At 54.1% G+C, this 56,339-nt stretch carries 56 protein-coding genes, 4 pseudogenes and 1 riboswitch (2 of these 61 cut by a window edge); of the genes and pseudogenes, 27 read left to right on the plus strand and 33 right to left on the minus strand.

Annotation, left to right across the window (positions count from 1 at the left end; all coding sequences use genetic code 11):
• Positions 1-998 carry the 5' portion of a dicarboxylate/amino acid:cation symporter gene (locus DXA66_RS09395; RefSeq protein ID WP_118528430.1) on the minus strand. 223 nt of this gene lie to the left of the window's left edge, so 998 of the gene's 1,221 nt are visible here — the first part of the coding sequence; its start codon is at positions 996-998; its stop codon lies beyond the left edge, outside the window.
• A 209-nt stretch (positions 999-1,207) separates the two neighbouring features.
• On the opposite strand from DXA66_RS09395, the gene DXA66_RS09400 reads away from it, so the two are divergent.
• The gene (locus DXA66_RS09400; RefSeq protein WP_118528432.1) at positions 1,208-2,101 is read left to right on the plus strand and encodes a LysR family transcriptional regulator; all 894 of its coding nucleotides are present in this window, start codon (positions 1,208-1,210) and stop codon (positions 2,099-2,101) included.
• A 132-nt stretch (positions 2,102-2,233) separates the two neighbouring features.
• Here DXA66_RS09400 and DXA66_RS09405 read toward each other — a convergent pair whose 3' ends face one another.
• The 5 genes from DXA66_RS09405 to DXA66_RS09425 all read right to left on the minus strand — a co-directional run bounded on the left by DXA66_RS09405 (position 2,234) and on the right by DXA66_RS09425 (position 8,830).
• A complete protein-coding gene (locus DXA66_RS09405) occupies positions 2,234-3,589 on the minus strand; it encodes a GntP family permease (RefSeq protein ID WP_118528434.1) in 1,356 nt (451 codons plus the stop codon).
• Between the two features lie 209 nt (positions 3,590-3,798).
• Positions 3,799-5,586: a dihydroxy-acid dehydratase gene (gene ilvD, locus DXA66_RS09410; protein WP_118528436.1), complete on the minus strand. Its 1,788-nt coding sequence runs from the start codon at positions 5,584-5,586 to the stop codon at positions 3,799-3,801.
• Between the two features lie 305 nt (positions 5,587-5,891).
• Complete coding sequence (locus DXA66_RS09415; RefSeq protein WP_118528438.1) at positions 5,892-6,599, minus strand: FadR/GntR family transcriptional regulator; 708 nt, start codon at positions 6,597-6,599, stop codon at positions 5,892-5,894.
• A gap of 99 nt (positions 6,600-6,698) precedes the next feature.
• Entirely contained in the window at positions 6,699-8,216 is a 1,518-nt protein-coding gene (locus DXA66_RS09420) for a sodium:alanine symporter family protein (RefSeq protein WP_118528440.1), read from the minus strand.
• 131 nt (positions 8,217-8,347) lie between these two features.
• Positions 8,348-8,449, minus strand: a riboswitch (glycine riboswitch).
• Positions 8,450-8,647: 198 nt separating this feature from the next.
• The gene (locus DXA66_RS09425) at positions 8,648-8,830 is read right to left on the minus strand and encodes a hypothetical protein (RefSeq protein WP_118528442.1); all 183 of its coding nucleotides are present in this window, start codon (positions 8,828-8,830) and stop codon (positions 8,648-8,650) included.
• A 76-nt stretch (positions 8,831-8,906) separates the two neighbouring features.
• On the opposite strand from DXA66_RS09425, the gene DXA66_RS09430 reads away from it, so the two are divergent.
• Positions 8,907-9,821 carry a hypothetical protein gene (locus DXA66_RS09430; RefSeq protein ID WP_118528444.1) on the plus strand — a complete coding sequence of 305 codons (915 nt, stop codon included), beginning with the start codon at positions 8,907-8,909 and terminating at the stop codon, positions 9,819-9,821.
• On the opposite strand, the gene DXA66_RS09435 is transcribed toward DXA66_RS09430, so the two are convergent.
• Positions 9,728-11,164 (minus strand): PLP-dependent aminotransferase family protein, encoded by a 1,437-nt coding sequence (locus DXA66_RS09435; RefSeq protein ID WP_118528446.1) that lies wholly within the window; start codon positions 11,162-11,164, stop codon positions 9,728-9,730. The genes DXA66_RS09430 and DXA66_RS09435 overlap by 94 nt on opposite strands.
• Before the next feature lie 385 nt (positions 11,165-11,549).
• On the opposite strand from DXA66_RS09435, the gene DXA66_RS09440 reads away from it, so the two are divergent.
• Positions 11,550-12,203 (plus strand): ECF transporter S component, encoded by a 654-nt coding sequence (locus tag DXA66_RS09440; protein ID WP_118528448.1) that lies wholly within the window; start codon positions 11,550-11,552, stop codon positions 12,201-12,203.
• A gap of 317 nt (positions 12,204-12,520) precedes the next feature.
• On the opposite strand, the gene DXA66_RS09445 is transcribed toward DXA66_RS09440, so the two are convergent.
• From DXA66_RS09445 to DXA66_RS09500, 12 genes are all read right to left on the minus strand, one after another.
• On the minus strand, positions 12,521-13,369 hold the full coding sequence (locus DXA66_RS09445) for a putative RNA methyltransferase (protein ID WP_005938310.1): 849 nt from the start codon (positions 13,367-13,369) through the stop codon (positions 12,521-12,523).
• Positions 13,366-15,276: a DEAD/DEAH box helicase gene (locus tag DXA66_RS09450; protein WP_118528450.1), complete on the minus strand. Its 1,911-nt coding sequence runs from the start codon at positions 15,274-15,276 to the stop codon at positions 13,366-13,368. The genes DXA66_RS09445 and DXA66_RS09450 overlap by 4 nt, the downstream gene beginning before the upstream one ends.
• Before the next feature lie 13 nt (positions 15,277-15,289).
• Positions 15,290-16,582, minus strand: a complete 1,293-nt coding sequence (locus tag DXA66_RS09455; protein WP_118528452.1) for a DUF1015 domain-containing protein — start codon at positions 16,580-16,582, stop codon at positions 15,290-15,292.
• A 46-nt stretch (positions 16,583-16,628) separates the two neighbouring features.
• On the minus strand, positions 16,629-17,729 hold the full coding sequence (locus DXA66_RS09460) for a putative glycoside hydrolase (protein ID WP_118528454.1): 1,101 nt from the start codon (positions 17,727-17,729) through the stop codon (positions 16,629-16,631).
• Positions 17,730-17,753: 24 nt separating this feature from the next.
• Complete coding sequence (locus DXA66_RS09465) at positions 17,754-18,365, minus strand: Rnf-Nqr domain containing protein (protein ID WP_118528456.1); 612 nt, start codon at positions 18,363-18,365, stop codon at positions 17,754-17,756.
• Positions 18,362-19,084: an Rnf-Nqr domain containing protein gene (locus tag DXA66_RS09470; RefSeq protein ID WP_118528458.1), complete on the minus strand. Its 723-nt coding sequence runs from the start codon at positions 19,082-19,084 to the stop codon at positions 18,362-18,364. Before DXA66_RS09470 ends, DXA66_RS09465 begins: the two co-directional genes overlap by 4 nt.
• The gene (locus DXA66_RS09475) at positions 19,081-20,100 is read right to left on the minus strand and encodes an RnfABCDGE type electron transport complex subunit D (protein ID WP_118528460.1); all 1,020 of its coding nucleotides are present in this window, start codon (positions 20,098-20,100) and stop codon (positions 19,081-19,083) included. Before DXA66_RS09475 ends, DXA66_RS09470 begins: the two co-directional genes overlap by 4 nt.
• 14 nt (positions 20,101-20,114) lie before the next feature.
• On the minus strand, positions 20,115-20,765 hold the full coding sequence (rpe, locus tag DXA66_RS09480; protein WP_118528462.1) for a ribulose-phosphate 3-epimerase: 651 nt from the start codon (positions 20,763-20,765) through the stop codon (positions 20,115-20,117).
• Between the two features lie 428 nt (positions 20,766-21,193).
• Positions 21,194-22,714, minus strand: a complete 1,521-nt coding sequence (locus tag DXA66_RS09485) for a cell wall metabolism sensor histidine kinase WalK (protein WP_118528464.1) — start codon at positions 22,712-22,714, stop codon at positions 21,194-21,196.
• The gene (locus DXA66_RS09490) at positions 22,714-23,412 is read right to left on the minus strand and encodes a response regulator transcription factor (RefSeq protein ID WP_005938284.1); all 699 of its coding nucleotides are present in this window, start codon (positions 23,410-23,412) and stop codon (positions 22,714-22,716) included. Before DXA66_RS09490 ends, DXA66_RS09485 begins: the two co-directional genes overlap by 1 nt.
• A 201-nt stretch (positions 23,413-23,613) precedes the next feature.
• Positions 23,614-25,062 (minus strand): hypothetical protein, encoded by a 1,449-nt coding sequence (locus DXA66_RS09495; RefSeq protein ID WP_097777059.1) that lies wholly within the window; start codon positions 25,060-25,062, stop codon positions 23,614-23,616.
• A 22-nt stretch (positions 25,063-25,084) separates the two neighbouring features.
• Positions 25,085-25,465, minus strand: a complete 381-nt coding sequence (locus tag DXA66_RS09500; RefSeq protein WP_118528466.1) for a hypothetical protein — start codon at positions 25,463-25,465, stop codon at positions 25,085-25,087.
• 144 nt (positions 25,466-25,609) lie between these two features.
• Between DXA66_RS09500 and DXA66_RS09505 the strand changes: the two genes are divergently transcribed.
• The gene (locus DXA66_RS09505; protein ID WP_097777061.1) at positions 25,610-25,834 is read left to right on the plus strand and encodes a helix-turn-helix domain-containing protein; all 225 of its coding nucleotides are present in this window, start codon (positions 25,610-25,612) and stop codon (positions 25,832-25,834) included.
• A gap of 59 nt (positions 25,835-25,893) precedes the next feature.
• On the opposite strand, the gene DXA66_RS09510 is transcribed toward DXA66_RS09505, so the two are convergent.
• Positions 25,894-27,174, minus strand: coding sequence for a serine dehydratase subunit alpha family protein (locus DXA66_RS09510; protein ID WP_118528468.1), 1,281 nt, complete (start codon positions 27,172-27,174; stop codon positions 25,894-25,896).
• 175 nt (positions 27,175-27,349) lie between these two features.
• Here DXA66_RS09510 and DXA66_RS09515 point away from each other — a divergent pair, with 175 nt between their 5' ends.
• Positions 27,350-28,666, plus strand: a complete 1,317-nt coding sequence (locus DXA66_RS09515; protein WP_118528470.1) for a M18 family aminopeptidase — start codon at positions 27,350-27,352, stop codon at positions 28,664-28,666.
• Positions 28,667-28,966: 300 nt separating this feature from the next.
• On the opposite strand, the gene DXA66_RS09520 is transcribed toward DXA66_RS09515, so the two are convergent.
• Both DXA66_RS09520 and DXA66_RS09525 read right to left on the minus strand, forming a co-directional pair.
• Complete coding sequence (locus tag DXA66_RS09520; RefSeq protein WP_118528472.1) at positions 28,967-29,785, minus strand: hypothetical protein; 819 nt, start codon at positions 29,783-29,785, stop codon at positions 28,967-28,969.
• Positions 29,786-29,796: 11 nt separating this feature from the next.
• A complete protein-coding gene (locus DXA66_RS09525) occupies positions 29,797-30,405 on the minus strand; it encodes a helix-turn-helix domain-containing protein (protein ID WP_243089080.1) in 609 nt (202 codons plus the stop codon).
• Positions 30,406-30,567: 162 nt separating this feature from the next.
• Between DXA66_RS09525 and DXA66_RS09530 the strand changes: the two genes are divergently transcribed.
• From DXA66_RS09530 to DXA66_RS09550, 6 genes are all read left to right on the plus strand, one after another.
• Complete coding sequence (locus DXA66_RS09530; protein WP_118528474.1) at positions 30,568-31,458, plus strand: DNA-binding protein; 891 nt, start codon at positions 30,568-30,570, stop codon at positions 31,456-31,458.
• Positions 31,455-31,583 carry a hypothetical protein gene (locus DXA66_RS14680; protein WP_256372189.1) on the plus strand — a complete coding sequence of 43 codons (129 nt, stop codon included), beginning with the start codon at positions 31,455-31,457 and terminating at the stop codon, positions 31,581-31,583. Before DXA66_RS09530 ends, DXA66_RS14680 begins: the two co-directional genes overlap by 4 nt.
• A 343-nt stretch (positions 31,584-31,926) precedes the next feature.
• Positions 31,927-33,840: a beta-glucoside-specific PTS transporter subunit IIABC gene (locus DXA66_RS09535; protein WP_118528476.1), complete on the plus strand. Its 1,914-nt coding sequence runs from the start codon at positions 31,927-31,929 to the stop codon at positions 33,838-33,840.
• Between the two features lie 30 nt (positions 33,841-33,870).
• Positions 33,871-35,286, plus strand: a complete 1,416-nt coding sequence (locus tag DXA66_RS09540; RefSeq protein ID WP_118528478.1) for a glycoside hydrolase family 1 protein — start codon at positions 33,871-33,873, stop codon at positions 35,284-35,286.
• Between the two features lie 4 nt (positions 35,287-35,290).
• Positions 35,291-36,133 (plus strand): PRD domain-containing protein, encoded by an 843-nt coding sequence (locus tag DXA66_RS09545; RefSeq protein WP_118528480.1) that lies wholly within the window; start codon positions 35,291-35,293, stop codon positions 36,131-36,133.
• Between the two features lie 45 nt (positions 36,134-36,178).
• On the plus strand, positions 36,179-36,847 hold the full coding sequence (locus tag DXA66_RS09550; protein ID WP_118528482.1) for a DUF6198 family protein: 669 nt from the start codon (positions 36,179-36,181) through the stop codon (positions 36,845-36,847).
• Positions 36,848-37,155: 308 nt separating this feature from the next.
• Here the strand turns inward: DXA66_RS09550 and DXA66_RS09555 are convergent, their stop codons facing one another.
• Both DXA66_RS09555 and DXA66_RS09560 read right to left on the minus strand, forming a co-directional pair.
• Entirely contained in the window at positions 37,156-38,085 is a 930-nt protein-coding gene (locus DXA66_RS09555; RefSeq protein WP_118528484.1) for an AEC family transporter, read from the minus strand.
• A gap of 218 nt (positions 38,086-38,303) precedes the next feature.
• Positions 38,304-39,170, minus strand: a complete 867-nt coding sequence (locus tag DXA66_RS09560; RefSeq protein ID WP_118528486.1) for a MurR/RpiR family transcriptional regulator — start codon at positions 39,168-39,170, stop codon at positions 38,304-38,306.
• Between the two features lie 291 nt (positions 39,171-39,461).
• Between DXA66_RS09560 and DXA66_RS09565 the strand changes: the two genes are divergently transcribed.
• From DXA66_RS09565 to DXA66_RS09575, 3 genes are all read left to right on the plus strand, one after another.
• Positions 39,462-40,868: a PTS transporter subunit EIIC gene (locus DXA66_RS09565; protein ID WP_118528488.1), complete on the plus strand. Its 1,407-nt coding sequence runs from the start codon at positions 39,462-39,464 to the stop codon at positions 40,866-40,868.
• 30 nt (positions 40,869-40,898) lie between these two features.
• Positions 40,899-42,362, plus strand: coding sequence for a glycoside hydrolase family 1 protein (locus DXA66_RS09570; protein WP_118528490.1), 1,464 nt, complete (start codon positions 40,899-40,901; stop codon positions 42,360-42,362).
• A gap of 486 nt (positions 42,363-42,848) precedes the next feature.
• On the plus strand, positions 42,849-43,145 hold the full coding sequence (locus DXA66_RS09575; protein WP_118528492.1) for a transposase: 297 nt from the start codon (positions 42,849-42,851) through the stop codon (positions 43,143-43,145).
• A gap of 182 nt (positions 43,146-43,327) precedes the next feature.
• On the opposite strand, the gene DXA66_RS09580 is transcribed toward DXA66_RS09575, so the two are convergent.
• Positions 43,328-44,056, minus strand: a complete 729-nt coding sequence (locus DXA66_RS09580) for an HNH endonuclease (RefSeq protein ID WP_118528494.1) — start codon at positions 44,054-44,056, stop codon at positions 43,328-43,330.
• Positions 44,040-44,231: a hypothetical protein gene (locus tag DXA66_RS14145; protein ID WP_147365171.1), complete on the minus strand. Its 192-nt coding sequence runs from the start codon at positions 44,229-44,231 to the stop codon at positions 44,040-44,042. Before DXA66_RS14145 ends, DXA66_RS09580 begins: the two co-directional genes overlap by 17 nt.
• Before the next feature lie 19 nt (positions 44,232-44,250).
• On the opposite strand from DXA66_RS14145, the pseudogene DXA66_RS09585 reads away from it, so the two are divergent.
• The 3 pseudogenes from DXA66_RS09585 to DXA66_RS09595 all read left to right on the plus strand — a co-directional run.
• Positions 44,251-44,442 (plus strand): annotated as a pseudogene (locus DXA66_RS09585) (DUF3801 domain-containing protein); the annotation flags it as partial.
• Positions 44,439-44,852 (plus strand): annotated as a pseudogene (locus tag DXA66_RS09590) (type IV secretory system conjugative DNA transfer family protein); the annotation flags it as partial. The pseudogenes DXA66_RS09585 and DXA66_RS09590, both read left to right, overlap by 4 nt.
• A pseudogene (locus DXA66_RS09595) lies at positions 44,848-45,120 on the plus strand (cysteine-rich VLP protein); the annotation flags it as partial. The pseudogenes DXA66_RS09590 and DXA66_RS09595, both read left to right, overlap by 5 nt.
• A gap of 365 nt (positions 45,121-45,485) precedes the next feature.
• On the opposite strand, the gene DXA66_RS09600 reads toward DXA66_RS09595, so the two are convergent.
• The 7 genes and pseudogenes from DXA66_RS09600 to DXA66_RS09635 all read right to left on the minus strand — a co-directional run bounded on the left by DXA66_RS09600 (position 45,486) and on the right by DXA66_RS09635 (position 50,574).
• Positions 45,486-46,145 carry a pentapeptide repeat-containing protein gene (locus DXA66_RS09600; protein WP_118528498.1) on the minus strand — a complete coding sequence of 220 codons (660 nt, stop codon included), beginning with the start codon at positions 46,143-46,145 and terminating at the stop codon, positions 45,486-45,488.
• 41 nt (positions 46,146-46,186) lie between these two features.
• Complete coding sequence (locus DXA66_RS09605; protein ID WP_158576368.1) at positions 46,187-47,146, minus strand: bacteriophage abortive infection AbiH family protein; 960 nt, start codon at positions 47,144-47,146, stop codon at positions 46,187-46,189.
• Between the two features lie 66 nt (positions 47,147-47,212).
• Positions 47,213-48,526: a relaxase/mobilization nuclease domain-containing protein gene (locus DXA66_RS09610; RefSeq protein ID WP_118528502.1), complete on the minus strand. Its 1,314-nt coding sequence runs from the start codon at positions 48,524-48,526 to the stop codon at positions 47,213-47,215.
• Positions 48,523-48,603, minus strand: a pseudogene (locus DXA66_RS14575) (plasmid mobilization relaxosome protein MobC); the annotation flags it as partial. The gene DXA66_RS09610 and the pseudogene DXA66_RS14575, both read right to left, overlap by 4 nt.
• A gap of 465 nt (positions 48,604-49,068) precedes the next feature.
• Positions 49,069-49,488: a hypothetical protein gene (locus DXA66_RS09625; RefSeq protein WP_118528504.1), complete on the minus strand. Its 420-nt coding sequence runs from the start codon at positions 49,486-49,488 to the stop codon at positions 49,069-49,071.
• Complete coding sequence (locus DXA66_RS09630) at positions 49,485-50,129, minus strand: hypothetical protein (protein WP_118528506.1); 645 nt, start codon at positions 50,127-50,129, stop codon at positions 49,485-49,487. The genes DXA66_RS09625 and DXA66_RS09630 overlap by 4 nt, the downstream gene beginning before the upstream one ends.
• Complete coding sequence (locus DXA66_RS09635; protein WP_118528508.1) at positions 50,107-50,574, minus strand: hypothetical protein; 468 nt, start codon at positions 50,572-50,574, stop codon at positions 50,107-50,109. Before DXA66_RS09635 ends, DXA66_RS09630 begins: the two co-directional genes overlap by 23 nt.
• Positions 50,575-50,815: 241 nt before the next feature.
• Between DXA66_RS09635 and DXA66_RS14305 the strand changes: the two genes are divergently transcribed.
• The 10 genes from DXA66_RS14305 to DXA66_RS09680 form a co-directional block, all read left to right on the plus strand.
• On the plus strand, positions 50,816-50,983 hold the full coding sequence (locus DXA66_RS14305; protein ID WP_158576369.1) for a hypothetical protein: 168 nt from the start codon (positions 50,816-50,818) through the stop codon (positions 50,981-50,983).
• A 20-nt stretch (positions 50,984-51,003) separates the two neighbouring features.
• On the plus strand, positions 51,004-51,939 hold the full coding sequence (locus tag DXA66_RS09640) for a DUF932 domain-containing protein (protein WP_118528510.1): 936 nt from the start codon (positions 51,004-51,006) through the stop codon (positions 51,937-51,939).
• A 10-nt stretch (positions 51,940-51,949) separates the two neighbouring features.
• Positions 51,950-52,288, plus strand: a complete 339-nt coding sequence (locus DXA66_RS09645) for a DUF3848 domain-containing protein (RefSeq protein WP_118528512.1) — start codon at positions 51,950-51,952, stop codon at positions 52,286-52,288.
• 17 nt (positions 52,289-52,305) lie between these two features.
• On the plus strand, positions 52,306-53,217 hold the full coding sequence (locus DXA66_RS09650) for a YqaJ viral recombinase family protein (RefSeq protein WP_243089081.1): 912 nt from the start codon (positions 52,306-52,308) through the stop codon (positions 53,215-53,217).
• Positions 53,218-53,271: 54 nt separating this feature from the next.
• A complete protein-coding gene (locus DXA66_RS09655) occupies positions 53,272-53,988 on the plus strand; it encodes a DUF1071 domain-containing protein (RefSeq protein ID WP_118528516.1) in 717 nt (238 codons plus the stop codon).
• Positions 53,989-54,006: 18 nt separating this feature from the next.
• Complete coding sequence (locus tag DXA66_RS09660) at positions 54,007-54,345, plus strand: DUF3846 domain-containing protein (RefSeq protein WP_118528518.1); 339 nt, start codon at positions 54,007-54,009, stop codon at positions 54,343-54,345.
• Positions 54,346-54,358: 13 nt separating this feature from the next.
• Positions 54,359-54,709, plus strand: a complete 351-nt coding sequence (locus DXA66_RS09665; protein ID WP_118528520.1) for an LPD28 domain-containing protein — start codon at positions 54,359-54,361, stop codon at positions 54,707-54,709.
• A gap of 123 nt (positions 54,710-54,832) precedes the next feature.
• Positions 54,833-55,468 carry a recombinase family protein gene (locus DXA66_RS09670; RefSeq protein ID WP_243089082.1) on the plus strand — a complete coding sequence of 212 codons (636 nt, stop codon included), beginning with the start codon at positions 54,833-54,835 and terminating at the stop codon, positions 55,466-55,468.
• Positions 55,469-55,604: 136 nt separating this feature from the next.
• Positions 55,605-55,910, plus strand: coding sequence for an excisionase (locus tag DXA66_RS14765; RefSeq protein WP_347562393.1), 306 nt, complete (start codon positions 55,605-55,607; stop codon positions 55,908-55,910).
• Positions 55,911-56,196: 286 nt separating this feature from the next.
• Positions 56,197-56,339, plus strand: partial view of a tyrosine-type recombinase/integrase gene (locus DXA66_RS09680; protein ID WP_333490622.1) — the 5' portion only. The gene runs 868 nt beyond the window's last position; only the first 143 of its 1,011 coding nucleotides appear in the window; the start codon lies at positions 56,197-56,199; its stop codon lies beyond the right edge, outside the window.

A 56,339-nucleotide genomic window follows, 5' to 3' on the forward strand; every position in this document is an offset into this window, starting at 1 on the left:
CCGGGAGAAGCCACCATGGCAACGCCCAGAGTCATGATGAAGGGCACCACGGTAGCAAGACTGATGGGCAGCTGGTTCATCAGGCAGACGGCGGTGGCGCAGGCGGTAATGGTGATCATGGAGCCTGCCATGTGGATGTTGGCGCACAGAGGCACCACGAAGTTGCGGATCTGCTCGCTGATGCCGTCAGCCGCAGCGCACTGCAGGTTGACCGGGATGGTGGCTGCAGAGGACTGGGTGCCCAGAGCGGTGGTGTAGCCGGGGATCTGGTTGCGGATCATCTTGAAGGGGCTCTTGTGGCTCACAGCGCCTGCAACGCAGAACTGCAGGAAGATGCAGATCAGGTGCATGATGATGACCACCAGGAACACCTTCCACAGGATGCCCAGAATGGCAAAGGTCTTGCCGGACTTGGTCATGTCGATGAAGGTGCCGCAGACGTACAGGGGCAGCAGCGGGATGATGACGCTGTGCAGCACCTGATCGATGATGCCGGAGAAGTCCTTCATGCCGTTGTAAAGTGTATCACCGATGGTCTTGCCGCGCAAGGTGGACATGCACAGGCCCAGCACAAAGGCCAGCACCACGGCAGAGAGGGTGTCCAGAATGGGCGGGATGGAGATGGAGATGTAGCTGGCCAGAGAGTTGTCAGCCGTGGCGGCGATCTGTTCCAGAGCGCCTTCGCTCATGAAGCTGGGGAACAGGTTTGCAGACACCAGATAGGATGCCGAGCCTGCGATCAGAGTGGAGCCGTAGGCCAGAGCCACCGTGATGAGCAGCAGCTTGCCTGCGCCGCTCTTCAGGTCGGCAATGCCCATGGTGACGTAGGCCACGATCATCAGCGGGATGACGAACTTCAGGAACGAGCTGAAGATGCTGGATGCCGTGACGACGACCCGGCAGAACCACACCGGGAAGAACTGGCCGATGATGATGCCCAGCACGATGGCGATGAGCAGCTTCGGCAGCAGTCCGAGCTTGAATTTTTTCTTTTCCATAAGAATAAAATCCTCCTTTTCCTATCCTGACCTTTGTGCGGCACCTGACAGCGCTCTCTCCGCCGCAGCCCGCACGGCCAGTCTTTCACGAAACGTCAAATTTTCACTTGACGTGTTGACACATTTAGTTTAACATAGACATATGCATGATTCAAATTCATAAAACTAAAGTTATAGTTTAAAAATATTAATAGCAAAGGAGCTTTGCCATGGAAGTGCGCCAGCTGAACACCCTGATCCGTGCCGCCCAATTCCAGAGCTTTTCCAAGGCAGCGGAAAGTCTGGGCTATTCCCAGTCTGCCGTTACCGTGCAGATCAAAGCGCTGGAAGAAGAGCTGGGTGTGCGCCTGTTCGACCGCATGGGCAAGCGGGTGATCCTGACCGCACAGGGCCAGTGCTTTCTGGAATACGCCAACAGCATTCTGGATACCATCCACAATGCCCGCCGCGCCCTGAGCGAGGATGCCGAGCTGGAGGGCTGCCTGCACATCGGCACGCTGGAATCTCTCTGCTTTTTCCGTCTGCCCGGCCTGATGCATCAGTTCCGGGTGGAACACCCCAAAGTCAGCCTTCGGGTCACTACCGGCTCCCCGGAAGAGCTGATCGAAAAGATGGAGCGCGGCGAGGTGGACCTCATCTGCATTCTGGACGAGCCCCGCTACTCCAACAGCTGGCACAAGTGCAACGAGGTGCCGGAGGAGGTGGTGTTCGTGGCTTCCCCGGACATCGACCTCGGCCACCCCGGCCCGTACCGGGTAGCAGAGCTTCTGGACAAGCCCTTCTTCCTCACCGAACGCAACGCCAACTACCGCCGCACCTTTGACCGGTTTCTGGCTTCCCGCCAGATCGAGCTGACCCCCAGCCTTGAGATCAGCGATACCTCCTTTATCATCAAGATGCTGGAGCGCTCCTCCGGCATTTCCCTGCTGCCGCGCTTCGCTGTGGCCGAGCCTGCGTCCAGAGGAGATCTGCGCATTCTGGAGGTGTCAGACTTCCGGCTGACCATGTACCGCCAGATGTTCTACCACAAGGATAAATGCTGCACCCGGGAAATGGACGCCTTCATCCAGCTGGCCTCCGGGCCGGACCTTCCGCTTTTATAATACAGATAATACAGAAAGCAGCAGACCCCCGGACGGTAAACCGCCCGGGGGTCTGCTGTGCTGAGGAGATTTCAGGAATTTGCAAAGCATTGCGCAGACTGTGTGCAGGCACAGCCCCGCAGATGAGGATGATCAGGCAAAGAAGGAGATGATGAGTGCCACCAGGAAGCCGACGCCGCCCACCAGAGTTTCCATGATGGTCCAGGTCTTGAGGGTGGTCTTTTCATCCATGCCCACCAGGCTTTTCACCAGCCAGAAGCCGGAGTCATTGAAGTGGGAGCACACGGTGGAGCCGCCGGCGATGGCAGCGGTGACGCAGGCCAGATACAGCGGGCTCAGTTCGCTGATGCCGGGCATGGCGGAGATGATGCCTGCTGCCATGGTCATAGCCACGGTAGAGGAACCAACGGAGATGCGCACCAGAGCAGCCACGATGAAGGCCACCAGAACCAGCGGCAGGCTGGCGTTTGCCACGGCGTTGCCGATGACATCGCCCAGACCGGAGTTCTGCAGCATGTAGCGCAGCACGCCGCCGCAGGCAGTGACCAGCAGGATCATGCCGGTGGGCTCAAGGGACTTGGTCATGATCTTTTCCAGCTGGGCATTGTTATAGCCGTGACGGGTACCCAGCAGATACATAGCAGCGATGGTAGCCAGCAGCAGAGCCATGAAGGGCTCACCGAGGAAGGCCAGAACGGGCTGGATGCCAGCCAGAGCGGGCACCACTTTTGCCACAGAGTTTGCAATGATGAGGACCAGCGGGATCAGGATGATGCCCACGATGGTGCCGAACTTGGGCAGCTTGCTCTCGTCGATGTCTGCCTGCTGTGCAACGTGCTCGGGCACCTCGATCATATACTTCTTGCCGCAGATGGAGCCCCAGATGGGACCGGCAGCGATCATGGCGAAGATGCCGCAGAAGATGCCGATGAGGATGACCCAGCCCAGATCAACGCCCAGCATGCTGGCCACCAGAACGGGGCCCGGCGTGGGAGGGATGAAGGCGTGGCCGACAGCCAGACCGGCCAGCAGAGGGATGACATAGTACAGGACCGAGCGCTTGGTGCGCTTTGCCAGCGAGAAGGCCAGCGGGATCAGGATGATCAGGCCGGCATCAAAGAACACCGGCATGGCCACCACCAGACCCGTGATGCCCAGTGCCCACGCGGCTTTTTCGTCGCCGAACCTGCGCACCATGGTCACGGCCAGCGTCTGTGCGCCGCCGGATTCTTCCAGAATGGCACCGAACATGGAGCCAAGGCCCACCAGAAGAGCGATGCCCTTTAAGGTGTTGCCGATGCCTTCGTTGACCGAACCGATGATGTCAGACAGAGGCATACCGGCCATTAGGCCGATGCCCACCGCACCGATCAGGATGGAGATCATGGCGTGGACTTTGAACTTGATGATGAGGATGAGCAAAAGGATCAGGCCCGCCACCGCGGCGAACACGAGCCGTGCGGCGTCCGGGGATGCAACAGCTGTCATAAACGTTTCCTCCATTTTTTGATGTTTTGTGTGCTTTGGGTCTTATTTCAGCGCCGTCCCCCGCAGACGGACACCGGATCCCGATGGTTTTTATAGACGAAGCAATATCCGCTTTTTTGTTTTTGGCGTAACTTTATCCAGACCGTTCAGCAAAACAACGCCGAACAGTTGATTTTTTGTTTTTGGTTTTTATCGCAAACGAAGCGTTTTTACTCCATATATGCACCCTTCATGGGGCTGACGGCGTGCTGAGAGTAGAGCTTCAGCAGGCCCTTGGTGTACTTGGGAGCCTTGGGCTTCCAGTTGGCACGGCGCTGGGCAAGGATGGCCTCCATCTCCTCGGGGGTCTTTTCCTCACCGTTCACGCCCACGATGGCAAGCTGACGGTTCGGCACATCGATGCGGATGAGATCGCCCTCTTCCACCAGAGCGATGGGGCCGCCCACAGCGGCCTCCGGGCTGACATGGCCGATGACCGGGCCGCGGCTTGCGCCGGAGAAGCGGCCGTCGGTGATGAGCGCCACGCTGGAAGCCAGCTTCGGGTCGGCGCAGATGGCCTCGCCGGTGTAGAACATCTCGGGCATGCCGCTGCCGCGGGGGCCTTCGTAACGGATGAAGATGGCATCTCCGGGCTGGACCTGCTTGTTCAGAACGGCACTGATGCACTCTTCCTCGCTGTCAAAGGGCTTTGCGCGCAGGGTGGCGTGGAACATGTTCTTGGGGCAGGCGGTGTGCTTGATGACACTGCCCTCCGGGGCCAGATTGCCCTTCAGGATGGCGATGCTGCCGTCGGTGCCCTTGGCATTGTCAAAGCTGTGGATGATATCCTCGCGGGTGACTTTGATGCCCAGACCCTTGGTCTTTTCCTGCAGGATCTCGTCGCAGTGCTCGTAGAAGCCGTTCTTCTTCAGTTCTTCCAGGTTTTCGCCCAGGGTCTTGCCGGTGACAGTCATCACGTCCAGATGCAGCATGGACTTGATCTCTTCCATCACGCGGGGCACGCCGCCTGCATAGTAGAAGTACTGTGCGGGCCAGTCGCCGGAAGGACGGATGTTCAGCAGATAGTGTGCACCGCGGTGCATCCGGTCAAAGGTGTCGGCATCGATCTCAAAGCCGAACTCGTGTGCAATGGCGGGCAGATGCATGGTGGCATTGGTGGAGCCGGAGATGGCGGCGTGCACCATGATGGCGTTTTCAAAGCTCTTCATGGTGACGATGTCCTTGGCCTTGATGCCCTCGGCCACCAGCTTCATCACCTGAACGCCGGCATCATAGGCAGCCTGCTTCAGCTCCGGGGCGGTGGCCGGCATCAGGGCGGTGCCGGGCAGCATCAGGCCCAGAGCCTCGGCCATGATCTGCATGGTAGAAGCGGTGCCCATAAAGGAGCAGGCACCGCAGCTGGGGCAGGCATTGTGCTTGTAGTAGTCCAGCTGCTCGTTGGGGATCACGCCCGTCTTTTCCCATGCGTCGAACTTGCCGATCTGTTCCAGCGTCAGCAGGTCGTTGATGGCGCAGGCGGGGTCGTTGACCACGTACTTCTTGGGCAGGGTGTGGGCTTCCATCACGCCGCCGGTGACTACGATGGCGCTCATATCCTTCAGGCGGCCAATGCTCATCAGCATGGCGGGCATGGACTTGTCGCAGCTGGCGATGAACACGCCGCCGTCGTACACGGTTGCGTTGGCCTGAGCCTCCACCAGATTCACGATGGCGTCACGGTGTGGCAGCGAGTAGTTGATGCCGTCGTGGCCCTGTGCGATGCCGTCGCACATATCGGTTGCAAAATAGCGTGCAGCCTTGCCGCCGTGGGTGTTGACTGCCTGTACAGCCTCCTTCACGAACTGATCCAGATGGGCGCTGCCGGGGTGGCTGTCGCCAAAGGTGCTCTCCACCATAATCTGGGGCTTTGCAAGGTCGTCCACCTTCCAGCCCATGCCGATCTTCAGCGGATCGTTTTCCGGTGCCAGTTTACGCACTGCCTGAGAACGCAGTTCCATGATCATACCTCCAAAATGCTCTTTTTCTGCTTTGCAAATCGTCCTTTTGACTGTCGGACATCTTACATGTTCATTTTAATCAAGTCCCGCCTCGTTTGCAAGTTGTCGCAGTCAGAACCCACTTTATAACAATAACCAGCCCAGTTTTTCGTGCACATTGCTCTGAAATCTTGGATACATCATAGAATCTAACCAGTTTTTCGACTTTTCTGTTTCATTCGTCTTAAAAAGTCATCAGACAACTTCAGGCATAAAAAGTCCCCGCACAGACCTTGCACTGTGCGGGGACGTAAAATGCAGCGGCATCAGTCTTCCCATTCGCCGTCGTAAAGCTTTCGGATGCAGTTGCGGTTGAAGTTCAGGTGCATCACCATGGCAGACCGGGCACCAATGGGGTCATGCCGGGCAATGGCTTCGGTGATCATGCGGTGGGTCAGGATGGTCTCCTCCGTCAGCTTTTTGTGGGTGACGTTCACGAACATCATGACCGCCGTATCGATAATAGGGATCAGCTGCTCCACCACCATGTTCTTGCTGCTCTCGGCAATGCAGGTGTGGAACGCGATATCGTCCTCAATGTACAGATCCCCGCTGTGGATCTTGCTCTCCACCCGGTCGCACAGGCGCTGGATGCGTTCAATGTCCTCGTCAGTGGCGTTCAGCGCTGCCATCTCGGCCATGCCCGGTTCCAGCAGCAGGCGCACGTTCACCAGATCCAGCGCCAGTGCGTTCTTGTCCTGCACGCTGCGCAGGTTCAGCGGGTCCGAAAGGCCCTTGGCGGTCGTGACCACATAGGTGCCGGAGCCCCGCCGCACCTCCACGATGCCCTTGCTGGAAAGCAGCTTCACGGCTTCGCGCACCGTGCTGCGGCCCACACCAAATTTTTCGCCCAGCTCAAATTCATTGGGCAGCTTGGCTCCCGGCTCCAGCGGGGTATCCAGAATATAGTGGTAAATTTCGTCCTCCACCTGTTCGGCAAGGAGTTTGTTTTTCAGATGGGAAAATTCGCTCATGGTTGCTCCCTCCCCTGTTTTTTAATTTATTATAAGGCCGGGCAGCAGACAAAAGCAAGGGCCGTCCTCATTCAAAGACAGCCCTTGCTTTTGGGTATTTTATTCGTTTGCGGCCTTTTCCAGCTCCGCTTCCTCTGCGGCGGCTTCGGCCTCCTCCTGCTTCTGGTACTCCAGGAAAGCCGACCACATGGGTTCGATGTCCTTGCCCTTCACCCTGCGGTCGAAGTAGTTGCGGGTGATGTCCACCACAGTGCCGGACAGCACCAGCACGCCGATCAGGTTCGGGATCATCATCAGACCGTTGAAAGTGTCGGAAAGATCCCACGCAAGGCCCAGCTTCATGGTGGCACCCACCACGGTCATGCACACAAAGACCACCTTGTAGATGCGGCTGCCGGTGGTGCCGAAGAGATACTCCACGGCCTTGGTGCCGTAGTGGCTCCAGCCCAGCGTAGTGGAGTAGGCAAACAGCAGAATGGAGATGGCAATGAACTTGGGGCCAAAGCTGCCAAATGCGGCGGTGAAGGCCTGACCCACCAATGCGTTGTCCTGCACACCGGCCAGTACAGCGCCGCTCTGCAGGTCTACCACGCCGGTGGTCAGGATGACCAGAGCAGTGAGCGTGCAGACCACGATGGTATCGGCAAACACCTCAAACACGCCCCACATGCCCTGATGCACCGGCTCCTTGACGTTGGAAGCGGAGTTGACCATGACGGCAGAGCCGAGACCGGCTTCGTTGGAGAAGGCACCGCGCTTGAAGCCCCAGGTGATGGTCTGGCTGATGCCGTAGCCCAGCGCACCGCCGCCTGCCGCGTTCAGGTTGAACGCACCCTTGAAAATAGCCGCAAATGCCGCCGGGATGTTGCCCGCGTGCAGCACTACGATGATGAGCGCGCCTGCAATGTAGAACAGGGCCATGAGCGGCACCAGCTTTTCGGTAACAGCGGCAACGCGCTTCAAACCGCCAATGACGATAAGGGCCGTGACCACCATCAGGCACAGGCCGGTGACGAGGGTCGGTACGCCAAAAGCAGCGTTCATGTTGCCCGCGATGGAATTGATCTGGCTCATGTTGCCAATGCCGAAGGAAGCCAGAATGCAGAAGCAGGCAAACAGCACTGCCAGCACCTTGCCCAACTGTTTGCAGCCCTTCTTTGCGCCAAGACCATCGGTGAGGTAGTACATGGCACCGCCCGACCACTCGCCTTTTTCGTTTTTGCGGCGGTAGTACACGCCCAGCACATTCTCCGAAAAGCTGGTCATCATGCCAAGCAATGCCATGACCCACATCCAGAAGATGGCACCCGGCCCACCGGAAACGATGGCCGTTGCCACACCCACGATGTTGCCGGTGCCGATGGTGCCCGCCAGCGCCGTGCACATGCTCTGGAACTGGCTGATGGCCATATCCTCCTTGCTGGTGTGCGCGGTGATGTCCTTGTTGGTGAAGATCGCGCCGATGGTGTGCCGGAGCCAGTAGCCCATTTTGCGGAACTGGAAAAAGCCCGTGCGGGCGCTCATCCAGAAGCCGGTGCAGAACAGCAGTGCCAGACCAAACGGCCCCCACACCACGCCATTGATGGCATTGTTCACCTGCGTGATCATCTCGACCATTCTCTCTTTCCCCCTATACACAAAACAAAAGCGGACAGAACCCACCAAAGGCTCTGCCCGCAAAATTCGGAGCGCTCTCATTTTCCGCAGCCGGGGTGCGCCACATTCCCGGCTGCGCCCCATTGCGCAAAGACGATGGCTCTGTCCTTTTGCCTGAGAGATACAGCCGCTTTCCCTGCGGCCTTACACCTTCGGCACCCACTTTACAAGCGGGCTTCTCCAGAGTGCACGGTCTTTCCCCGCCGTGCACGTCTTTTTCAGTTCTTCCGGCGCACAGTTGTGCGCGATAGAAAGACTATACCATATTCTGTCCTTGTGCGCAAGACATTTTGTATATCATACGCTGCTTTTTCATCTGTTATGCCGACAGATGAATTTTGTTTTGGTATTACTTTTATCCGCACTCATCATAGCGCTGCCATAAATTTATTTTACTTTTCTTTCGGCTCTGCGCCTTCAAACCCCCGGGCTTTGCCATCCGGGCTGGCATCGCCGTTTTCTTTCGCGGTTTCGTAAGAATCTGTGCCGTAATAGGCGCTGGCGGGGCCGATCTCCAGCCAGAAGTCCTCCCGTTCTTTCTCTGTGGTCGGTGCTGTCTCTTTTTTGTTTTTCATCTGCAAACGCCTCCTTTTCTGCATAAAGTCTTGCCTGCAGGCCAAAGCTTTATGCAAAGGAAAGGCGGTGTATCCCATGCGCAGTGGAGGTTGGAAGCCCTTTTGGGCAGCACTGTTTGCTTCGCTGCTGGTGCTGGTGCCGCTGGTGGGCGGCACGGTGCTGCTGTCCCGTCAGCAGCTGCGCACCCAGCTGCGGCAGGCTGCCCGCAGCGAGAGCGGTGTGCCCATCCAGCTGCCCAAGACCACCGACCAGCTCACTGTGCTGCTGTGCGTCTCCGGCGAACAGCCCGGCTTTGTGCTGGCCTACCTGAACGCCAGCCAGAACTGCGTGCATCTGCTCAGCGTGCCTGCCGTGCTCACCGTGCCTTTTGCAGAAGAAGAAACATCCCTTGCCCGCTGCTATGCCGCCGCTGGCCCGGCCCGCTGCCGCGAAGCGCTGGCACAGGTGCTGGCCCTGCCGGAGGGCACAAGGTATCTGGCCTTTTCTCCCGATGTGCTGGAGCGTATTGCCAGCCGGTACGGGCCGGTGCGGGTAGGCTTTACCGGCGCACTGACCGAGGAAGAGCTTGCCCGCTATGGCCGCAGCCGGGCCGTGCAGGGCATTTCCGCCGGGGACGCGCACAAATTCCTGTGCCAGCTGCAGGCCGACGAAGCCTTTTCACCCGTACGCACCGCAGCGGCCCGCGCTGCCGTGTGGGATGCGTTTTTCCGGCAGGATCTGGACCTGCTGCCCGCCACCCTGCCGGATGCCCTGCGTGCCAGCAGTTCGGCCCTGCTCACCGACCTGACCGCGCTGGACTATGACGCTTTGGAGCGCACTCTGGAATTTCTTGCCAACAACAGCGCCGCTGTGGCGGCGCAGGCCCTGCCCGGTCAGTGGGATGCCGCCAGCGGCACTTACACGGTCACGGATGCTTCCCGCGCTGCCATGCAGACCTTTTTCAATGTTTCGCCCACCGAGGCGCAGGCCTCGTCCTTCAGCGAGCCATAACCCAGCACCAGCGTGCCTACCGCTGAGGGTGCTTCTCCGGTCAGGTCGTAATCGCTCAGCAGGCTCAGCTGCACGCCTTCGGCTTCCGCCGCGCAGCGCAGCGCAGCATCCGGCGGCGGGTCTTTGAGCTTTGCCAGCAGGTGCAGGCCGGTGTGCAGGCCCGCAAGGGTCAGCTCGCCGGGAGCAAAGGCAGTGTTCAATGCTGCCTCCAGCGCGTCCCGCCGGGCCTTGTAGGCCACCCGCTCCCGGGCCAGATGCCGGGTGAAGTAGCCCTCGGTGATAAAGCGGGCCAGCGTCTGCTGCTCGAACCGGCTCACCGTGCCGGAGTACAGGCGGTATTTTTTCCGCCATGCAGGCAGAAGATGCTCCGGCAGCACCATATAGGCGATACGGATGCTGGGAGCCAGACTGCGGGAGCAGGTGGAGAGGTACACCACCGGGCCGTCTGCACCCGCCATGCCCTGCAGGCTGGGCAGAGGCCGGGTATCAAAACGGAACTCCGAATCGTAATCATCTTCTATAATATACCGCCCGCCCGGCCTGCGGGCTGCCCAGTGCAGAAGCTCGGCCCTGCGGCCCGCAGGCATGGTAACGCCTGTGGGGAACTGGTGGCTGGGCGTGACGTAGCACACCGCTGCATCCGACCGGTTCAGTGCTTCCACCGAAAGGCCGTCCTCGTCCACCGGTAGGCAGCAGCAGTGCACACCGTTGTTCTGCAGCACCTGCAAAGCACGGGGGTAGCCCGGCGTTTCCACCGCTGCAGGGCCGGGCAGCAGCGGTGCCAGCAGGCCCAGCAGATATTCCAATCCCGCGCCCACCACGATCTGATGCGGCCCGCACTGCACACCGCGGTATTCAGAGAGATATTCCGCCAGCGCCTGCCGCAGGGCCGGGTCGCCCTGCGCATCGCCGTGGGTGAGCAGCTGGGGCGAGGAATAGAGCAGCTCCTTTTGCAGCCGCGCCCATGTGCGGAACGGGAACAGCTCCGGGTCTACCCCGCGGGTGGAAAGGTCGTACCGCACCGGCAGCACAGGCGGTTCCGGTTTTGGCGGTGCGGGCTGTTCCGGCCCGCTGGCAGGCCGGGACGGCAGGGCCAGATATTCCTGTACATAAAAGCCGCTGCGCTCCCGCGATTCCAGATACCCTTCCGCCGCCAGCATCTGATAGGCGGCATCCACCGTATTCACCGAGACGGACAGCTCTGCCGCCAGCCGCCGCTTGCCGGGCATCCGGGTGCCCGCCGCAAGGGTGCCGCTTCGCATCTCTCCGGCAAGGCTGCGGTACAGCTGTTCGTACAGCGGCACGCCAGAAGAAGCATCCAGCGCCGTGGTCAGATGGACCATAAATCATCCCTCCTGTCTGGGTATTGCGTCAAACTGACCCCATGAAAAAACTTTATTCTGGGTATTTTCATGGTGTCAGTTCTGCGTATAATAGGAGCATACCCGCTGGACACCCAAATGTCAAGTAGGATTGTAGGTAAGTGGTTGCGAAGCAATCAAAGCCCCAGTGGGGCTTTGAAGCGGCGAACGGTCTTGCCGCGGGCAAGACGGAAGGGCCTCGCCCTGACAAGTTCGCGTTTGTGAAGCGAAGCGGAACAATAAAGTCCCCAGTGGGGACTTTAAGCGACCGAACGGTCTTGCCACAGGCAAGATGGAAGGGCCTCGCCCTGACAAGTTCGCATGGGTTTTGGCTGGTATTTTGGAAATTTGGAGGGAAAGTAAAATCATGTCTACTACTGCAATGTGGCTGCTTCTGGCAGTCGTTGTCATCGTCATTCTGTTTGCAAGTGTGCTGTACAAGCGCACCTTCACCACCAAGGAGCTGGCCCTGACCGGTGTCATGGCCGCTTTAAGCCTTGTGGCTTATCTGTTCTTCCGTGTGCCGTTCTACGGCGGCTCTTCGTTCCATCTGGGCAACACCTTCACCGCCCTGACCGCCCTGCTGCTGGACGGTGTGTCCGGCGGTCTGGCCGGTGCCATTGGTCTGGCGCTGGCCGATATTCTGGCCGGTGACCCGGGCTACGCCGTCACCACCTTTGTGCTCAAGTTCATCATCGGCATCACCTGCGGTGCCGTGGCGCACAAGGCATTCAAGCTGCGCGACCTCGACAACCACAGCTCCGGCTATCTCGTCAAGGTGATCGTTTCTGCCGGTTCCGGCCTGCTGCTGAACGTGCTGACCGACCCCTTCCTTGGCTACTTCCGCAATGTGTACATCTTTGGTCAGGAATACACCGTGGCACAGGCGCTGACCAAAATTGCAGGCGGCGTCACCTTTGTAAACAGCGTGGCCTCCACCGTGTGTGCTGTCATCCTGTACCTCGCCCTGCGTCCGGCCCTGGAGCGTGCCGGTCTGCTGCCCAAGGGCGAAAAACACTAAGCGATCTCTCTATCCTGATACAGCACTGCTGCCCTCACCTGCCGGACTTCTCCTATCCTCCGGCGGTGGGGCAGTGGTGTTTTTCGTGGACGACCTGTCACACGGAACTCCTCCAGTCTCGCATTCGCTCGACAGCCCCCTCGGGGACGGGGCTTTTGACAGAAACTGAAGCAAAAAGCGCTCGTCACACAATTCTGCATGACGAGCGTTTTTTGCTTTTTATCGCAATTTTCAAAAATAGTGCCTATTAAAACGGCATATTTGCGATATGCAGTTTGCGGATGTTGCTTGTGCATTAAAAACGCAGACTGCTATCATTACAGCTTTTCAAATACAAGGAACCGGAACGAGATATCGGTTTCCAGCTGGGACAGCGCAGCAAGGCGCTCCGCCCCGCCGCGCGGCGTTTTCCAGTAATAGGGTGTCATGGCGAACAGCGCTTCCAGCTGTTCGTGGGGCACCGTGACTCGGCCGGTCACTTCCCGTTCCCCAATGGCGGCAAAACCGTCATAGGCGATCTGCTGCACCGGGTTTTTATAGGGCTTTTCGTAGAGCACGGCCTTCATCTGGTACAGATGTTCGGCACCGGGCACCACATAGATCATCCGTCCGCCCGGGCGCAGCACCCGCAGGAATTCCTCCTGTGCAAAGGGCGAAAAGCAGTTCAGCAGCAGGTCGGCCCAGCCGGTGCGCACCGGCTGGCTGAAGCTGGATGCCACCGCATACTGTGCCGTGGGCAGGGCCTTGGCCGCAAGACGCACCGCAGGCTTTGCGATATCAAAACCCGCCAGCTGCACCCGGCGGCCTTTTTCGGCAAGCGCCTGCGCGATGCAGCGGTCGTACCAGCCCTCGCCGCAGCCTGCATCCAGCAGATGCAGCGCCGCCTCCGGGCTGGCAGGCTGGCCGTACTCTGCGCACAGCTCACCCACCGCTTTGCCAAAGATGCCGTAGTATCCGGCATTCAGGAACGCGCGGCGGGCGGCCACCATCTCCTTGCTGTCGCCGGGAGCCTTGGTGCGCATGCTCTGCACCGGCAGCAGATGCCAGTAGCCCTCCTTGGCGCGGTCAAAGCAGTGGCCTTTTGTGCATTTCAGGGTGCTGTCGCCGGTCAGTTTTTCCCCGCACAGCGGGCACTGCCATGGGGCAAACGGTTCATTTTTGCTCATACTTCGTCGCTGTGGTCCTCAATGGGTGCAGTTGCACCGCCGTGGGCGTTCATATACTCCTCAAAGTTCGTGAACTTCTGCTGCGGCGGACGGCGGCTGATGAGCACAAGGCCCGGGTCTTCGTCCCTTGCAGCGGCACGGCCGCGGCTGCTCTCCGCTCTGGGGGCACGGGCCGGTGCAGGCTGTGCATTGCGGGACGCATTCTGACGGCCGCGCTGGCCGTTGTTTGCACCGCGGCCCTGCTCTGCACTCTGGCTCTGGGCGGCAGGCTGGCTGTTCTGGCGGGCCGGACGGTCGCTGCGGTCATTGCGACGGCTCTTCTGGCCTTGCATGCTGCTGTTCTGCTGAGCAGGCTGTGCAGCCGTGCGGATGGCCGGGGCGGCGGGTGCAGCCGGAGTCTTTTTGGCCGGGCGCAGCGGAGTGGCCTCCGGGGCACTCACAAAATGCGGGTCAAACTTGGGCTGCGCATTGCTGCCGCGGGCAGGAGCATTCTGCTCCCGGCGCGGGCGGCTGTTATTATTGGAACGGCGGTCATTGCTGCGTCCGCCGGTTGTACGCTTGGTATCATCCATGAGTGGTTCCTCTTTTTCGGTTTTTGCGGGCTTTGCCTGCACCTTGGGTGCGGGTGCAGCCTTTTTTTCAGTTTTTGCGTTTTTTGCTTCGGCCTTTGCGGGCTTCGGCTGCTTTGCGGCAGGCTTTTCTGCCGGTTCAGCGGCGGCTGCCTTGGGCTTTTTGCCGCGCACGGGCGGCTCCGGGCGCACCGGCGCGGGCACACCGTCCCACGGGTGGCCGCTCACCACGGGAATTTTGCGGCGGTTCAGCTTTTCGATGCCTGCCAGATACTCCTGCTCCTCAGGTGCACAGAAGCTGACCGCCGTACCGTCGGCACCGGCGCGGGCCGTGCGGCCGATGCGGTGCACGTAAGTCTCCGGTACCTCGGGCAGGTCGTAGTTGAACACATGGGACAGCTCGCTGATGTCGATGCCGCGGGCGGCGATATCGGTGGCTACCAGCACCCTGGTCTTACCGGCCTTGAAGTTTTCCAGCGCGGTCACGCGGGCGGTCTGGCTCTTGTTGCCATGGATGGCCGCCGCCGGGATGCCCTGCTTGGTGAGGTCTTTTGCAATTTTATCCGCGCCGTGCTTAGTGCGGCTGAACACCAGCGCGTTCACCACCGGGGGCTGCAGGTTCTTGATGAGCCACGGCAGCAGGAATTTCTTGTTGCCCTTTTCCACATGGTACAGGCTCTGCTGGATGCGGTCCACGGTGCTGGACACCGGGTCCACCTTGACGAAGGCGGGCTTGCGCAGGATGCCTGCGGCCAGCTGTTCGATCTCGGTGGGCATGGTGGCGCTGAACATCAGGTTCTGGCGCTCTCCGGGCAGCTTTGCGATCACCTTCTTCACATCGTGCACAAAGCCCATATCCAGCATCCGGTCGGCTTCGTCCAGCACAAAGATCTCAAGGTTCGAGAGATCGATAAATCCCTGACCGATCAGGTCGTTGAGTCGTCCCGGGCAGGCGATCAGGATGTCCACGCCCTTTTTCAGCGCTTCCACCTGCGGTGCCTGGCCCACGCCGCCAAAAATGACGGTGCTGCGCAGCTTGAGATACTTGCCGTAGGCATCAAAGCTTTCGCCGATCTGCAAAGCAAGCTCACGGGTAGGGGTCAGGATCAGGGCGCGGATGGCACCCTTTCTGCGGGGCGCATTGGCCGTGAGCCGGTCCAGCATGGGCAGCGCAAAAGCAGCCGTCTTGCCGGTACCGGTCTGGGCGCAGCCCATCAGATCCCGGCCGGACAGCACCGGCGGGATCGCCGCCGCCTGAATGGGCGACGGGGTCTCATAGCCTGCCTCCTGCACAGCGCGCAGAAGCGGGGCGGACAGATTCAATTCTTTAAATGTCATGGTTCTCCAATAATTATTCCGTAATTTTCCGGCACTCCACATAGTACCGCTTTTCTTCTGCGTGGCCCATGCTGAAGGTCTTGCGCGGCAGCACGCCGCCCATCACAACGCCTTTGAACAGGTCACTCTTGGCAAACGGCGGCATCAGGAATGCCACAGCACCTTTTTTGCACAGGGCGCGCACAGCAGGCTCGTCGTGCACATAGTCCACGCGGGCTTCCTTGTGGTGCTCAAGATAGTATTCGATAAATTCGTCAATGGTGCCCACGGTCAGCGGTGCGGTTGGGTCCTCAAAGCTGAGCACGTTGGACATGTGCGGCCCGGCCAGCGTGAAGGGCTGCTGCTTGCTGCCGCCAAAGCTGCAGCCGGCCATATTGGAATCGCTCCACGTGATCAGGCTCAGCAGCACCGCTGCGCAGTCCACATTGAACAACACGCGGTGGATCGGCTCGATCTCGATCGCAGGCGAGTGCACATTGCACACCTCGGCCATACACCAGCGGGCCGGATGGTTTGCTGCCTGCTCCGGTGTCAGGGTCTTTTTCAGCTCCTCCCAGCAGGCCTTTGCAGTGGCCAGCGAGTGGTTGCCGTCGCCCACGGCCAGCGTCAGCGGGTCGCGGCGGGTGGCATCCGGATACTTTTTGTCGAATTCTTCCTGACTGCCCAGCACAGCCAGCGCATCTTCGATCTGCGCAATGAGGGCAGGGTCTTCCACAGCCCAGCCCGCAATGTGGCCGCCGCCCAGCATCAGCTCGCCCTCGTATACCTTGGGCAGTTCGGCTTTATGCGCCGCCACCGGCTCGATGAGGGTGCAGCCGGGGTCGTCCGCCAGCATCATGATATGGGGCGTTTCCAGCGCGGCACCGGTGCGCACCTTCATGCGGGGCGGGATGCGGCTTTCCACCGTGCTTTCGCTGGGACGCACGGCGCAGGGTGCACCGCGGCGGTAGCTGTAGGCTTCCAGATCCACCATGCCCACAAGGCCCTGCCGCACCTTGCCGCTCTGCTCGGTGCGCTCCACGTAAACAAAGCCGTCCACCGCGCGGGTCAGCACGTTCCGGGCATAGTCATCCATGGTGGCATGGATCTTCTCAATGCGTGCATCGGCATCGCCGTCCTCCAGATAGACCTCCGGCAGGATCATGTTCAGGGTGCTGGGGCTGCCTGCCGCAGCAGCCTCGGCTTTCTGCCAGTAATCCCGGTCACTGGTGAACTGATCGCAGGCAATGCAGCCCCACTTTTCCAGTGGGATCTGCTCCGAAGGCAGAAGGATGTGGGCCGGTGCAAAGCAGGATTTCGTGTTCATAGTAGATCTCTCCCTTTTACAATAACCAAAGCGATCCATGTTCTTTTTACTGGAAGCTCTCGGTACTGCAGATCACAACGTTCTGCACACCGGCTTCGGCGGCAGACTGCTGCAGCTGCCCGCGTGCCGCCGCGTCCAGCGTATCCGCCGTGACGATCAGGTTGTGCATTCCAAGGCTCACAGCCGGTGCACCCAGTGCATCGGAAGCGTCGGTGCACTGCTGGGCCGGGTAGCTCAGCCACAGCACCACGCTGCCGTCAAAGCGGGCCTGCCATGTGCTGATATCCGCAGCCAGCAGGGCAGCGCGGCCCTCCTGACTCTTGCCGCCCGCCGCTGCAAACTCCTGCTTGCGGGTGATGATGTTCGGGAACTGCACGCCAGTGAGCACCACCTGCTCAAAGCCCATGCCGTGCAGCTCCTCGATCAGATCGCCCACATACTGCACAGCGGATGCTGCGCTGGGGTCCAGCCAGGACTTGCCGCCGGCCTTGGCACTGACGTTATCCAGCCAGAGCTGGGTGCCGCTGTAATGCACGGCCATGCTGCGGTCGGTATAGCCGGACACCGGGTCGGTAAAGGCCGCAAGCTGTGCCGCCGGGATGATGCCCTCCTCCCGGAAGATGGCCGCGATGCGGGCCGGGTCCACAGTGATCCCGGCGATGCTGCCGGAAGCCGCCGCCACCTGCGAAGCATAATGGATGCTGCCGTCGGCATCCTTCAGGGTCACAAGGCCGTAATCCGCTCCCTGCGCCTTGAGCTGCTGCGCCGCTGCACGGATGGCCGCATCATCGGCAAGGGTGCTCACATCCACTGCGGCCCAGCTGCCGCCGGTAATGGCCTTGCCGTCCAGCTCCTTGGGCTGTTCCGGCTCCGGCTGGGACGAAGCCGCTTCCTGTACCGCCGAGGATGCAGCTGCTTCGGACGAGGCGGCTGCGCGGGATGCCGATTCGGCTTCCAGATCACGGTTCTTCACCACAGTATACCAGGTGTGGGTAGCCCAGTCCAGCACGTGGGGTGCTGCCAGCCAGGCTGCGCCCAGCACCGCCAGCACCAGCACCACGATGCCGATGCCTTTTTTGATGCGTGTACCGCGGCTGTAGAAGCTGCGGCGGTAGCGCTTGACCTTCTGACGTTTATACTTTGCCATTGTCGATTCTCCTCCCTGCCAATGTTACAGGATCACAGAATGTCCGGTGAAACCATAGATCGCCAGTGCCAGCACGCCGATATACACCAGCGTGATGGGCAGGCCGCGGAATGCTTCCGGGATGGCCTTGCTGCGCAGGCGGTGGCGGGCTTCCGTTACCAGCAGCACCGCCAGCACATAGCCAAGGCCGCTGCCAAGGCCAAAGCCAAGGCTCTGCCCCAGCGTAAAGCTCTGGGTGCGCTCCACCAGTACAGTGCCCAGCACACAGCTGTTCAGGCCCGCCAGCGGCACGATGCGCAGCAATGCGCTGCGGTGCGGCAGGCCCTTCGCCAGCCACAGCACGGCGTGCTCCAGAACGCACACCACGGCAATGCTGGAAATATACACCAGCGGGCGCAGCTGGGCACGGTTTGCCAGCGGCGTGATCTGGCTGCCGGCATACCACGCAAACGGCGTTACCAGCATCTGCGTGATGCACAGCTGCATACCAAACAGCCAGCTGCTGGTGCGGTCATCGCCCACCAGTTGCACCAGACGCGAAACGCCCAGTGCACGGGTAAAGACGGCGTTCTGCGCGAACACCGCCAGCAGTGCATAGCTGAAGAACACTGCACTTGTTGTTACAACATCTCTCATTGTTCGCGGTCCGCCTCCTTCTGGGAATGCACATCCACAAGGTTGCGTGCCTCTTTGGTGAGATATGCCTTACGCTTTTGGGCCAGTGCACGCCATACGGCACACAGCACGCCCAGCACGATAAAGCCGCCTGCCGGCATGCTTGCCATGGGCAGCACCGGGCGGCTGACAACCACACCGAACATGGTGCCTGCGGCCAGCCATTCACGGACGCAGCCCAGCAGCACCAGCAGCAGCGCATAGCCCACCGTGATGCGCAGGCCCTTGGAGACAGCCTTGCGCACCGTCTCCTGCACGCGGCCAAAGCGGTAGGTCAGAAGCGGCTCCACCGTGAGCATGGGAAGATAGATGCCAAGGCTCAGCAGGCTGGTGCTGAACAGCATATTCAGGATGGGATACACCGCCAGATACACCACCGCCGTGCTGAAACCGTACACCAGTGCACGGGGCAGCAGCTTTTTCTGCAGCGTTTCCGGGGCGGGGTCCTCGTCGTGCAGGGGCACAAGGCGGCTCAGCAGACAGGCCAGCACGCGGGAGGGCACCAGCAGCAGCGCCACCGCCGCCGCCAGCATCCCCGCATTCTGGCCGCTGGTGGCAAGCACCACCAGCGGGGCAAGGCCCATGCCCTGCATGACCACCGGGTTATTCAGGAACACACGGTCGTGGTGGGCAAACTTGTTGGGATCTTTTACGATCAGTTCAGCCGTTGCGCGTCTCATTGTGCTGCCCCCTTTCCGGCATCTGCCTGCAGATGGGTCAGGTGATACAGCTTTGCCTCGGTGCGGTCGATCCATGCCGACACACTGTTGACCGCCAGCAGCGCAAAGCACACACCGGTTTCGTACACGCCATAGTAGCGGAAGCCCATGCTCACAACGCCCACCAGCACGCCGTACAGCACACGGCCCATGCGGTGGTGCACGCAGGTGTAAGGCTCGTTGATCAGGAACACCGCGCTGAACAGGATCGCGCCAGTCAGCAGCTCATCCCGCACACACTGCAGGCGGGGCAGGATATTTGACAGCACGGCACTGTCGGCAAGGCCCGCCTGCCGCGGGAAGAAGAACGCAATGACCGCACAGGTCACAAGAAAGCTGATCGATGCAGACATGTGGGCATCCTTCTGGGTCCACAAAAACAGGCCGCAGGCAAGGATCACCAGCGCAGCGCCGGTGCCCATGGGAGCAGCATATTCGCCCAGACCCAGCGCCAGCGAGCCGATGTTCAGCATGCCGCCGCTGCGCAGGGTGTCCTCAATGGCGCTGGAGACCGGCACCATGGAGGCATCCCACAGGGGGATGCTGGTGTAGGGCTGTGGATAGCGGAACACCTGTTCCGGCCATGACACAGCCGCCACCACATAGCCCACAGCAGCCGGGTTGAAGGGGTAGCTGCCGTAGCCGCCAAAGATTTCCTTGCCGATCAGCACACCGGCAATCACTGCGGCGATCAGAACATAGATATCCACCGTCACCGGCATCAGCAGGGCAATGACGAGCGCAAAGCTCTCGTTGGAAAAGTCACCGCCCTGATACACGCGGCGGCGCAGCAGCGAAACGAGACGGTCGCACAGGTTGCCGGTAAGCACCGCAATGCCGCACAGCAGCAGCGGGCGCACACCGTACAGAAAACAGGCCATGCACAGCACCGGCACCGCCATAAAGCAGATATGCTTATAGTAGCGGCCGGTCTTCTGGAGCTGTGCCTCCTGCTCCCGGATCAAAGATTCATCCATAAATGGTTATCCTTTCAAAGGCTGGCGAGGTGCTGCACGGCTGCAGCAGGGTCTGCTGCGCCGAACACCGCACTGCCCGCCACCAGAATATCAGCGCCCGCTTCCACGCACTGGGGCGCGGTGGCATTGTCCACGCCGCCGTCCACTTCCAGCAGATAGTGTGCGCCGCGCGCTTCGCGCTCTGCCTTGAGCCAGCGCAGCTTGTCCAGCGCCGAGGGCATGAACTTCTGCCCGCCGAAGCCGGGCTCCACGCTCATCACCAGCACAAGATCCAGCTGGTCAAGATACGGTGCCAGCGCCTGCGGGTCGGTGCCGGGCTTGATGGTCAGGCCCACCTTGCAGCCCAGCGCCCTGACCGCATCGATGGTGGCCTGAATATTGTCCTCACACTCAAGGTGGAAGTTGTACAGGGTGGCACCGGCTTTGATGAAGGCTTCCGCATACTGCAGCGGATGGCTGATCATCAGGTGCACATCATAAAAGGCATCCGGCAGATTTTTGTGCAGGCTCTTGAGCACCGGCACGCCAAAGCTGATGTTGGGCACAAAGTGGCCGTCCATCACGTCGTAATGCAGCATCTGTGCACCGGCATCCAGCACCATGCGGCAGTCTGCACCCAGTTTGCCAAAATCAGCGGAAAGGATCGAAGGACTTACGATTGCCATATTCTATCTTTACGCTCCGTTATTTTATAAATTTTTATTCCTATTCGTCCCATTGTGCTGGCGGTTTCAAACCGCAAAAACAGCATGGGCATGGTTATCTTTTAGTTTACATGAAAACGAGCAAAAAATCAAACCCGCCAACGGCTTTTTCACGGAAATGACGTATTTGGAAAGATTTGTCCATTTGCGAAGTAAACTCCCCCAGTCAAAGCCTGACGGCTTTGCCAGCTCCCTCGGAGAGGGAGCCTCTGGCACGCCCGGAAGATTTGCACTTTAACCGGAAGCTTTACCGCCATGCCAAGGGCCCCATCCCAGAGGGGGCTGGCATTGAGCGCAGCGAGATGACTGGGGGAGTTTCATCGGCGGCAAAGTTTCCCCACGCCAAAACAGCCAGACCGCCCCGGGTCCGGGACAGTCTGGCTGGAAGTTCATTCTACGGGCTTCATGCTTGCAGGGTCTTCCACGGTGGGTTCACCGCCGGCTTCGTCCGGCAGACGCTTCATGCCGCCGGGGTTCGGGGTCACCGTGGGCAGGGTGAACACGAACCGGCACCACTCGCCCTGCTGGCTCTCCACCCGGATCTGCCCGCCGGAAAGGTTCACCAGCACCTTGCAGATGTTCAGGCCCAGACCCGCGCCCCGGGCGTGCAGGCCGCGGGAGCGGTCCTCTTTATAGAACCGCTGGAACACGTATGGCAGCGCTTCCGGGCTGATGCCCTGACCGGAATTCCAGATGGAGATCTCGGCTTCCGGGCCAAGCTTTTCCACCCCGAAGCGGATGGTGCCGCCCGCAGGCGTAAACTTGATGGCGTTGTCCAGCAGGTTATACACCACCTGATGGATCAGGTCGGGGTCGGCGTAGACCAGCACCTTTTCGTCCATGGTCAGGCCGTCGATGTCGATCATGCCGTCGTTGATGCGCTGCTCTGCCGAGAGCGCCACGCCGGTGATCGTCTCCCAGATGTTGAACATCCGGGCATTTACCTGATATTCGCCGCTTTCCAGCTTGGAAAGATCCAGCATGTTCTGGATGAGCCGTGCCAGACGGCCCGTTTCCTCACTGACCAGCTGCAGGTAGTGGTTCTGCATATCCGGCGGGATGGTGCCGTCCAGAATGCCGTCCACAAAGCCCTTGATCGTAGTCATGGGGGTGCGCAGCTCGTGGGCGATGTTGCCCATGAACTGACCGCGGGAGTTGTCGTTCATCTGGATGTTATCTGCCATGCGGTTGAAGGTGCGGGCAAGGTCGGCTGCCTCGCCTTCGCCTTCCACTCCCTCCACACGGACGGAAAGATCACCGCCGCCAAAGCGCTGGGCGGCGTCCGTCACCTTCTGCAGCGGGTCGGTGAGTTGGCGCATCAGGATCTTGGTCAGGATGCTGGCACACAGCAGCATCACACAGGCCGACAGCAGGAAGTTGGACCAGAACTGCTGCTTGAACTGGGTCAGCTGCTCGCCGGAAGAGCACAGGAACAGATAGCCGCTGGGCTGGCCGTGCTCATTGCGCATTTCGCTGACCGTGATGTAGCTTTTCCCGTCCAGCATGCCATCCAGCGTGCCGAACACATGGTAGTAGTCCGCATCGGAAGCGTCGATCTTCTCCATCATTTCTTCCGGCACGGTCAGGCTCTCCAGCTTGTCCGGGCTGGAGGCGATCATCACCCGGCCGTCGTTGTCGGTAAAGAACAGATAGGCCTCTGCGCTCTCGCCGATGATCTCCAGCTTGGTGCTCAGTGCGTCCAGCTCATCGCCTTCCGGCAGCTCCGCCTGCTGGACCAGATACTGGGCCGTGCGCTGGGTGACACCCACCACCTGATCCAGTGTTTCGTAGCGGTCCTTGGCGAAGTAGTTCTTGAACAGCACCCACTCCGAAGCTCCCATCAGCACGATGCCCAGCACCATCAGGGTGGACACCAGCGAGAAGAACGCCACCGAGATACTTTTGCGCATTACTGACGCACCTCGAACTTATAGCCAACGCCCCATACGGTCTTCAGCTCCCATTTATCGGAAGCACCGGCCAGCTTCTCACGCAGGCGCTTGACATGCACATCAATGGTGCGGCTGTCGCCGTAATACTCAAAGCCCCACACCTCGTCCAGCAGCTGGTCGCGGGTGTAGACGCGGTTCGGGTGGGAGGCCAGACAGTTCAGCAGTTCCAGCTCCTTGGGGGGAGCCTCCACCACCTTGCCCTTGACCCGCAGCTCATAGCTGTTCATGTCCAGACGCAGGTTGTCGAATTCGATCACGCCCTCGGTGCTCTCGGCAGCAGCCGTGGTGGTCTGGCAGCGGCGCAGCACCGCCTTGATGCGGGCCACCACTTCCTTGGCATCAAAGGGCTTTACCATGTAATCGTCTGCACCCAGCTCCAAGCCCAGCACCTTATCAAAGGTCTCGCCCTTGGCCGTAAGCATCATCACCGGGGTGTTGCCCGCCTTGCGGATGCGGCGGCACACTTCCAGACCGTCCATCTTGGGCATCATCACGTCCAGCAGCACCATATCAGGCTTGACCTGATTGAACTTTTCCAGACCTTCTTCGCCATCGTTTGCCACCGTGACCTGATAGCCTTCCTTGGTCAGGTACAGCCGCAGCAGCTCGCAGATATTGGTATCGTCGTCCACAACGAGGATCTTTTCGTTGGCCATAATGATCTCCTCCCATTTTATCGGATGCCCGCCGGGCGGGCAGAGCAGCAAAGTATTCCACTTCTTATTATACGGAAGAGTTATGACAAAATAAAGAAGGATTTGTATGATTTTTTGCTCTGAAGCGGAAAAGCAGGCTTTCTTTTCCGAGAAAGTCTGCTTTTCCATTCACTGATTTTCTTTTAGAACATGTTTATTTCATCAGGATAGCATTTCAAATGTTCCACCGCTGCTGATTTTTGCAATGTGTCCGCTCAAATCTGTATAAAGGAAGCCATCATAAACCTCGTAACTGCCATACGTTGTTTTCTTGTCTGCATACCCATAGTAACCATTAAATTGCAGACCATCCCAATTTTGCAGCTTTGCGCCATTCTGATTATAGGTCTGATACATGTCTGTGTTTTCTTCACAAGTACTGATCAAAACACCATCTGCTGTCGGAAAAACATATTTGATCGTCCCTTTCTGAGGTTGAGATGTCCAATTTCCATTTTTGTCCATAACACCCCAAAAAAGTACACCATCGGGATTTCGCAACTGGAGGACGGCATAACCGTTCATAAACCGCGGCTCAGAATTTTCATTGATCGGCCGAACATCGTATTCACTGAGATCTATTATACGGTTTAAATGAACATCATAAAATCCCGATGGATAATCTTCAAAATCATCTGCATCCCTTCTAACATCCAGATAGAGCAGCCCTTCGCTTAATACCGGTGTTCCGCTTCGTCTTGATTTTATTGCTTTCCATTCTGGGAGTTCATTAAAGTCACCATCAAGCGCTCTCAGTCCCGGTTGTGTTCGAATCATCTGGTTTCCTTCCACCTGCACCAGATATGCATTGGGTTCCCGCACCGAAAAGAATTTTCCCGTGTCGATGTTCATAAACACATAGTAAAGATCGCTCCTGATCCGATATACACTCCCCCCACAGTATGCAAATGCCTGTGAAATACCAATCGACTCGTACTGATTCTGTGACAGATCATTGTATACAGTATCAGGATTCATCTCCGAGAATTCATCCCGTGTAGTGTCGCATTGAAAACGAATTTCTCCATTCGCATCCCAAGCCGTCAGAATGGCTGTCGTTCCTTTAATTGAGTCTTCCCTTTTTACTGTCCAGAGAAGTACACCATCATCGTCTTTTGCATATCGAACGATAGTCTCGTCATCCGACAGATAGGTCGGCCGAAAGAATGTATCATCTTCTTTTGCCATCACACCAGTACTTGTCAAGCACATACCATTATAGAATCCAGACACGATGTTTACGTCATCATCAAAAATGCAATGCACCCGTCCTTCCTTATCGAACAGGCAGTACTTATGCACTTCTCCTTTGTAAAGCATCCCAACCGACAGTTCTTCAAAATTCGGGTAACGGAGACTACAGCCGTTATAGTCTCCTATTTCCTCCTTTAATGTCGAGTAAGTTTCGTTTTCGAGGGCACTATCGCTCGTTTCTCCCATCCCGTACATATCTTTCATATGTTCAGGCATTTTTGTAAGCGGCGACTGTTGTGTTCCGTTTTTCTTGGATGCCATCAATTCTGAAAGGCTGCTGGTTTCTTCGCTTCCGCAGCCGCTTAAAAGCAGTGCGCATGTCAGCCCCAGTACCGCAATCATTCTCGGAAACTTCATATCCAGTTCTCCTTTTTGACTCTCAGTGCTTCACTGCATCTTCCGCTTTATGCCAATAGGTGATCGTCTCTTCATCTTCCCGACCATCATAAATTTGCCGGCAGGTCATGGAATCCTTGTCGATGTCCTCGATCTTGAGCACCGTAGACTCCCCGTAGAAATCAGAGATCTTCAGTTGATTGTCATTTACGATCGACCATTTTCCCGTCCCATAAGTACCCGGGATATTGACCGTCCCGTCATCATAAATCGTAAATCTCAGCCGGTCAGAGCCTTCCAGATACCAGTCACCAACCACCAGTTTTTCCACATTTTGACCGCATCCCGTCAGCGAAGCTGCTGCACACACCAATGCAGCGGCAGCCGCGATCCGCAAAAATTCACGCCGTGCAACTTTCTTCATTTGAATGTCCTCCTGTCTCTGCTTATGACTTATACGGGTTCACTCGCAAGTGTTTTTGATATCCATTTGGATATCATACATTCAGAATAGCATCTTCCTGCGGTACTGTCAAGATATCCATTCAGATATCAGGAGGATATTTTTATGGCCTATTATCGCCGCATCCGTGATATGCGCGAGGATCACGACCTGACCCAGCGCCAGCTGGCTGCCATCCTGCATATGCCGCAGCCGCAATACAACCGCTACGAACAAGGCCTGCGCGACATTCCCACCGTTACCCTCGTTCAGCTGGCTGACCTTTACAAAACATCGACCGATTATCTTCTGAACCGGACAGACGACCCAACACCACCAAAAGCGCTATAAAAGAGACCAGCCTTCCGCAGACATTTACCATCTGCGAAAGGCTGGTTTTCAGTTCTTCATTACTCGATCATCAGCCGGATGATCTCCTCATTGGTCTCCTTCATGCCGTCCTTGCCCAGACGGCCGATGCCCTTGATGGTGGTCTCGATGTCCTTCATCACGATGCCGTCGCCGCCCTTGAACTCCTGATGGCACTTGTACATGTTGTAGCCAAGCAAGGCCGCGTCCACCGAGGATGCGATCTTTGCCGCGCAGGAGGCCTTTGCGCCGTCGCACACGATGCCGGACACGATGGCCAGCGCATTGACCACCGTGTGGATGGCGGCCTGATAGCCGTCGCCGCACAGATATACGATGCCCGCGCCAGCGCCCGCACCGGCGCTGACTGCGCCGCAGTAGGCGGACAGGGTGCCGATGCCGGTCTTTTCGTGGATGGCCACCAGATTGGAAATGATGAGGGCACGGTAAAGCTTTTCCTTGCCGCTGTGCAGCTCCTTGGCATATTCAATGAGCGGCACCGAGCAGGTGATGCCCTGATTGCCGCTGCCGGAGTTGATGATGACCGGCAGCTCACAGCCGTTCATGCGGGCATCCGAACCGGCGGCCGCCTTGGCCTTGGCCCGGATAGACACATCGTTGCCGTAGGTAGAAAGCAGCACCCGGCCGATGTTCGCGCCATAGTCGCCCAGAAGGCCCTCCTCTGCAATGGCGTTGTTATAGCGGATCTGGCGTTCCAGCAGATCTGCCACATCCTGCAGGTCGGCGGTCTCGGCAAAGTCCCAGATGTCCTTCATGTTCAGCAGGCTGCGGTCGACCCGGCTGTCCCGCCGGGCCTCCTCGTTCAGCAGCGGCTTTTCGTAGAGCACCCGGCCGTTTTTTTCGATCAGGCAGATGTTGGTGTGAAAATCCGCAATGCGCACCTTTGCGTAGGAATCCCCGCTGCGCTCGGTAACGATGATATCGAACACATGCCCCTGCTCGATGTGCTGGATGGAAATGGGCACCGTCTGCAGATAGTCCCGGATGGCAGCCTTCTTGTCCTCGCTGACCTCGGAGATGACTTCCAGCTCTCTGTCTGCCGAACCGGCAATGATGCCCGCTGCCACAGCGGCTTCCATGCCTTTCAGGTGGCCGGTGTTGGGCACGATGACGCTCTTCACATTCTTAATAATGCTGCCGCTCACCTGCAGCTGCACGCTTTCGGGCAGCATGCCCAGCACTTCGCGGGCTTTGGCTGCGGCATAAGCCAGCGCAATGGGCTCTGTGCAGCCCATTGCCGGGATCAGTTCTTCCTTTAATATTTCTACATACGCCTGATAGCGCAGATCACTGCGTTCCATGACGGTTCCCTGCCTTTCCTGTCGATTCGATATTTACCAACAGGAATAGTATACTATAGAACCCGCGCAATGTAAAACAAATTCTTCCCCGCCCGCAGGGCCGGCTATTGCAAAGCGCAAACCGCAGAAGTAGAATAGGAGCATCCAAACCGATAAATCCATGGAGGGTCTTCCAATGATCGAAAAAGAAGTACAGGAGCTGCTGTCCTTCATTGACGGCAATCCTACCGCATACCACACCACTGCATCCGTCCGGAACATCCTGCTGAAGGAGGGCTTTTCCGAGCTGCTGGAGAGCCGCCGGTGGCAGCTGGAACCCGGCAGGAGCTATTTTGTCTGCCGCAACGGCTCCAGCATCCTTGCATTCCGCATGGGAGAACAGCTGGAAAACTACAGCTTCAACGTGGCCGCTGCCCACACGGATTCCCCCTGCTTCCGCATCAAGGAAAACGCCGAGATCCACATGGGCCGGAAGTACACCAAGCTGAACACCGAGGGCTACGGCGGCATGATCTGCTCCACATGGATGGACAGGCCGCTGTCGGTGGCAGGCCGCGTGCTGATAAAGGAGAACAATGCCATCACTTCCCGCCTGCTCACGCTGGACCGCGACCTGCTGATGATCCCCAGCGTAGCTATCCACATGGATCGCGAGGTCAACGACAAGGCTTCCTACAACAAGCAGGTGGATATGCTGCCCCTGCTGGGCGGTGCCGCCGAGGAAGGCGTGCTGAAAAAGCTGGTCGCCGCTGAGCTGCAGGTCGCAGAAGACCAGATTCTTGGCAGCGACCTGTTCCTCTGCATCCGCGAAAAGGCCGCCGTCTGGGGCTGCAATGAGGAGTTCATCTCCTCCGGCCGTCTGGATGACCAGCAGTGTGTGTTCGGCATCCTGAAGGGTTTCCTGAAAGCACACAGCGCCCAGTCCATCAATGTTGCCGCCTTTTTCGACAACGAAGAAGTGGGTTCCGGCACCAAGCAGGGCGCGGCTTCCACCTTCCTGTACGACGTGCTGCACCGCATCGCGCAGAACGTCTGCCCCGGCGATGAGGACTTCCACCGTGCGGTGGCTTCCAGCTTCATGTTCAGCGCCGACAACGCCCACGCCGTGCACCCCAACCACCCGGAATACACCGATGTGAACAACTGCACCTACATGAACGAGGGCGTTGTGGTCAAGGTGCACGCCGGCCAGAAGTATACCAGTGACGGCATGAGCATGGCCGTTGCCAAAGAGCTGGCCGCCCGCGCCGGTGTCCCGCTGCAGTATTTTGCCAACCGTTCCGATAAAGTCGGCGGCAGCACTCTGGGCAACCTTGCCATGGCGCAGGTATCCATGAACTGCGTGGACATCGGCCTGCCCCAGCTGGCCATGCACTCCTGCTACGAGACCGCCGGTGCCCGGGACATCGTTTCTCTCATCCGGCTGATGGAGGAATTCTACGCCAGCCATTTTGAGGAGACCGCGTCCGGCACCCTTGCCATCTGCAAGTAAGACCCGTACAACCTGAATCATAAGGACCGCCCGTGGAAAAGCAGCACTGCCTGCAATGTATCCTGATACCACTTCATATATCCTTATATTCATCGTTGCTATGTCATTTGCACTTCTATGTAAATTTGTACATCCTGCTGCATTCTCATGGCAAAAGGGTGAGTAAAGGGTGAGTGCATTCTCCGCTTTAAGCCCACACAACCAGAAAAGATTATGGCCGCTCATGGATCAAGAGAATCTTTCTCATTCCATAGGCGGCCATTCTTTTTTGCTTATACTTCCAACGTATCCGTTTTCTATTCAATCCATCAGGTATGCATATCGGCGCATCTGTTCCCGAAGAAGGCGCTCTACCCGCATAATGATCTCCTCCGAATAGCCCTCGTTTAACATTTGGAGTTCTTTCTGCACTTCTTTCGCTCCGAAATTGAAGTGAATTTGGATACCATACAGTTCTTCCGCAGCATCCACCTGCTGCACAAAACTCGAATGGAAGGGCTTCGCTTCCACTCGCTTTATGCAATCTTCCAAGGGCTGTTCTAACGAAAAATCAAAGCTGGTATCAGCCAATAGAGAAAGCCCCTGATCAAAAATCGGACTGAGTTCATAACAGTCTTTTTCGGTATCATACAGTACCGCAATGTTGTTCGTATGACGATCTTCGTTCAAAAAGAATGCATCCAATTCCAGCATTGCCGTCAGATATTTTCCAAAATCATGCAATCCCGTGTACTTTTCAACCTGTTCCACCGTATATCGGATTCTATTTGGAACTTCTGGAAATTCTACCAAGCTCAGCGCCAAACTCCTGCCTGTATTCTGACGATAAAGTTTTTCCAGCGGAATCAACTTCTGGTTTTCTTTCAGAAAATTATTGCTGCGGCATCCCAGCAGTTTCTGCCCTTTATAAGCGATCTCTACCGGATGATATTCTACAAAGGGATATTTCAGTTCCGTCTTGTGCAGCAATCTGGAAACCAGAACTTCAGACAGTCCCTCATAGCCCATGTGGTCGGCTTTATACCACTGATCGCCCAGTTTCCATTTCAACTGGTTTCCTTTTGATGTGTGTCCCTCGGTTTCCTGCACTGGAATCTTATTCAGGTCAATGCTTTCCATAATTCACCTTGTTACGATGCCTTTCTATGGATCACTTCAATCCACTGTTGATCTTCTGCCATCTTTCCCTTAGTCTTTTCAATAATCATAAGCGGATCATAGAAAGGTACTCCCACATCACTCAGCACCCATTTCAGATGCGCCCGTGTCTCAGGAAAGCAGCGGTCTTTCAAAAACCACTGAAAATCTTCCCATGTTGGGTTTTCAACCACGCCAAACGCTCTGAGTGGAATTTTGTCCGTATAATTTTTAATTTTGATCTTTTCGTGCTTGAAATCCACATCAATTGTCGTACACAGATCATTCCGGTTCATATAATTGAGGCGCAGCATGGTGTTCGGGTCATTACTGAAGTTCTGCGCACGATCCAGCTGCTTGTAAATCGTCTGTCGACTGATGCCGTACTTTTTCGCCAACTCCGTTGCTCCCATTCCCTGCTGATGCAGAGCCAGCATCTCTGCCAACTGCTGCGGAGTCAGGCTGTTTTTGCGTCCTGCGCCGCGTTCATTATGTGGTTTTTCACTTTCTATAAGCTGTACTTTCTGCGCGATCGCCCGCAGCTGCTCTAAATCCACCGTACCGAAAATATCAAAAATCTGTGTCTTGAAGTCCTCTTTCACAGTCTCACTTCCCCTCATTTTCATTATAATCATTCTCTTTCATGATGTCAATATTTTAATTTATACACATTATTTATATCGGCAAGATTTTAGTTTTTATGCATTTGTTTATTTGATTTTTTGCCGATAAAATGATATAATCATCTTACAGGAGGTGTTCCGATGAACTATCGATCTGTCGCTGATACGGCAAAATCATGGAATGTTTCAGAGCGCACTGTCCGCAACTACTGTGCTACCGGCAAGATTCCGGGGGCAGTCCTTATCGGCAAGACATGGAACATTCCGCAGGATGCAGAGCGTCCAGAGCGCGTCAACAAAAAGCAACCGGCACCTCGTACCCTGCTCAATATTTTGCAAGATGAAATGGCCGGGCACGTGAAAGGTGGAATCTACCACAAAATTCAGATCGACCTTACCTATAACTCAAACCACATTGAAGGCAGCCGTCTGACCCATGACCAAACACGGTATATCTACGAAACCAACACCATTGGCATGGAGAATGGTGTTGTCAATGTGGATGATGTAGTCGAAACAGCCAATCACTTCAAATGCATTGATATAGTCATCCGGGATGCCAAGAAGCCCATCACCGAAGCTCTCATCAAAAAGCTGCACCTTACCCTGAAGAGCGGCACCAGCGATTCCCGCAAGGACTGGTTCGCCGTTGGCGAATATAAAAAACTTCCGAACGAGGTCGGTGGCAGAAGCACCACTGCGCCAGAACTGGTTGCCCCACAGATGAAAGAGCTTTTATCTGCGTACAATCAAAATTCTGCCAAGTCGCTGGAAGACCTGCTGGAATTTCACTACGCCTTTGAATCCATCCATCCGTTTCAGGATGGAAATGGCCGTGTCGGGCGGCTTCTGCTCTTCAAGGAGTGTCTGCGGAACAACATCGTGCCATTCATTATTACGGACGATCTCAAAATGTTTTACTACCGTGGCCTCCACGAATGGAAATCGGAACGAGGTTATCTGCTGGATACCTGCCTGACCGCGCAGGATCAGTTCAAGGCCGTCATGGATTACTTCAGAATCCCTTATTGACCGTTTTATTTTACTACGAGACCGCCGGTGCCCGGGACACCATTTCTCTCATCCGCCCGATAGAGGAGTTTTATAACAGCCACTTTGAAGAGCCCGAGTTCAGCACCCTTGTCATCAGCAGATAAGAGGCTGTTTTTGTAAGCAGTGCACGCCGTTGGCCGTGCGTCTTTGCAATCTGCACAATTTTCCTGTAAAGATTTGTGCGTTCACACAAACTTCATAATCGCCGCTTGCACTCTCGTGATTTGTGTGCTATGATTTTGTGCAGTGAAAGAGAATATTGACGTACACACGGTGTGTTACTGGTAATACAGGCAAGATCCGGTGAGAATGAACGCAGCAGAAGGCATAGTGGGCTTTCTGGAACTGTGTCTCATTTTCATTGGGTCTTTTTTTGTTGTGTACGGCAGCATGGTTCTCTTTTCCGCGCGCGGTCCGTTTGTTTCACACTGGTAAAAGGAGAAAAACATGGATTACAACAAGGTAGCCAAAGACATCTTGGACAATGTCGGCGGCAAGGCCAACGTGAAGCAGGTCACCCACTGCTTCACCCGCCTGCGCTTCGTGCTCCGCGATGAGAGCAAAGCCAAAAAGGACGTCGTTGAGCATTTGGAGGGCGTCATCTCGGTCGTCGTGGCCGGTGGCCAGTTCCAAGTGGTCTGCGGCGCAAAAGTCACCAAGATCTACGATGCTGTCGTGGCTCAGTTGGGCGGGCAGGCTGCATCCTCTGCCGAAGAGGAAGCCGTCCCCGCGCAGAAGCAGAGCATGGGCAACCTCATCCTGCAGAAGCTGACCGAGATCTTTACCCCGCTGGTGCCCGCCATTGCAGCTTCCGGCCTGATCAAGGGTCTTCTGGCCGCCTTTGCCAAGATGCCCGGCTTTGACACCGCCAACAGCACCTACATCATCCTGAACACCGCCAGCAACGTCATCTTCTACTTTATTCCCATCTTCCTTGCTTACACTGCCGCCAAGGCTCTGAAGTGCAGCACCGTCGTGTCCATGATGCTGGGTGCCTTCCTGTGCCACCCCACCATCGATGCCATGATGCAGGACACCGCCACCCACTCTACCATCTTCGGCCTGCCGGTCATCAAGATGGCCTTTACTGTGGGTGAGTCCAGCAAGATCTTCACCTACACCGAATCGGTCATCCCGATCCTGCTGGCGGTCATCCTATTGGCGCTTTTGGAACGGCTGCTCAATAAGATCGTACCTGAAATCCTTCAGTTGATCCTTGTCCCCGGCCTGTCCCTGCTGATCATGGTTCCCGTCATGCTGGTGGTCGTCGGCCCCGTGGGCATCTATGTCGGCTACATCATCCAGTGGCTCTACACCGCACTGTACAGCTTCAGCCCCGTTCTGGGCGGTATCATCGTGGGCGGCCTGTGGGGCGTCTGCGTTATCTTCGGCGCACACCGCGCTCTGCTGCCCATCGGCCTGAACGATGTGGCCATGACCGGCACCAACACCCTGATGTGCTTCGCCGGTGCTGCAAACTTCTCTCAGGCCGGCGCTGCTCTGGGCGTCATGTTCAAGACCAAGGATTCCGGCCTGAAGCAGGTGGCTGCTTCCGCCTCTCTGTCCGCATGGCTGGTCGGCGTTACTGAGCCTGCGATCTACGGCTGTAACCTGCGTCTGAAGAAGCCCATGATCTGCGCTGTCATTGCCGGCGCTGTGGGCGGCGGCATCATGGGCATCGGCAAGGCTGTGAACACCGGCTTTGCCAACAACGGCATCCTGACCATCATGTCTTACTGGGGCGAGGGCACGACCTTCGGCCAGTTCATGGCTTATATCATCGGCATCGTGGTGTCCTTTGTGGGCGCTGCTGTTCTGACCTATCTGGTGGGCTTCGAGGACACTGCCGTCAAGGCCGCCCCCGCACAGTCCGCTCCTGCACAGCCCTCTCTGCCCGAGGATGGCGTTGCTTCTGAGATCAAGGCCCCTGTTGAGGGCAAGGCCTACCCGCTGAACGAGGTGCCCGATGACGTGTTTGCATCCGGCGCACTGGGCGGCGGCATCGGCATCCTGCCCAGCAAGGGTCTGGTGGTCGCTCCCGCAGACGCCACTGTCTCGGTCATCCACTCCACCCTGCACGCACTGGGTCTGCAGATGGCAGACGGCACTGAGCTGCTGATCCACGTGGGCGTGGACACCGTTGAGATGAACGGTGACGGCTTTCACAGCTTCGTCAAGGAAGGCGACAGGGTGAAAAAGGGCGACAAGCTGCTGTCCTTCGACATTGACAAGATCAAAGCGGCCGGTCATAATACTACTGTCAGCGTGATCGTTTCCAACTCGGACGACTTCAAGGCTGTCGAGGGTCTGCCCGGCGATCCGGTGGATCTGAACTGCTCTGTGATCCGCACCGTGCACTGATCCCTTCCTTATTCAAGAAAGGAGCTCAACATGATGAATCAATTTCCTGCAAGCTTCCTCTGGGGTGCCTCCTCCTCTGCCTTCCAGATCGAAGGCGGCTGGGATGAGGGCGGCAAAGGCATGACCGTGGCCGACTTCAACTCCTTCAAGCTTTCGGACAAGCAGGCCGACACCAAGGTGGCCAGCGACTTCTACCACCACTGGAAAGAGGACATCGACCTGATGAAGGAGCTTGGTCTGAAGGCCTATCGCTTCTCCCTCTCTTGGGCGCGCATCATTCCGGACGGCGACGGCGAGGTGAACCCCGAGGGCATCGCGTTTTACAACAAGGTCATCGACTACCTGATCGAGCAGGGCATCCGCCCGCTGGTCACCCTGTACCACTTCGACCTGCCCTATGCGCTGGTCGAGAAGTACAACGGCTGGGAATGCCGCGACTGTGCCTACGCCTTTGAGCGCTATGCACGGGTCTGCTTCCGTGCCTTTGGTGACCGCGTCAAATACTGGCAGGTCATCAACGAGCAGAATTTGATGATCCGCGTCAACAACCGCATGAACATCTACACCAATGACGAGTGGGAAGCTGACCGGATGCGTGCCCAGATGGACTACCACATGTTCCTCGCCCACGCTCTGGCTGTCAACGCCTGCCACGAGCTGGTGGAGGGCGGCAAGATCGCCCCGGCAGTTTCTTCCACCTGCACCTACCCCCTGACCAACAAACCGGAGGACGTATGGGCAGCCCGGATGAACGACTGGTTCAAGACCAACTACTGCCTTGAGATGCACACCAACGGTGAGTACCCCGGCTACTACATGCGCTACCTCGAGGAGCGCAATATCGTGCCCAAGATGGAGCCGGGCGATGCCGCCATCCTCAAGAGCGCAAAGATCGATTACATCGCGCTGAACTACTACCGCACTCTGTGCGCCAGCTATCTGCCCGCAGATGCCGAGCATCCGGCAGGTTCCCGCGTGTTCCGCGGCAACGAGGTGGACTTCGACCAATACGGCTACTGCCGTGACGAGCGCAACCAGAACCTGAAAGCCAGTGAGTACGGCGCACAGATTGACCCCATGGGCCTGCGCATCGTGCTGAACGAGTATTACCGCCGCTACCACCTGCCGCTCATCATCACCGAGAACGGCCTTGGCATGGGCGACGAGCTCACCGCCGACGGTCGTGTGCATGATGATTATCGTATCGATTACCTGCGCCAGCATGTGCAGGCCATCGCGGATGCCATCGGCGACGGTGTGGAGGTGATGGGCTACTGCCCGTGGTCGGTCATGGATCTGCTGAGCTCGCATCAGGGCTTCCGCAAGCGGTACGGCTTTATCTACGTCAACCGCACCGATTCTGACCTGAAGGATCTGGCCCGCATCCGCAAAGACAGCTTCTACTGGTATCAGAAGGTGATCAAGACCAACGGGGAGTGTTTATAAAGCCATGCGTGTCATCAAAGTGCTGAACAACTCCCTTGTGCTGGCACTCAACGATGAGGGGCAGGAGATCATCCTGATGGGCAAGGGCATTGGCTTCCAGAAAACCATCGGCTACAAGCTCTCGCCCAAGGAGATCGATAAGGTCTTTGTTCTCAAGGATCGGGAGCTTTCGCGCCGGATCATCCGGCTGGCCGCCGAGACAGACAGCATCTATTTTGAGATGGCCAAGTCCGTCATCGACTATGCTGTGGAGAACTACCACATGAAGCTGATGGACCATATCTATCTGGCCCTGACCGACCATCTTGCCTTTGCCGCCAAGCGCATCCGGAACGGCGTTATCCTGCAGAACTTCTACACGCTGGACATGAAGAAGTTCAACCCCCGGGAATTTCAGGTGGGCGAGTACGCAGTCCAGCTCATGAGCCGCAAGCTGAAGGTGGAGGTGCCGCTGGACGAGGCGGGCAATATCGCGTTCCACTTCATCAACGCCCAGTACGACAACCCCAGCAACAGCCAGAATCTCATCATTGCTCATGCAGTCAGCGCCGTGCTGGATATCGTCAAGTACACCCTCGGCCTGACCTATAATGAGGACAGCCTTTCCTATTCCCGTTATGTCACCCACATCCGGCTTTTCGTTCAGCGCCTGGTCAGTCACAATCAGCTGCCGGAGGACACGTCGCCTTTGTTGTATGATCAGATCGCCCCGGTGTGTCAGAAGGAATTTGCCTGCGTAGACAAGATCCAGATCTACGTCTCAGAGCAGTTCCAGGCCCAGATCACCAATCAGGAGCGGCTGTATCTGGCCCTGCACATCCACCGCATCCTTGAGGATCAGTCCTGAAAGTGCATCGCTGATATTTAATGCAAAAGGAGTATTTTTCAGTCCATGAAATCCGAATCCAATAAACTTGCAGTCCGCGGTGAGCTTGCACTGATCGCCATGGTCATCATGAACAGCGCCGGTGTGCTGCTGATGCTGCACTCTGGTTCCGGCATCTCGGCCATATCCAGCGTGCCCTACGGCTTCCAACAGGTGTTCCCCCAGCTGACGCTGGGCACATGGACATACATGTTTCAGGGCCTGCTGGTGCTGGTATTGATGCTGCTGCGCCGGAAGTTCATGCCCAGCTACCTGTTCAGCTTTGTGGTCGGCTTTGTGTTCGGCAAATTGATGGATCTTGAAAAGCCGTTCATCGACGCGTTGCCCCTGAACATCCCCATGAGGGTGCTCTACTTTGTACTGAGCTACCTGATCCTATGCTTCGGCATCTCGCTGGGCAACCGCTGCGGCCTGCCCATCACCCCCACCGATCTGTTCCCCCGGGAGATGGCGGACATCACAAAGCTCCCCTACGCCCGGGTCAAGATCACCTTTGATCTGACCTGTCTGATCACCACCGCTGTCATCACTTTTGTGGGCGTCGGTGCCATCCGCGGTCTGGGCATCGGCACTGTGGTCGCCGCCTGCACCATGGGCAAGGGCATCGCCTTTATCGGCAGCCTGCTGGATAAAAGACTAACGTTTCACTCCGTACTGGATGGCCAAAAGGTGTAAAATAAGAAGGTAAAAAACAATTAGACCCACCAGCTGATCTGGTGGGTCTAATTTGTTTGCGCTGTCTTTGATCGTTCCGGTCTTTATAACGGTTCGTATTGTCCCACCAGATTATCCAAATCATCCAGCCTTCAAGGATCTGCTGTCTGTTTGTGGCGCAAGGCAAAACTGCATTTTCCGGCCTGCCTTGCAGGATGGCGGCAGATTCGCTGTATTCGTGAAGGGGTGCCTGAGGAACAGCAGCGTGTCGTTCATTATCATGGATGATTTCCTCGGCTTAGCGGAATGCACAGTACAAGCCAGAGTTTTTATAGATAACGCGCAAAGAAGGTGAGCCAGAAGAACAGCGTCACCACGCTAGTCACGGTGCTGATGGCCACAAACTCGGCCGCAAGCTTTCCATCACCGTCCATGGCTTCAGCCATGGGGTAGGATGCGGTGGCCACCGGCGTTGCAAACACCGACAGCAGCAAAAAGCGCTCTACCGGCTGCAGGCCCAGCAGCCCGGACAGCCACAGAGTAACCGCCGGGAACACCAGCAGCTTGCATACCAGTGTGGCCGTAAGGCAGCTCAGATGTTCCCGGATGGAAGAGAACTGCAGCGTGCCGCCCAGCACGAACAGCGCCAGCGGCGTTGTGAGCGCCGAAAGCTGATGGATGGGCGCTTCCAGCACGGAAGGGATCCGGATGCCCAGCAGCGTGAACGCGCCGCCTGCCAGCGCCCCCAGGATCAGGGGATTGGTGAAGATCTTTTTGAGCAGCGGCACCAGCTTTGGCCGGCAGCCGCGGTAGTATTCCAGCACGATCACCGCCATGACGTTATACAGCGGCACCACGATGGTCACCATCACACCGGCGGCTGCCGAAGCATACTCGCCAAACAGGCTCTGCACCAGCGGCAGCGCAAACAGCAGAATATTGCTGCGGTACAGCGCCTGTACCACCACTCCCTGCTGCGCGGGGGCTTTTATGAACCGCGGCACCGCCAGCATACACAGCCCAATGCACACCAGCACGCTTGCCGCCACCAGTGCAAGGAACTGCAGCCGGATGCCGTCGCCGCCGGCACCATAAATATTGCAGAAGGACACGATTGGATAAAAGCAGTAAAAAATAACCGAATTGAGCTTCCTTAAAAATGGTTCATCCACAAGGCCGGTCCTGCGCACGCCCATGCCAAAACCGATGTACACTACAAACGGGATGACTGCCTTGGCCGCGATTGAAAATCCATCCACCAGAATCTTCCTCTCTCTTATGTTGTCTGGCCCTAGTATAGCGGCAACATCCACTACATGATATTGGGCAAAGAAGAGAAAAGCTTCCGGTGCGTTTTGGTGATTCTTGTCAGGATCCTGCGCTCTGAAATCAAATTTGCAGAAAAAGAAGGCGAGCGCACTACAAAATTGTAGTGCGTTTATCCTTCTTTTGCGTCTTTTTTCTTACTGATAAGGGTTCAATTTTTATCTTCGCGGTATTCCGCCAGAATGGCGTCCCGCTGCTGGAGCTTTGCACGGAAGCTCTCCGGCTGTGCCCAGCACATCAAAATCAGCAGGTATTCCAGAATACCCTCCACCCCGATCATGGAATGGAAAAAGCCGCAGTGCTCGGTATCCGCCAGCAAAACCGCCTGCGCGCCCTTTACAAACGGCGATGCCATGCTGTCCGTAATGACAAAGTACGGCACCTGCTGCGCCGCAAGCATCTCCGCCATTTTTTCGTCGATCCGGTAAAAACGCGAAAAATTCAGCACCAGCACAACATCCTGCCCGGTGAGCTCTGCCAGCGAGCACAGCTCGTCCTGCCCTTCATCGGAAATGCAGGCCACATCGCTGCTCAAAAACTGCAGCAGCCGGGCAAAACGCACGGCACAGCCCTTGCCACCCCGCAGACCAATGATGATCTTTTTCCGCGCCGAGAGCAGCTTATCGGCCACGGTGTGGAAGGTAGCTGCCGGGTTCTGCCGCAGCGAGTTCTCCAGGTTGCCGCCCATCAGAGTCAGCATTTCTGAAAGGTCCAGCTCATCCTTGCTGTATTTTTCTTCCTGCATCACGAACCGGTCATACAGGGAATGCTTGCCGATCTTTTCGCTGTGCAGGGAGAGCTCCTTTTGCAGCTGCACCTTGAGATTGGCAAAGCCGCTGTAGCCAACGGCCCTGCAGAAGCGGATGACCGAGGCATCGCTCATGCCCACTTCTCGGCCTACTTCCAGCGCCGTCATGCCAAGCACACGCTTCTGATTCTTTAAAATGTAGCCTGCCAGCCTTACCTGGCCTTTGGTCAGCTCCGCATGGGCGATCTGATATGCCAGCTCTTTTTCCATGGCCCTTCCTCCGCGCTAAAATGAAGTCTATTTTCTTATATTTTACTACAAAAAAGTAGTTTCTGCAAGCCGTTTTTCCGCGAAAAGCCCGCCAAAACGAACTTTCATTGTGGATTCTGATCGTTTTCGGCCCGCACATTTTGTCTTGTTGTGCCAATTGATTGTAGTGGATGTTGCGGCTATACTGAAACCACCGAACAAACAGACGGAATGGCCATCCGGAACACTCATGCGGTTTGGGTGCACAGGCAGCCTTTGCACGGTGCCGCGCCCGAATGAAAGGAGAACAACATGCTGGATTACAAGAGCTCTGCCGAACAGATTCTGGATCTTGTTGGCGGCAAAACAAATATTACACAGTTTGCACACTGCTCCACACGTCTGCGCTTTACCCTGAAGGACAACAGCAAAGCCAACCTTGACGCACTGAAAAAGGTGCCCGGTGTGATGGGCGTCGTGCTGAAGGGCCAGTTGCAGGTGATCATCGGCAACAATGTGGTCGAAATGTACGAAGCCCTGCAGAAGGCCGGTCAACTGGAGGGTGCAGGCATCGTCCCGGACGACGATGCACCTGCCCCCAAAAAGAAGGTCAGCGACCTTGTGCTCGATTTCCTGATTGGCACTTTCCAGCCGCTGATCGGCGTGATTACCGGCGGCGGCCTGATCAAGACCCTGCTCACCCTGCTGACCATGGCGGGCTGGATGGACAAAAGCAGCGACCTGTATCAGGTCATGTTCAACATTGCAGACGCAACCTTCTATTTTCTGCCGGTCATGATCGCCTATACAAGTGCCACCAAGCTGAAATGCAACAAGATGTACGCAGTGATCATTGCCGCCGTGCCCCTGCTGCCCAAGCTTTCCGGCCTGATCGGCGACGGTCTGACCATCTTTGGCCTGACCGTGCCGAACGTTTCTTACACTTCTCAGATTTTCCCGGCCATCCTTTCCGTATTCGCTCTGTACTTTGTGGAAAAGTATTTCACCAAAATCTGCCCGAAGCCTGTGCGCGTCATTTTTGTGCCGGTGGTGTGTTTCCTGGTGGTTGTACCTCTTGAGCTGCTCTTCCTCGGACCTCTGGGCTACAATGCGGGCGTTGCCTTCACCAGCTGCCTGCTTGCACTCTATGGTTCTGTGGGCTGGGTCGTGGTTGCCGTGCTGGCCGCTGTGCTGCCTTTTATGACCGCCGTTGGTATGCATAAGGCTCTGCTTCCCTACATCACTGCCACCTATGTTGACCCCGGCTACGATATGCTCAACGCCCCCGCCAAGACTGCCCACAACATCTCCGAATGCGGTGCCTGCTTTGCCGTCGCCCTCAAGAGCAAGAACCCGGATACCAAATCCGTTGCCCTGTCCGCCGCCATTTCCGCCCTGTTCGGCATCAGCGAGCCGGCCCTTTACGGTGTGACTCTGCAGAACAAGCGTGCCATGGTCGGCGTTGTGACCGGCAGCTTTATCTCTGCGCTGGTCATGGGCATTGTCGGTGTCAAGTCCTTCACCCTGATGAGCACCTGCCTGATCGGTATGCCGCAGTTCGTGGACGAAGCCAACCCTGCCAACTTTATCTGGGCCTGTGTGGGTTTTGCCATTGCCATCGGTGTTTCGTTCGTCGTTACCATGGTCCTTTACCGTGACGAGGAGTTGAAGGAAGTCAGCGAGGCCCAGAAAGCCGTCCTGCATGAAATGGGCATGTAATTATTCTTGAGCAAAAGGAGCAACACACATATGGTTTCCACCGTTTTTCCGCACGATTTTCTCTGGGGCGCTGCCACCTCTGCTTTTCAGGTAGAGGGTGCCTACAATGAAGATGGCAAAGGACTTTCCCTTGCCGATCTGCGCAGTATGGCCATCGACCCGGCCGAAGAGCCCACCAAGGCTCTGGCCAATGTGGGCGATACCCTTGCCGACAGCCGCGTTGCCAGCGATTTCTACCACCGCTGGCAAGAGGATCTGCGCCTGATGAAGGAGCTTGAGCTCAAGTCCTACCGCTTTTCCATTGCGTGGACCCGCATCTTCCCCAATGGCGACGAGGCTCATCCTAACGCCAAAGGCTTGGAATTTTACGACCACGTGATCGACCGCCTGCGGGAATACGGCATTGAACCGGTGGTCACCATCTACCACTTCGATTTCCCCTGCGGCCTGCAGCAGAAATACGGCGGCTGGGCAAACCGGCAGTCGGTGGAGGATTTTACCCGCTACGCTTCCACCTTGTTTGCGCACTTCAAGGGCCGCGTGAAGTATTGGCTGGTAAACAACGAACAGAATGCCATGATCCGCCGGGATGGTTACCTTGGCATCACCGAGAAGGACATTCTCAAACGCGAGCAGCTGCGCCATCTGTGCAACCACCATATGTTCCTTGCCTGCGCCAAGGCCATTGCCGCCTGTCACCATATCGACCCGGACGCAAAGATCGCGCCCGTTATGGCCTACTGCCCGCAGTTTCCTGTGGACAGCACCCCCGCTAATGTTCTGGCGGCCAAAAATGCCGATGACCTCTATTTTCACTATATGATCGATGTACATGTACGCGGTGAGTATCCGGGCTACTACCTCAAGTGGCTGCGGAATAACCACTGGGATTTCCCGCTGACAGACGAGGACAAAGCCATCCTCAAGGCGGGCTGCCCGGACTTCTTTGCCTTCAACTACTACCGTTCCAGCTGCGCGGAGGCCTGCCCTGCGGATGTTGACCCGGCTCTGGTGGAACGCTACCGCGTGGACGCCCGCCGCCGCATCCTGCCGGGCATCTGCCGCTGTCTGGACAACCCCCGCGTGGAAGCAGACCCGCTGAACAAATGGAAGGTCGATCCCATCGGTCTCCACATTGCATTCCGCAATGTTTACGAGCGCTGCCATCTGCCTTTGATGCTGTGCGAGAACGGTTTTGGAGCACCGGATACTCTGGAAGCCGGCAATGTGATCCACGACCCCTACCGTATCCATTATCTGCATGACCACATCAAACAGCTGAAAGCCGCTGTGGAAGAGGGCATTCCCGTGATCGGCTACCATATCTGGACCTTTCAGGATGTGCTGAGCACCAGCGAAGGCTTTAAAAAGCGGTATGGCCTTGTTTATGTGGACCGTGACGAAAACGGCGGCAGCCTAGACCGCTATAAGAAAGACTCCTTCTCCTGGTACCAAAAGGTGATCCGCACCAACGGCGCCGACCTGGAGGAATGAGCAGTGCTATCACACAAGCTCCTCCGTATCGGAGTTTGTAGCGTGTGCACCATGGGCAAGGACATCGCCTTTATCGGCAGCCTGCTGGATAAAAGGTTAACGTTCCATTCCGTACTGAATAGCCAAGAGGTGTAAAATAAGAAGGCAAGTCAAAACCACCGGCTGAGCCGGTGGCTTGAGTAAGCCCTAGAAGGGTATCCTACTGGCAAAGTCCCTCAAGGGGCCTCGAGCAAGCGTCTTTCATCTGCATTACCTGCCCTACCGCTCTAACGAGCTATATTGCAAAGTGCATCTTCAAAGATAACAATTTCTTTGTCATCTCGCTTTGCTCGAATCTTATAGCTAAAGCATTTTCTACTCCACCAGCGGAGCTGGTGGTTGTCGCTCGCTCAATCTACTCAAAACAATTAGACCCACCAGCTAATCTGGTGGGTCTAATTTGTTTGCGCTGTCTTTGATCGTTCCGGTCTTTATAACGGTTCGTATATGGAAAACTATCTGAAGGATCCTCGCTGCGAGATCTCCAACAACCGTGCAGAGAACAAGATCCGCCCCTTTACTGTCGGCAGAAAGAACTGGCTGTTCAGCGACACGCCTGCCGGGGCAAGGGCCAGCGCAGTGATCTACAGCATTGTGGAAACAGCAAAGGCAAACAACCTTGCGCCCAGAGATTATATCCAGTACCTTTTTGAGAATCTGCCTGACATGGAAATCCAGACTCACCCGGAGCGTCTCGACCAGATACTGCCCTGGGGAAAACTCATTCAAGAAAACTTTGTATGACAAAATGAGGCACCCGATTCCGAGTCGGGTGCCTCTTGTCTTTCTGGGGACGTGCTCTCGCTGGGCGGTTACGTTTGGATTGCGTTCCCCTCCCACTTTAGTCTACACAGTCAGTAAAAAATAAGGCCGCTCATGGATTGAGGAGAATCTTCCCCTTTCCATAAGCGACCTTTCTTTTTTACTTATGTAGCAGCCTCTGTTGCTGCTTCCAGCTCTTCTACATGAAGAATCGGCCTAACATTTCCATCTGCATCAAAGAATCTTGTTTCTGTTCCCGGAAAAATATCGAACAACATATTTTTTATCTCCGGTTCATCCTTGAATACTTCCAGCCAAACCGAAAAGAATCCCTTGCTTCTTACTATTTCTGCAATCAGCTCTTTACTATCCTCTTTATATTCCGTTTCCTTTAGTTTTTTCCATTTTTTCAAAGAAATCCTGGCCGAAGCATACGTTTCAATTCTCTGTTTGAAGCGTCTATCTTTATCCTTTGGTGCCGGAATGTTTCCAAGTTCCACCAATTCAAAAAGTTTTTCGGCTTTCTGAGCAATATTTCCACTGGGGTCTAATTCTAAAAGGATCGGGCTATTTACTCTGGGAATTCCACCTGCATAGGTATACGCCAGTTCCGTATTGTTTTCATCCGGCCAGAGATAATCATTCTTATTTTCAGATGTTGTCTTGTTTGATTTTCTTGTATTGCAATATTTACATGCTAACAAGAGATTTTTCCACTCAGTCTTATCTCCGCCCTTAGACTTGGAAACCACATGTTCTATTTCCGGTGCATGGTCAATTATTGCTCCACAGTAGGAACAGTATATTCCTATGCGGCTCTCTAAATATGGCAGTGCATCCCTATACTCCTGAATGGGCGTATACGGAGAAGTACCTTTATTTACCGGCCTCATTGTCTTTCACTTCCTGCTTTTTCACTAGATTTTCTTGTTCAATCAATGCTAAATATGCAGGGTTTTCGCTATACATCGCCTCCAAGCGGTCCATCTCATTCCGTAACGCATCCAAATCTTCCTGAGACTCCGCTCGTTCCAAAGCTTTCAGATAATTCTGCGCTGCCTTGTACATCTTCCGCTTTTTTTCGCTATATCTTGTGTTTTTCAAAGGACGGGACGCGGACGTGCTGACCGCAGCTTTTCAAGAATTTTCCGCAAAGAAGCTGACGCAGGACAAAAAGCCCTCTATCCGAAAGCTGCTGTCTGATTTTAGGCAAAAAGCGGCGGCACTGAACGCGCAGCGGGAGCAGGTCAAAAACAAAGACAGGGGGCGTGAACGATGAACAACCAAAATCTGAAAAAATGGATTATCCCAAATCTGCCCTATATCCTCTTTGTGTATCTTTTTGACAAAGCAGCACAGGCGGTACGGCTTGCCCCCGGCGCAGACCTTTCCGGCAAGCTCTTAGGTATCGGGAACGGCTTTACTTCTGCTTTTGCGTCGCCCCTGCCGAGCTTTTCCCCGGTAGATATGCTGATAGGCATTGCCGGAGCTATCCTTATCCGGCTGATTGTCTACACCAAAGGCAAGAACGCAAAGAAATACCGTAAGGGCGTGGAATACGGCTCTGCCCGTTGGGGCAACGCCGAGGATATAAAGCCCTACATTGACCCGGTATTTGCAAACAACGTACTGCTGACACAGACGGAACGGCTGATGATGAGCAGCCGACCGAAGCAGCCAAAGTATGCTGCTTGACGACGGGGAAGAATGTGTATGCCCGCAGCTTATTTCTTATTCGCTGCTCTGTAAATGGTTTCAGACTGCGGTGCTTCCTCTGGATAGGGAATTGCACGCGGAATTGTTGAAAAACGAAGATATGCGGCGTTGTACTGTATGCGGTGCTGCCTTTGCGTCAAGCTCCAACCACGCGAAATACTGCCCGGACTGCCGGAAGCGTATCACCCGGAAACAGGCTGCCGAGCGTATGCGGAAAAGACGCGCCCTTATTACGCGATAGAGGGCAAAACAGCCCCCCTTTACAGGGCGTTCCGGGCGCGTTTCCTGCATGGGTAAGGGATTGATACCTAACCCTGTGAAAAGTGAGGTCTACTGCGTAACAGTATTTATAACTGCAAAACAAAAAGGGCACAGAAGCCAATCGGTTTCTGTGCCCGCTATTTTTTTCTAATACCCCAAACAATCAAGAGGGGTTATAAAATCTAAAATTTTCACGATTACTAAACTTAAAAATCCAATAATGGTACTCAATTCAGAAATCATAGACACACCTCCTTGAATGTTAGCTATCATATTACAGCCCCCATTCACTTATTACTAAGTCCTATTAGCAACACAACCTCTCGATTGTGTGGGGCGGGGCATTTATATTATACCGCCTATTTCAAAGCTTTTCAACTGGCGTTCCAACTTTTTATAGGTTGTGATTTTCTTCGTTGAATGATTGGCTAATTCCATTAAAAGTAGCGGCAATGCTTTGGTTGTAAAGTGTTGTTGGAGCAAGAATAAATTAAGCTCGTTATATTTTTTGTCAGAAACATGTAACAGCTTATATGTGCGTAAGTTTTTGTTGGATTTTAGAAATTCAAGGGCAGCCTTTAATTCTTCCGACAAAATACACTTTGGATAATTCTTATATATCGTTGTTCTTTCGGCAAGAGATATATTTTTACATTCCGCTAATGAAGTATTGACTATCGTTGTGTAGTTGATAATTGTACCAGCAAAATTGCAATTGCTGAATTTGCAAGCCATGAATACACAATCTGAAATTCTTGCTCCACTGAAATCACAATCCTTAAAGGTAGTTCCCCAAAAATCACAACCAGTTATTGTACTATTATTAAACTTTACTTTCGTAAATATAGCTCCGCGAAAATTAGCATAAATAAAACTTTGATTTTGAGCATTGCAATTAATGATATGGCTCTTAGCTAAATAGCGACACCGTACGGACTTTACAATTTTCTTTTTTTGACATTTATATGTAATCAGATTTATTCTGTCTATTTTGTACGCTTGCACAGGTTTTTCTCACTTTCTTACAAATTAGCTTGTTTTGTTTCTTAAAACTGAAACAGTTGAAAGTTCTTTATATTCAGCCTGCGAATGAGGTTCTGCGCGTTGATTATATTGTCATGGTATGAGATATACCATCGACAAGTTAGTGGAACATTCTTTTTGATTTCAGCAAAATAGTCAAAGTCTATTTCCGAAAGAGAATGACCGAATATATACACTTCATAAACTGTCGCCAACGAGTTAAAAAACGATTGATAATATCTAATAATCGAAGCAGTATCTTTGTATGTTTTTCTAAAATAGTCTTTTATAATTTCCTTTGCTTCTTGCAATCTAAAATCTTCTTCTATATCTTCCATATAGATACCATGTTCTTCTGCCGCATTAAAAGCGGGAATTGTTTTTCCTTGAAAAAGTGTAGCGTCATGGTGTCCTAATATGAGATTGTTTCCTCGCAAGGCATTACCATGAATATATAAAATATTAGAAGCAGGAATACCATATACTTTTTCTAACGTATCCGTATAGTTGAAGTTCAGAAACAAGCAGTTTCTATTGAGTATATTTGATGATACAACAGGCAATACATTAGTATTTATGTGTAAAATCCACTCTGAAAAATAACGTGAAATATCTTTTGCAAAAGCCAAATCTTCCTCAATCATATATTGAAAATCGTGATTTGCACTATCACGCCAATTATCATCTCCATAATCAAGAAGATAGCAAGAATTATCTTCTTGTATCTGTTCATAATCCAAAAAACTTAATGCTTCTTCAAATGAACTCCATAAATCCTGTTCGGGTATGTATTTGCTTATCGCTTCATAAAAATGATGTTTTTCTTGGTCTCGTGGCGAAATACTATCAAGACGAACAAATCTACCATATATAATTTCCGGCTCTTTTTCATAAGAACATAGATATTCCATAAAATCAGAATACTTTGTATGCAAGCCATGTGCTAAATCAAATCCATTACCTATGATTATTAATCTCGACAACACATATTCCCCCTTTCTTTCGAAATATTATAACAGAAAAATAAGAACTTTTCCACCATTAGACCGCTATCCGCGCTCTGTTTCCTTTTCCCGTTCCGGCTCTTTATCCTGCCGCAAAATGCTGTCAATGTTGCGCTTGACAACATCATATTCCTTGGCTTGCTTTTTCAGCTTCCCATAGTCCGCATACAGAGCTTCTTTCTGTGCTTGGAGCTGTTCATATTCTGCTTGCAGCGCAGCAAGGTTCGGGAGCTTCTTTATGCCTGCCGTTTGGAGTGCCTTTGCCGCCGCTTCATGGAGGATTATTGCCCGTTCATGGTCTGCCCGGTATCTGTCTTTATTCTTAGCTTTGCGGTATGTGTCATAGGCGGGCTTTGTTTTCTGGTAGGTAGTAACATTTTTAATTAGCACCGCCATATCAGCAAGCCGTTTTTCGGTTGCCTTTAAGCTGTCCGCTGCCTGTTCGCTTGCAGTCGTGATTTCCGAGATTTTGGCGGTCAAATCGGCATACTGCTCAATCTTGTGTTCAGTGAGGAAATTCAGTGTTTTTGCCGCCTGTTTCAGATTATGGATTTTCGCCCATTGCTCATAGCCTTTGCTTTCCTGTGCATTGATACAATTTTGAATATCAATCAACAGATTGATACCGCTGCGCTGCTGCTTTGGAGCTTTGACAGTGCGAGTGCGCGTTCCGCTGATACGTTCCCGTAACGTTTCCTCTGTGTAATCTACGCCGAGGGTTTTCAGACGGGTAAACCGTTCCTGTCCCGGAGCGCGACAGGAAACATATTTCCCCGGTTTTATTTCATAGCCTGCCGCCTGCAACCGGGATAGTAATTCTTCAAAACTTGATACTTGGGGAATGAGTGCGTCTACCGCAATTTTAAGCTTGCCTTTCCAACTTGTCCCTGTCTTTTCGACTTGATATTCTGCATAGCTTTTTCCTTTGCTGCCTTTCCCTGGAACGACCACAGACAGCCCGTTTTCCCGGCATAGTCTGTCACTTATATTGCGTATGCCGTAATAGCTGCGTTTGTTGGAATTGTACTTGTGGTAATCTACAAAATTCACCGCGCAAAAAATGATGTGGTTATGGATATGTTCCTTGTCAATATGCGTTGTTAAGACATACTCATGCTGTCCCTTTGTAACCGCGTCGGCAAGCTGCCGCCTGATTTCATGTGCCTTTTCATAATCGACTTCTCCCGGCGCAAAGGACTGTATCAAATGGTGGGCTAAATTGTTCCCCTTATCCAACGCCTGCGCTATGGTAAATTCAAACTCAATATCTGCCGTTTCATAGCTACACCCAAAAGAGGACACCAGTATTTTTTCGTCGGTTTTATCCGGGTTCTGGATATAGTCAAGGGCTTTACTCAACGTGCTTTTAATAGGCTTAATCTTTGTAACCGCCATATCTCTGCAAGCACCCCCTTTATTTCTTCCATAAAGTGCTGCAACAGCTATTAGGACACGCAAGCATTAAAACAACTATGGACAGATATGTTCATGTTACGGACGAGTCACTGGTAAATGCCATACGCCAATTTCAACAGGCTACGCCGCCAGTTACAAAAAAAGGGCGTAAAAAGGGCGTACAAGAAATCTAAAGAAAGGCGAAAACCCCGATAAATCAAGGGTTTTCGGACAGGTAAAAGATATCTGCTTGATACCTGCCTGACTGCGCAGGATCAGTTCAAGGCCGTCATGGATTACTTCAGAATCCCTTATTAAGATTTTGTTTGGATTGCGCTATTTGACTGTATTAAATCCGTAAAAATCAAAACCGACCATAGTGAAAGAGAAAATTTTTTCACTATGGTCGGTTTTAGAATTTAGTGGTCACTTAGGTTGCTTACTTCATCCTCAACTATTTCACTTTGAAGAAGTTTTATCTATACTCTTTCTCCGCTTATAAAGCCTTACTTTCTACTGTTTTTTTCAGAAGTTAACTCTGAATAAGATGGAAGCTTCAAGGATGCAACCCCCACCTTATTAGTAAGATACCTCACAAAGGAAGATAACCGTCGATAAGATTCTGGAACAGCCTCTTTCTTCATTGCCTCCGCAATTTCAGTTACTGTACTCTCACTCTTTTTCACATCATAAATACTTTCTTGTGTGATATGAAGTTTTATACTCTCATCCTTTGTGTAAATTGAAAGATCCAGAATAATTTTCACAAAGCTTGGTTTCTTCGGATCATCTACTCCCCCCTTAATAGAAAGTGACTGTTTTGTAGATTTGTCATCCTTTTGCTTTTCATCTTGTTTAGCCTCGGCCAATTTAAAGTCAACACAAGGCATTATACTCTTATGGTAAGATAGAATATCTTGTTTCATACACGTATACCCTCATAGCTAAGCTGAAATTGCCCGTTCTCACAATCGTACTCATTTCTGCAATCCCAGTCTTTTCCTTTTGTAATCTCTTTATCAAAAATTATTTCACATATCGATTTTCTAGGGTATTCTACTTGTGACGACACATAGCCAACAATATCAATATGATACGCCTCTCTAAAGGATGCTACAATTTTCTCAAAGAAACTTTTTTCGGCAAAATTTTGAAGTTCTTTTGCATATGCTGCAACTTGCTCAGGATATAAACAAAGCGGTGCTCCTTTTGGAAGTGCGTCACATTCCAACAACCGTTCTGCCAGAGTAGCTTCCATCGAGCTTTCTCTACCGTCCCAGTAAATTCTGTATATCCACACTTTTTGGCCCTGAACCCCCAACACTTCCTGAGGAGATTTACCATTATTTGTCATTTGTAATAGCTGTCCGATGGTAACTGGATAGATCACCCACGTTTCAAAATCTCTCATCTCTGCACAATGACAAAAATAACGGTTCCCATTTTCATCTATGCAAGCAGATAAAAGAGGTATTCCATCATATTCCAGAAAAATTTCTTCTAAATATAATTCTTTTCCAAACCGTTGTGCAAAAGATTCATCCTCAAACATCTTTTCCTTGGTCATCTTCTCCCTCCTTCAAGACCTCAAATAATGGCAGTATTTCCTTTTCTTTACTTATCGTACTAAAAATCCACCAATCACAGCGTGTCCTACGCTTTTGTTCTTTTCTCTCAATCGTGCGTTGATTATAACCTGTATCTGCTGCAATCATACCAACTGCCATCCGCGCATTAGGCGGATTACGCATTGAGTATACTCTCACTAGGTTTGCTTCTTCAAGATTCAGAAATACCGATGTGGAATATGTTCCAATATCATTTAATTGACGCTTCGTTATTTTTTTACCACGTCTTTTATAGTCGTGAAATGTTGAATCAAAGTTTTCAGCTTTAAGTTCTCCATCGTATAGGATTCGATAGACTGGCTTTACTTCCTTGGTAGTCGCACCGGCTTCAATCAGTTTTTCTTCAAAATCTTCCGGGTAGTCTTCTGGGTATTTTTCATTCACAGTCTCCACTCCAATCTGTCAAACCCCATTCTAACCTTATATTTATATAGTATATCATACCATATTGCACCCCCTTTTAGCAAGATTTTTATCACAGTATCCTTTGTTGAATCCATTAAATTTCATTTTATTATCGTTTGTTTTTATATTCTGTGATTTGACATAGGTATTATAGCAATGTACCCGAAACCTCTGAGCCGAAAGACTCAGGGGCTATTTTTATGTCTGGAGGTGAGCATTTTTGTTATTTCGCACCATCACTATCATTATTACCATCGTATTTCAAAGCGCAACAGCGCAGAAAGGAAAAAACGCAATGGATTTTTGGCCCGAAATCATCAAAGAAGTTGGAACGGTGCTGATTGATGTTCTCGTTCTGATTGCTGAAGAAATCGAAAACAATGACTAATTTGAAAAGGAGATTTTACTATGTCTGCAAATGTTGAAACTATGTTCTCTGTCCGCGAAACCCCTTGGCACGGCCTTGGCCGTATTGTCATGGATGCCCCTGCAAGCCATGAGGCATTGGAGCTGGCCGGTCTGGATTGGCAGGTCGAGAGCCGCAACATCTACTCCGGCACTGGTGCTATGATTCCCGGCTACCGTGCCAATGTCCGCAGCACCGATGATGCTGTGCTTGGTGTCGTATCTGACCGTTATCGCATCGTGCAGAACGAAGATGCATTCCAGTTCACCGATGATCTGCTGGGTGAAGGTGTCACTTATGAAACTGCTGGTTCCTTGCAGGGCGGCAAGAAGGTTTGGATGCTGGCGAAGCTGCCGGAGAAGTACATCATCGCCGGAGATGAAGTGACCCCATATCTTGTGTTCTTCAACAGTCACGATGGCAGCTCTGGTGTGAAAGTCGCCATGACCCCGGTTCGTGTTGTCTGCCAGAACACCCTGAATCTGGCTCTGGGTACAGCGAAGCGTATCTGGACTGCCCGCCATACCGAAAATGTTCTGCTCCGGGTGCAGGATGCCCGTGAGACCTTGCAGCTTGCCAACAGCTATATGGGGGAGCTGGGCAAGGGCATTCATGAGTTGACCACCATCAAGCTGTCTGACCGCAAGGTGCAGGAGTTTATCAACGAGTTCTTCCCCATCACGGAAGACTTAACCGATGGCCAGCGGAAGAACAACCTGCGCTTGCAGGAAGATTTGAAGGCTCGCTACTACAATGCACCTGATCTGGAATGGGTTGGAAAGAATGGCTGGCGGTTCGTGAACGCTGTTTCCGACTTTGCCACCCATGCAAATCCCATCCGTAAAACTCGCAACTACAACGAAAATCTATTTCTGCGTACCGCAGAGGGCAATCCCATGATCGACAAGGCTTACAAGATGGTGCTGGCAGCAGCATAAAGGAGGACGTATGAACGATGTGAGCAACCGGGCTGTCCGGGAATTTTCTGAGTTCCTGAACAGCATCGAAGCCGATTTTCCAAAGCCTACTTGCACCACGGCATACGAGATTACGATGAAAAGCACCATCGTCAGTGCCCTGATTACGCTGGACACCGAAAAGCAGATGGACGAGCGTTTCTGGAACCATCTCCGGGTGCAGCGGAATATTCTGGATTTCCTGTATACCCTGTGGCTGGACGATGACCGCACCTTGGTGGATGAGTTTTCTACTATTATTAGAGACTTGGTGGAATGTGATTTCTCCATTGTAGAAGAACACATGAAAGAGAGGTTGAATATTGCATGAAAAGGCTTGTATCTACATTGAATTTGACCAAAGAAGATTGGCTCCGTTATCGCAAATGCGGTATTACCGGCACGGATGCCGGGGCTATCCTTGGCCTGAATCCCTATCGCTCTGCATTTCAGGTGTACCACGACAAAATCAGCGATACCGTTGAAAACATCGACAATGAAGCTATGCGGCAAGGCCGTGACTTGGAGAATTATGTGGCGCAGCGCTTCACCGAGACCACCGGTCTAAAGGTGCGCCGTGCAAATGCTATCTACCAGAGCGAGGAACATCCGCTACTTCTGGCAGACTTTGATCGTCTGATCGTTGGGCAGAAAGCAGGACTGGAATGCAAAACGGTCTCACCGTTTTCTGCGGACAAGTGGGCTGATGGGAAAATCCCGGCTCATTATCTGGCGCAGGTTGACCACTACTTAGCCGTCAGCGGTTTCGACTGTTGGTATGTGGCAGCTCTGATTTTCGGCAAAGAGCTGGTGATCCACAAGATCGTGACAGATAAGCAGGTGCTTTCTGATCTCATTGATAAGGAAGAACTTTTCTGGACAAACCATATTGTGCCCCAGATTCCCCCTGCACCCAACGGTTGTGATTGTGACACCCAGCAGATCAACCAGATGTATGAGGTGGACAACCGGGACAAGACCGCTGACCTGAGTGCTCTACATGGACTTCTGGACAAGCGGCAGGAGCTTTCCGACCAAATCGAGCAGATGGAACAGGAGAAAACGGCTATCGAGCAACAGGTCAAACTGAAAATGCAGGATGCCGCCTATGGCACAGCACCGGGCTATAAGGTGTCGTGGGTGTCCTCCGAAAGCAAACGTGTGGAGTCCCAGCGTTTGCGGAAAGAGCAGCCGGATATTTTCAACCAGTACAGCAAAAATGTAAGCAGCCGCAGGTTCACCATCGTTCATGCGGCATAATTGTATGGCGGCAGAGAGCAGCTTCTCTGCTGCCTTTTTTCTTGGAGGGTTATTATGGCTACGGAAAATCCATTCGTAAAATTATTTGCTATCGACTTCAAAGATCATCTGGAAGTCAAAAAGTCCGGCAACACGGAACTGAAATATGTAAGCTGGGCGTATGCCTGGGCAGAGGTGAAGAAGCTGTATCCCACTGCCAACTATGAGGTCAAGAAATTCAACGGCCTGCCCTATGTTTATGACCCCATAACCGGATTCATGGTGTATACCACTGTCACGATTGAGGGCGTTTCGCACGAAATGTGGCTGCCTGTACTGGATGGCGCAAACAAAGCCATGAAAGCTGTGCCTTACACCTATACCACCCCGAAATGGGACTACAATCCGCAGACCCGCCGCCGTGAAAAGATCGGCATGGAAGAACGCACCGTAGAAGCAGCCCCTATGTTCGATGTGAATAAGGCTATCATGCGGTGCTTAGTGAAGAACCTTGCTATGTTCGGCCTTGGTCTCTATGTCTACGCCGGAGAGGATTTGCCGGAAGATGCTGCACCGCAGCCGGAGGCAGAACCGCAAAAGCAGCCGAAACCGAGATCCGCTAGCCCGAAGCAGGAACAGCCGCCTGTGCCCTGCATCTGTGCCCGGTGCAACCAGCCTATCAAGAGGGTCAAGCTGAAGGATGGCTCCATCATGCAGGCGGCAGAGTTTGCCGCCACCCATGAGGGAATGTGCGCTGACTGCTATAAGGCTACAAGGCTAAACGTAGCATAAGGAGAAGGAGATTTTACGATGAAAGAAGGAAAAATCAAAGTCCTTGCGCTCCTGCCAATGGAGCTGCCAAAGGAAATCGAGCTGGACAACACCCTTGAAGCCATGCAGAAATTTGTAGGCGGGCTGATCGAATGCATCACATTGAGTGACACCGGTTCAGCGGTCACACTGGTCTGCAATGATGAAGGCAAGCTGCTTGACCTGCCGCTCAATCGTCCGCTATGGGATGGAGCCGATGTTCTTGCCGGGCCGGGATTTCTGGCCGGATGTGACAACGAAGGGAATCTGACTTCTCTGCCGCAGAGTGCAATGGATTTCTACAAAGAGAAATTCAGAGCTTTTATCATTGAAATCTAAGGAGGAACACCTTATGACCTTTAATGCAATGACCGAGCACTACGAGGAGATCACGGTTTGCGGAAGGCCTGCACTGTTCACCAGCATCCGCATCAAGAGAGATACTGTCCCGGATGGCCTGTACGCCTACGATGTCCGGCACGACGATGAGTGCCGGGGCATCCCTTGTGAGATCGCGCCCTTTGTGATGGTCAACCACTGGGGCACCATTATCCTTGCGGAACCGCTGGAACTGCCGGATGATGGGCGGCGATATATTGACGAGGACACCGACTGGAACTACGCTCCTTTGGATGGCGAGGACACCGCCAATCACAAACCGTGCACTACCATTTCTGATTTTATGACTGCCTATGCCCACTAAAACTGTATTAAAAATACCGTATATTCTGTTTTGTATTAAAATCAGCCGTTTTCAGGCCATTTCAAGGTGCAAAACACAGTCTTAAAAATGTCGCTCGTTATCTTTGAGCCAGAAAGGAGACGCATGAACATCTATGGCTATTGCCGTATCTCTACGGCAAAGCAGAGCATTGACCGTCAGATCCGCAACATCAAGGCCGAGTACCCGACTGCCCATATCGTGCAGGAAGCCTATACCGGCACATCCATCTTTCGTCCGGAGTGGCCGAAGCTCTACCGAGTTCTGAGAGCAGGAGATACGGTGGTGTTCGATTCGGTGTCCCGGATGTCCAGAAATGCAGAAGAAGGTTTTGCTCTGTACGAAGACCTCTATCATAAGGGTATCCGGCTGGTGTTCTTGAAAGAACACCACATCGACACCGAGACCTACAAAAAAGCCCTGTCCGGCAGCATTGCCATGACAGGGACAAATGTGGACTTCATCTTAAAGGGCATCAACGAGTATCTGATGGCCTTGGCAAAGGAGCAGATCAAACTGGCCTTTGAGCAGTCCGAAAAAGAAGTTGCCGATCTGCACCAGCGCACCCGTGAGGGACTGTTGACCGCCCGGCTGAACGGCAAGCAGGTTGGCCGCAAAAAGGGTGTTGGATTTGAAACGAAAAAAGCCAAAGATTCTATGGTAATTATAACTGTTCTTGGCCACCAGCACAAGTGCACCCGGCAACCTTTTCTTACCCGAACATGGATTTCAGTTCACTGATTCAACAGGATGATGCGCAGATTTCCTTTCAAGCGCTTATCACACCATAAGGCAAAATGTACGCTAATTCAAGCAGATATGCTTATCATGAAGCAATCCGCTTCGCATTCAATTTTAATTTCAGGAGGAAAACACTATGAGCACTCATACCAACATCAACATGTCCACCGCTGCTTCCAATTTTGCAGCCGATCTCAACTCGGAACCGATTTCCTTTCCGAACACCGATACATCCATCAAAAAGTCCGTCCTGTTCGTGCCGCTCAATGAAAAGTGGTTGTTGACGATTCCAGAGGCTGCTGCCTATTTTGGTGTAGGGCAAAACCGCATTTCCGAGCTTGCCTTGCAGGATGGGTGCAAGTTCGTTGTGTTCGTGGGGGCTAAGAAACTCATCAAGCGGAAGAAGTTTGAGGAGTTTTTGAACGAGCAATACGCCATCTGATACCCTATAACGCCCGCTGAAGGGCTTGCATAAACTACGCCCGCATGATACAATAAAATGTGTTGTGTGGGCTCTTTTTATCTCGAAAGGAGCCACAAACATGGGCAAAAATCTTAAAGGAAAACAACTCGGAAAAGGGCTTGGTCAGCGAAAAGACGGTCTGTACTATGCCCGTTGCCGAAATTATCGCGGTGAGCGTGAGGAACGCTGCTTCAAGACCCTTCCAGAAGCCAAGAATTGGCGACAGGAACAGCTCTATCTACGCTTACACCCTGAAGGTCGGACTGTGGCATCGCCCAATATGACGGTGGACGCATGGTTCAATCAATGGGTCAAGGATGTCGTTGGCAACCGTGCTCCGAACACTGTTCGGAATTATCGGGAGCGATACGAGCACAACATTCAGCCATTCATCGGTTCTATGCTGCT

The sequence above is a fragment of the Faecalibacterium sp. OF03-6AC genome (assembly GCF_003478175.1).
GTDB classification, from domain to species: domain Bacteria; phylum Bacillota; class Clostridia; order Oscillospirales; family Ruminococcaceae; genus Faecalibacterium; species Faecalibacterium taiwanense.

Excerpts from the sequence above, each read along its gene's own strand:
- DXA66_RS09405 (WP_118528434.1), bottom strand. The coding sequence starts at position 3,589 with ATGACAGCTGTTGCATCCCCGGACGCCGCACGGCTCGTGTTCGCCGCG.
- DXA66_RS09570 (WP_118528490.1), top strand. The coding sequence starts at position 40,899 with ATGGTTTCCACCGTTTTTCCGCACGATTTTCTCTGGGGCGCTGCCACC.
- DXA66_RS09520 (WP_118528472.1), bottom strand. The coding sequence starts at position 29,785 with ATGGAAAGCATTGACCTGAATAAGATTCCAGTGCAGGAAACCGAGGGA.
- DXA66_RS09540 (WP_118528478.1), top strand. The coding sequence starts at position 33,871 with ATGATGAATCAATTTCCTGCAAGCTTCCTCTGGGGTGCCTCCTCCTCT.
- DXA66_RS09645 (WP_118528512.1), top strand. The coding sequence starts at position 51,950 with ATGAACGATGTGAGCAACCGGGCTGTCCGGGAATTTTCTGAGTTCCTG.
- DXA66_RS09535 (WP_118528476.1), top strand. The coding sequence starts at position 31,927 with ATGGATTACAACAAGGTAGCCAAAGACATCTTGGACAATGTCGGCGGC.
- DXA66_RS09435 (WP_118528446.1), bottom strand. The coding sequence starts at position 11,164 with ATGGTCCATCTGACCACGGCGCTGGATGCTTCTTCTGGCGTGCCGCTG.
- DXA66_RS09450 (WP_118528450.1), bottom strand. The coding sequence starts at position 15,276 with ATGACATTTAAAGAATTGAATCTGTCCGCCCCGCTTCTGCGCGCTGTG.
- DXA66_RS09440 (WP_118528448.1), top strand. The coding sequence starts at position 11,550 with ATGTCTACTACTGCAATGTGGCTGCTTCTGGCAGTCGTTGTCATCGTC.
- DXA66_RS09655 (WP_118528516.1), top strand. The coding sequence starts at position 53,272 with ATGGCTACGGAAAATCCATTCGTAAAATTATTTGCTATCGACTTCAAA.
- DXA66_RS09455 (WP_118528452.1), bottom strand. The coding sequence starts at position 16,582 with ATGAACACGAAATCCTGCTTTGCACCGGCCCACATCCTTCTGCCTTCG.
- DXA66_RS09485 (WP_118528464.1), bottom strand. The coding sequence starts at position 22,714 with ATGCGCAAAAGTATCTCGGTGGCGTTCTTCTCGCTGGTGTCCACCCTG.
- ilvD (WP_118528436.1), bottom strand. The coding sequence starts at position 5,586 with ATGGAACTGCGTTCTCAGGCAGTGCGTAAACTGGCACCGGAAAACGAT.
- DXA66_RS09515 (WP_118528470.1), top strand. The coding sequence starts at position 27,350 with ATGATCGAAAAAGAAGTACAGGAGCTGCTGTCCTTCATTGACGGCAAT.
- DXA66_RS09465 (WP_118528456.1), bottom strand. The coding sequence starts at position 18,365 with ATGAGAGATGTTGTAACAACAAGTGCAGTGTTCTTCAGCTATGCACTG.
- DXA66_RS09470 (WP_118528458.1), bottom strand. The coding sequence starts at position 19,084 with ATGAGACGCGCAACGGCTGAACTGATCGTAAAAGATCCCAACAAGTTT.
- DXA66_RS09565 (WP_118528488.1), top strand. The coding sequence starts at position 39,462 with ATGCTGGATTACAAGAGCTCTGCCGAACAGATTCTGGATCTTGTTGGC.
- DXA66_RS09495 (WP_097777059.1), bottom strand. The coding sequence starts at position 25,062 with ATGAAGTTTCCGAGAATGATTGCGGTACTGGGGCTGACATGCGCACTG.
- DXA66_RS09670 (WP_243089082.1), top strand. The coding sequence starts at position 54,833 with ATGAACATCTATGGCTATTGCCGTATCTCTACGGCAAAGCAGAGCATT.
- DXA66_RS09510 (WP_118528468.1), bottom strand. The coding sequence starts at position 27,174 with ATGGAACGCAGTGATCTGCGCTATCAGGCGTATGTAGAAATATTAAAG.
- DXA66_RS09660 (WP_118528518.1), top strand. The coding sequence starts at position 54,007 with ATGAAAGAAGGAAAAATCAAAGTCCTTGCGCTCCTGCCAATGGAGCTG.
- rpe (WP_118528462.1), bottom strand. The coding sequence starts at position 20,765 with ATGGCAATCGTAAGTCCTTCGATCCTTTCCGCTGATTTTGGCAAACTG.
- DXA66_RS09630 (WP_118528506.1), bottom strand. The coding sequence starts at position 50,129 with ATGACCAAGGAAAAGATGTTTGAGGATGAATCTTTTGCACAACGGTTT.
- DXA66_RS09530 (WP_118528474.1), top strand. The coding sequence starts at position 30,568 with ATGAACTATCGATCTGTCGCTGATACGGCAAAATCATGGAATGTTTCA.
- DXA66_RS09640 (WP_118528510.1), top strand. The coding sequence starts at position 51,004 with ATGTCTGCAAATGTTGAAACTATGTTCTCTGTCCGCGAAACCCCTTGG.
- DXA66_RS14145 (WP_147365171.1), bottom strand. The coding sequence starts at position 44,231 with ATGTACAAGGCAGCGCAGAATTATCTGAAAGCTTTGGAACGAGCGGAG.
- DXA66_RS14765 (WP_347562393.1), top strand. The coding sequence starts at position 55,605 with ATGAGCACTCATACCAACATCAACATGTCCACCGCTGCTTCCAATTTT.
- DXA66_RS09420 (WP_118528440.1), bottom strand. The coding sequence starts at position 8,216 with ATGGTCGAGATGATCACGCAGGTGAACAATGCCATCAATGGCGTGGTG.
- DXA66_RS09505 (WP_097777061.1), top strand. The coding sequence starts at position 25,610 with ATGGCCTATTATCGCCGCATCCGTGATATGCGCGAGGATCACGACCTG.
- DXA66_RS09580 (WP_118528494.1), bottom strand. The coding sequence starts at position 44,056 with ATGAGGCCGGTAAATAAAGGTACTTCTCCGTATACGCCCATTCAGGAG.
- DXA66_RS09490 (WP_005938284.1), bottom strand. The coding sequence starts at position 23,412 with ATGGCCAACGAAAAGATCCTCGTTGTGGACGACGATACCAATATCTGC.
- DXA66_RS09545 (WP_118528480.1), top strand. The coding sequence starts at position 35,291 with ATGCGTGTCATCAAAGTGCTGAACAACTCCCTTGTGCTGGCACTCAAC.
- DXA66_RS09475 (WP_118528460.1), bottom strand. The coding sequence starts at position 20,100 with ATGGATGAATCTTTGATCCGGGAGCAGGAGGCACAGCTCCAGAAGACC.
- DXA66_RS09665 (WP_118528520.1), top strand. The coding sequence starts at position 54,359 with ATGACCTTTAATGCAATGACCGAGCACTACGAGGAGATCACGGTTTGC.
- DXA66_RS09445 (WP_005938310.1), bottom strand. The coding sequence starts at position 13,369 with ATGAGCAAAAATGAACCGTTTGCCCCATGGCAGTGCCCGCTGTGCGGG.
- DXA66_RS09425 (WP_118528442.1), bottom strand. The coding sequence starts at position 8,830 with ATGAAAAACAAAAAAGAGACAGCACCGACCACAGAGAAAGAACGGGAG.
- DXA66_RS09415 (WP_118528438.1), bottom strand. The coding sequence starts at position 6,599 with ATGAGCGAATTTTCCCATCTGAAAAACAAACTCCTTGCCGAACAGGTG.
- DXA66_RS09560 (WP_118528486.1), bottom strand. The coding sequence starts at position 39,170 with ATGGAAAAAGAGCTGGCATATCAGATCGCCCATGCGGAGCTGACCAAA.
- DXA66_RS09430 (WP_118528444.1), top strand. The coding sequence starts at position 8,907 with ATGCGCAGTGGAGGTTGGAAGCCCTTTTGGGCAGCACTGTTTGCTTCG.
- DXA66_RS09625 (WP_118528504.1), bottom strand. The coding sequence starts at position 49,488 with ATGAAACAAGATATTCTATCTTACCATAAGAGTATAATGCCTTGTGTT.
- DXA66_RS09460 (WP_118528454.1), bottom strand. The coding sequence starts at position 17,729 with ATGGCAAAGTATAAACGTCAGAAGGTCAAGCGCTACCGCCGCAGCTTC.
- DXA66_RS09500 (WP_118528466.1), bottom strand. The coding sequence starts at position 25,465 with ATGAAGAAAGTTGCACGGCGTGAATTTTTGCGGATCGCGGCTGCCGCT.
- DXA66_RS09575 (WP_118528492.1), top strand. The coding sequence starts at position 42,849 with ATGGAAAACTATCTGAAGGATCCTCGCTGCGAGATCTCCAACAACCGT.
- DXA66_RS09550 (WP_118528482.1), top strand. The coding sequence starts at position 36,179 with ATGAAATCCGAATCCAATAAACTTGCAGTCCGCGGTGAGCTTGCACTG.
- DXA66_RS09400 (WP_118528432.1), top strand. The coding sequence starts at position 1,208 with ATGGAAGTGCGCCAGCTGAACACCCTGATCCGTGCCGCCCAATTCCAG.